Below are 55,598 nucleotides of genomic sequence, written 5' to 3'. Positions count from 1 at the left end.
ACGGCCCGGCGCTCTCGCTTCGCGAGAGCGCATGCACCGCCGCCGGCGCTCAGGTCAACACGGTCCCGGGCTGAAGCGGAAACCCGCGCAGGAACGTCGCCGCATCCATCGCGCCCCTGCCCGCCCGTTGCAGGCGCAGCAGGCGCAGCGCGCCATCCCCGCACGCCACCTCCAGCACGCCGTCGCCGGCGCTCAGCACCTCGCCGGGCCGCCCCCCGCCGCCGCCGCCCGGCGCAAGGCCGCTCAGCAGGAATTTCACCCGCGCGCCGTCGATCGCGCCCCAGGCGCCGGGGAACGGGCTGAGCCCGCGTATCCGGCGATCGAGCTCCGCCGCCGGGCGGGTCCAGTCCACCCGCGCCTCGCGCTTGTCGATCTTTGCGGCGCAGGTCACGCCCGTCTCGCCTTGCGGGATCGCGGCCAGGGCCCCGGATTCGATCCCGGGCAAGGCCTCGACCATCAGCCGCGCGCCCATGGCGGCAAGCCGGTCATGCAGCGACCCGGCCGTGTCCCGCGGCCCGATCGGGGTCGCGGCGCGGGCCAGCACCGGACCGGTGTCCAGCCCCCTGTCCATCCGCATCACGCACACGCCGGTTTCGGAATCCCCGGCCATGATCGCCCGCTGGATCGGGGCCGCGCCGCGCCAGCGCGGCAGCAGCGAGGCGTGGATGTTGAAGGCCCCGCGCCGCGGCGCCTCCAGCACCGGCCCCGGCAGGATCAGCCCGTAGGCCACCACCACCGCAGCCTCGGCGTCGAGCGCGGCGAAATCCGCGCGCGTCGCCGGATCGCGGAAATCCGTCGGCTGGCGCAGCGGCAGGCCCAGCGCCGCGGCGCGGGCCTGCACCGCGCCGGGGCGCGGTTTTCGCCCGCGCCCGGCAGGGCGGGCCGGCTGGGCGTAGACGGCGGCGATGTCGTGGCCCGCGCCGATCAGCGCCTCCAGCGCCGGGACCGAAAAATCCGGCGTGCCCATGAAGATCAGCCGCATTTCAGCCTCCGCCTTTCGCCCGCCGCGCGAGCTTTTTCATCCGGTCCAGCGCCATGCGCCGCTTCACCGGTTTCAGCCGGTCGAGAAACACCATGCCGTTCAGATGGTCGATCTGGTGCTGCGCCGACACCGCCCAGAGATCAAGCAGCATGCGTTCGCGCAGCGCGCCTTCGTCATCGAGGAACCGCACCCGCACCGCCGTGGGGCGCGACACGCTTTCCCACAGGCCGGGGATGTTGGGGCTGCCTTCCCGGCGGGTCGCGGTCTCGCGCGAGGCCCAGACCAGTTCGGGATTGGCCATGCGGATCGGCTGGTCGCAGGTCTCGGAGCAATCCACCACCGCGATGCGGCGCATCACCCCGATCTGGGGCGCCGCCAGCCCGACGCCGGGCATGGCGTACATGCTGTCGAGCATGTCGGTCCAGATCGCGCGCAATTCGTCATCGACGCGCATCACCGGCGCGCAGGAGGTGCGCAGGCGCGGATCCGGATAGCGCAGGAACGGGCGCACGGTCATGATTCAGCCCTTGGCGCGCTCGCGTTTGAGCTTTTTCATCTTGCCGGTGATCAGCGAGCGTTTCACCGCCCCGAGATAATCGATGAACAACTTGCCGTTGAGGTGGTCGATCTCGTGCTGGGCGCAGATGGCGGCGAGTTCGTCGAATTCCGCCTCGCATGTCGCGCCGTCGCGATCGACGAAGCGCACCCGCACCCGGGCGGGGCGGGTCACGTCCTCGTAGATCTCGGGGATCGACAGGCAGCCTTCCTCATGGACCCGGGTTTCCTCGGATTGCCACAGGATTTCGGGATTGATCAGCGCCATGGGATCGGGCGGGGCGTCGTCCTTGGCCACGTCCATCACGAACACCCGGCGGATGACCCCGAGCTGGGGCGCGGCGAGCCCGACGCCCGGCGCGTCATACATGGTTTCCAGCATGTCGTCGATCAGCTTGCGGGTCGCGTCATCGACCTCGGCGATGGGATCGCAGACCTTTTTCAGGCGGGGATCGGGATGGATCAGGATCGGGCGCAGGGTCATGGGGGCGAGGTAAGCGAAGCCCCGGCGCGGGTCAAGCCGGATGCGACGCCGCGCGCCGGGGCGCGACAGCGGTTGCGGCCGGGCGCGGCGCGTCCTAGCTTCGCGACGGGCAAATCAGGGACACAGGCCATGAATTTCGATTTCGACGAGGTCATCGACCGGCGCGGCACCCATTCGGCCAAATGGGACATGATGGAGCCGCTTTACGGCGTCAGCCCCGAGGACGGCATCCCCATGTGGGTCGCGGACATGGATTTCCGCGCGCCGCCCGTGGTGAACGAGGCGCTGGCGGCGGCGGTCAAACACGGCGTCCACGGCTATTTCGGCGATGACCGGGCGTTTCGCCTGGCGATCATGAACTGGTTGAACACCCGCCATGGATGGGAGGTGGAGGCGGACTGGATCTCCTCGACCCACGGGCTGGTGGCCGGGGTGGCGCTGTGCATCCAGGCCTACAGCGCGCCCGGCGACGGGGTGATCGTGTTCACGCCGGTCTATCACGCCTTCCACAAGATCATCCGCGCCAACAACCGCCGGATCGTGGCGTCCGAATTGCGCAATGTCGACGGGCGCTACGCGTTTGATCTGGAGGCGCTGGCCGCGTCGCTCGACGGAACCGAACGGGTGGTGATCCTGTGTTCGCCGCACAATCCCGGCGGCCGGGTGTGGGAGCGCGCGGAACTGCGCGCGCTGGCGGATTTCTGCGAAACTCACGACCTGCTGCTGGTGTCCGACGAAATCCACAACGATCTGGTCTATCCGGGCGCGACCCACATGGTGATGAACCGCGCCGCGCCGGAGATCGCGCATCGGCTGGTGACCTGCGTCGCCGCCACCAAGACCTTCAACATCGCCGGCGCCCTGACCGGGCATGTGATCATCGAAGACCCGGATCTGCGGGCGCGATTTCAGGCGGTGCAGCTGGCCTGCGGCAGCACGCTCAACCGCATGGGCGTGCTGATGGCGACCGCCGCCTACGAGGGCGGCGCCGCGTGGCTCGACGCGCTGCTGGTCTATCTCGACGGCAACCGGCGGCTGCTGGACGAGGGGCTGAACGCCATTTCCGGGGTGCGCTCCATGGAGATGCAATCCACCTATCTCGCCTGGGTCGATTTTTCGGGAACCGGCATGCAGCGCGCCGAAATCGTCGAGAGGATCGGCAAGCGGGCGCGGATCGCGGTCAATGTCGGATCCACCTTCGGCAAGGGCGGCGAGAGCTTCATGCGCTTCAACTTCGCCACCAACCGCGCGGTGGTGGCCGAGGCGGTGACCCGGATGCAGGACGCCTTCGCCGACCTGCAATAGGTCCTTGCGGTCGGGGCCGCGGCGAATCGGGCGCGGCGCCGGGATTGCCTGGCGGGGCGCGGGGGTCGGCCCCGCCAATGGCGGATCGGGATCCGCCCTGCGCAGGATTCCGCAACAGACGCCTGAGCTTTGGGGTGGGCGGCGCGTCGTCGGAGTCCGGGCGGTTCGCCGCAGTCGCAAAACAGCGATGCCGCGGCGCAGCATCGCGGCATTGACAGATCCGGGCGCAACACCGTATCGCTGGGCGCGAAACTGACGCAACATTCTTGCCGGAGTCCGAATCCCCATGAGCTTCAAGGTCCAGCCCGCCGCGCCCTCCCGCCCCAATCGCTGCCAGTTGTTCGGCCCCGGTTCGCGCCCGGCGATCTTTGGGAAAATGGCCGCCAGCGCCGCCGATGTGATCAATCTCGACCTCGAGGATTCCGTGTCCCCCGCCGACAAGGCGCAGGCGCGCGCCAATGTCATCGCCGCGATCAACGACATCGACTGGGGGGCCAAGACGCTGTCGGTGCGCATCAACGGGCTGGACACCGAATTCTGGTATCGCGACGTGGTGGAGCTGCTGGAGCAGGCGGGCGGGCGGCTCGACCAGATCATGATCCCGAAAGTCGGCAATGGCGGCGACGTCTACGCCGTGGACGCGCTGGTTTCGGCGATCGAGACCGCCAAGGGCCGCGCCAGGCGCATCGATTTCGAGGTGATCATCGAGACCGCCGCCGGGGTGCAGCATGTGGAGGAGATCGCCGCCAGTTCGCCGCGCCTGACCGCCATGAGCCTCGGCGCGGCGGATTACGCCGCCTCCATGGGCATGCAGACCACCGGCATCGGCGGCACCCAGGCCAATTACTACATGCTGGAGAACGGCGCCGACGACGCGCCGCGCGCCACGCATTGGGGCGATCCGTGGCATTATCCGATCGTCGCCATCGTCGCCGCCTGCCGCACCCACGGGCTGTTGCCGGTCGATGGGCCCTTCGGCGATTTTTCCGACGAGGACGGGTTTCTGGCCCAGGCGCGGCGCTCGGCGGTGCTGGGCATGGTGGGCAAATGGGCGATCCACCCCAGGCAGGTGGCGCTGGCGAATGCGGTGTTCACCCCGTCGGAGGCGCAGGTGAGCGAGGCGCGCGAGATCCTCGCCGCCATGGCCGAAGCCGAGAAATCCGGTCAGGGCGCGGCGGTTTACAAGGGGCGGCTGGTGGATCTGGCCTCGATCCGGCAGGCGCAGGTGATCGTGCGCCAGGCCGAACTGATCGGAAGCTGATCCGACGGCCGGCGCGCCCATCCCGATGCGGCGAAGCCGCGAGGGCTGGAAAAACAATTGCGAAAAGGGCCGCCTCAGCCCCGGGCGCGCGCCTCGGCCATCAGCGCGTCCGAGCGCGCCTCGATCTCGTCTCGCAATCGCGCCGTCAGCGCCTTGCGCCCCAGCCCCGGCGGGATCGGCGGGTGAAACTCCACCACCGCCAGCCCCGGCTTGCGCAGGATCCCCAGCCGCGGCCAGAACATCCCGGCATTGGTCGAGGCCGGCACGCAGGGCAGCCCCTGGGCCTCGTACAGCGCCCCGGCGCCGGCCTTGTAGGGCAGCGTCGCGCCCGGCGCGACGCGGGTGCCCTGCGGATAGATCACCAGCTGCCCGGCATCGGCCTCGTCGCGGGCCATGTCCGCGACCAGCCGCTTCACGGTCCGTCCCCGACCGGCGCGGTCGATGGGCGCGCAGCCGATGCGCATGGCGTAAAAACCCAGCACCGGCATCCAGCGCAGCGATTTCTTCATCACGAATTTCGGCCGCGGCAGAGCGTTGACGATCATCAGGATGTCGAGAAAGCTCTGATGCTTGGAGGCGACGATCACGTCGCCCGTGGGGACCTCGCCGCGTATTTCCGTGCCGAGCCCGCAGATCCGGCGCAGCGCCCAGAGCACGATGTCGGTGTAGCGGCGCAGCACCCACCAGGCGCCTTCGCGCGACCACAGCGCCAGCGGCATGCAGATCAGCCCCATGACCAGCATCAGCCCGTACATGAACACGAAGAAAACCAGCGATCGCAAATACTGCATCATTGTCATTCCGCCTCCCGCAAGGCCCGCAGCACCGCGTAGCGCGTGGCGGCGTAGGCGACGAGGCCGAGGATCAGCGGCGTCAGCGGCAGCGCCAGCCAGCCGGCGCCGGTCAGCCCCGGCGCCATGCCCGGCGCCGCGTCGCCCAGATCCGGCAGCGCCCGCAGCGCCAGCGCCGCGGCCCCCGCCCCCAACGCCCCGCCGATGGCGGCGCGCAGGGTGTAGCGGCGCACGAAAGCCGTGGCGATGAAATCGTTGGTGGCCCCGAGCAGCCGCAGGGTCTCCACCACCAGCCGGTTCGCGGCCAGCGTCGCCCGCGCCGCCAGCGTCACCATCGCCGCGGCGCTCAGCGCCGACAGCAGCACCGCCCCCCAGGCCAGGCGCCTGAGCCCCCGCGCCGCGCGCAGCAGCGGCGTGCGCCAGCGCGAATGATCGTCGAAAATCGCCGAGACCTCCGGCTCCGGCAGCTCCATTGTCAGCCTCCGGTTGATCCCCGCCGCGTCCAGCGGCGCGTCGCCGCCTGCCAGCGTCACCGCGATCAGGCGCGGCGGGTTCAGCCCCTCCAGCGCCGCGTCGGGGCCCAGCCAGGGCGCCAGCAGCGCCTGCTGCTCCGCATCCGTGAGCGCCCGCGCCCCGGCGATCCCCGGCGCGGAACCCAGCGCGCGCAGCGTCACGGCCAACGCCGCGTCCATTCGGGCGGCGGGCGCGCTCACCCGCACCGTGGCGGCGCGGGCGAGATCCCCGGCCCATTGATCGGCGAGCCGGTCGGCGGCCAACCCGAACCCCGCCGCGACCACCGCCAGAAAGCCCATGGCGGCGGCAACGAAGATCACCAGCCGGGCGATCAGCCCCGAGGGCGGCGCCAACGGCGCCTCCTTGGCCCCGGCGATCCGTCGCCAGAGGCCGCGCAGGCTGCCGGCGGCGGCGCCCGGCGCGCCCGAGGCCCCCTCCTCCGTCGATTCGCTCACAGCGCCGCCCCGGCAAGCTCGACGCGGCGCTCGGACAGCCGCAGCACCCGCGCGCTGGTCTCGCGCTTGGCGGCGCGGATCAGATCGTGGTCATGGGTGGCGATCAGCACCGCCTTGCCGTGGCGGTGCAGCGCCAGCAGCAGGTCGAGCAGCCGCAGCCCCATCTCGCGGTCGACATTGCCCGTGGGCTCGTCGGCGATGATCAGGTCGGGGCCGCCGATGATGGCGCGCGCCAGCGCGGCGCGCTGGCGTTCGCCGCTGGACAGCGCCGCCGGCAGGGCCTCGGCGCGCCCGGTCAGGCCGACCCAGTCGATCAGTTCGGCCACATGTTCGCGATAGACGGCGCGCGGGCGGCCCTGGATGCGCAGCGGCAGGGCGATGTTCTGGGCGAGGGTCAGATGATCGAGAAACTGGCCCTCCTGAAACACGATGCCAATGCGGCGGCGCAGGGCCGCGACCTCGTCCGGCCCCGCCTCGCCCGCCGATCGGTCGAACAGGTTGAGCGCGCCGCTCACCGGGCGCAGGGCCATGTAGCAAAGGCGCAGGAAAGTGGTCTTGCCGGCGCCCGAGGGGCCGGTGAGGAAATAGAAACCGCCCTGCGCCAGAGTCACCGACACATCTTCGAGAATCGGCGGCGCATCGACGCCGCCATACCGAAAGCCAACCCGCTTGAACTCGATCACCGCCGCCTCTCTCGCCCCGGCCCCGCCAACGCGCCTGACGCGCCGCGGCTGCCGATTCCGCCGCCGCCGCCGCACGGATGCGCGCGGCCCGGCGCGGCGGAGAATTGCAGATGCCGCGGCGCAGCGCAATCGCGCGCCGCCCCCGCCGGCGCGCGGCGTCGGGCGGGGACGGGACATCGCCCCGGTCGCCGCGCCCTTGGCGCTTGGCGGCGGCGGGCGGCAGGAGTATGACTGCTGGAGTTCGCGTTGCGTCGTTGCGGCGTCGCCCCAGACTCCGGACCGAGGATCCATATTGCCATGCTGTTGAAATGCCCCAACTGCCCCGCTCGCTACGAAGCTCCGGACGAGGCCTTCGGCCCGGAAGGCCGGGTGGTCGAATGCAGCGCCTGCGGCGAACGCTGGCTCCAGCCGGGTCCGCAAACCGCCGCCGCACCGCCCGCCGACGCCGAACCGCGCCCCGAAATGCCCGGCCTCGCCGAGGCTGCGGCGGCGATGGCGGCGCTGCGCGATCCCGAAGGCGGCGAGGCCGACGCGCCCGCCGAGCCGGACCTGTCCGCCGGGCTTCGCGCCCGGCCCGACTCCGAGGCGCCCGCCGGGCAGGCCGCCGGTTCCGACGCGCTGACCGGCGAAATTCTTGACGATCGCGCCCCGTTGACCGCGGCCGCGGATCCCGGCGACCTGTCCGGCGCGCCGGCCGACCAACCCGATGACGGTGACGATGACGATGACGATGACGGTGATCGGGCGCAGGAAGACGGCGCATCGGCGACGGTCACCCATCTGAGCGCGGCCGGCGGCGAAAAGGACGCCGGCGTTCGCATCCCCGGCGCGGTCAACTGGAACGAGACCGACGACAGCGGCGCCGTGCGGCTGCCTGACGCCGAGCGGCTCAACGCCGATCTGCGCGGCGACGCCTTCGTCGAGCCCGCGGCGCCGAGCCGCGGCGGTTTCTGGACCGGGGTGATTCTGGCGCTGGTCATCAGCGGCGCGGCGGCCGGGGTCTACCTGCAGCGCGGCCGCATCGCCGAGGCCGTGCCCGCGGCGGCGCCGGCGCTCGAGTCCTACGGGCGATACGTGGACACGGCGCGTGTCGAGATCGGAATTCTGGCCGAGGACGCGCAGGCGGTCGGCGGCGAATTCTACGACAAGGCGCGCCTGCTGGTCTCCGACCTGCTGGATCCCGCCATCAACGATCCGGACGCCGCCCAGGGAAATTGATTGTTTTCGGACAGGGCGTTCGGGCGACTGACGCGCGCCGCGCCTCGCCCCCACGGGCGCGCATGCCGGAACGCGCGCTGATCGCGAAAGATCAAAATCGGTCGAGCAGCCTGCGCAGGTAGTCCAGCTCAAGCCCCGGGCGGTTGCGGTCGCCCGAGCGGCGGCGGATTTCCTCGAGGATCTCGCGCGCGCGCTTCAGCGCCGCGGCCCCCGGCACATGGGTGTCGGCGCCGTCGAGCATGCCGCTGTTGGCCGTGGCGCGGCCCAGCGGATCGCGCCCGGCGGCGCGCCCGTCCGCGCCGCTGCTGGCGGCGCGGCTGCCCTGCCCCTGCCGCGCCGCCTGGCGCATGGCTTCGCCAAGCTGGCGGGCGCCTTCGCGCAGGTTCTCCATGGCCTCGACCTGATCGTCGAGCGCCGCGCCGGGCGCATCGCGTTCGAGCGCGCCGCGCGCGCCGTCCATGGCCCGATCGGCGTCGCGCAGCGCCTGTTCGCCCTCGGGCGACAGCCCGCCCGGCAAGCCGCCGCGCAGATCCTCCAGCAGCCGGCGCAACGCGTCCTGCTCCCGGGCCATGCGGCGGGTGCCGCCGATTCCGTCGCCGCTGCCGCCCTCGCCCTGCCCAAGGCCGCGCTGGCCCGGCCGCCGCCCCTGGCCGAAAGGCTGCTGACCCTGCTGGCCGCCGGCGCCGGGCTGGCCGCCCTGACCCTGCTGCGGCATGCCCTGCCCGGGCGAGCCCTGGCGGTCGCCCCGCCCCTGCTGCCCCTGCCGCCCCTGCTGCCCCTGCTGACCCTGCTGGCCCCGTTGACCCTGCTGGCCCTGGCGGCGCTGCATTTCGCCAAAGGACCGATCCGCCAGATCCTGCTGCTGGCGCAGCATGTCCTGAAGCTGCTGCAGGGTCTGCTGGCCCTGGCCTTCCTCGCCCTGCTGCCCCTGCCGGCCTTGCGATTGCGCGCTCATGCGCAGGTTCTGCAGCATCCGCTGCAACTGGCGCAGCATCTCCTGCGCGGTCTCGCGCTCGCCGCTCTCGGCCATCTTCTGCATCTCGTCGAGCATGTCCTGCAGATCCTGCGCGTCGAGCTGGCGCCCGCCCTGGGCCTGATCCTGCAGCTGGTCGAGATTCTGCATCGCCTGGCGCGACATTTCCTGCAGGAAATCGTTCATGGCCTGGCGCAATTCATCGGTGAGGCGGGCGATCTCCTCGTTGGAGGCGTCATTCTCCAGCGCCTCGGAGAGGCGTTCCTGCGCCCGGCGCAGGCGTTCGGCGGCGTTGGACAGATCCCCGTCCTCGAGCAGCAGCGCCGCGCGCCACAGCAGTTCGATCACCGATTCGATCTCGGCGGGCACGCGGCCGTCCTGCAGCGCGTAGTCAAGGCGGCGCATGGCGGTGCGCAGGACCAGATAGGGGCGGATGTTGTCGCCGAAGTAATCCTCGGGCCAGGCGGTGACCGCCTTCAGGCGCTGCAGGGCCGGGGCGGCGTTGTCGCGCGACCAGGCCATGGCGCGGCGTTCTTCCACGATGGCCCGGGCCATGGGGTCGTAGAAGGGGCGCATGGGCAGGATCGCCGCCATGGGCGGGCTCGCGCCCTGCTGGCCCAGCGCGTCCTCGGCGAACAGGGTGATGGTGACCGGCAGCCCGGCCCAGGGATGCGCGGTCAGGTCCTGCAACAGGGTCTGCGCGGTCTCGGTGACCGCGCCGGTGAAGGGCAGCGGCAGTTCGATCTCGATCGGCGGATAGGCGTCGGGCGGCGGCGCGGCCTCCGGGTCCAGGCGCGCGAGATCCGGGGTGATGACGGCCCAGGCGGCGGCGACGCCGAAATCGTCGCGCGCGGTGAAGTCGAATTGCAGCGCCGCGTTGCGCGAGGCCCCCGGCGGGCCGTCAAAGCCGATCTCCGGCGGCGCGTCCGGACTGACCGTCAGCCGCCACGAGGCCAGCGGCGCATCGCCGATCGCGATGTCCACGCGCCCCGAGCGCCGCGCCAGCAGACGCAGGTCATAGGCCCCGTCGCCCATGGGCGAAAACGCCGGGCGCGGCGCGTCGGGCCCCGATTCAGGCCCCGATTCAGACCCCGATTCAGGCCCCGATTCAGGCGCGGCGCCGGTCACCGCCTGCGTCAGCGTCGGCGCGACGGGGGCGTTGTAGACCCGCAGGGAGATCACCGACCCCGCAGGCACGGCCACCTCCTGCCCGATGCGTTCGGTGAGATAGATCATCGCCGCGCCGGTATAGGCGGGAGGCGAGGCCCAGGCCTCGACGCTGGGCGCGACGGTCTCGCCCCGCGATCCGGCCAGCCGGGGGGCGAAGGCCTCCTCGAGCCGGGCGCCCCCTGACATGGCGGCGGCAAGGGCGCCGAACACCAGCAGGATCAGCGCCGAGAGCCGCAGCGCCCAGGGATCGCGCGAGGACAGCCGCAGATTGGCGCGCGGCGGCTTCAGACGCAGCGCCTTTTGCGCCATGCGCCGCTGGTGCAGCGCCCAGACCGCGCGCGAGGCCGGATCGGCGGCGCCCACCGCCAGGTCGTCGTCGAGCGCCGCCACCGGCCGGTCGGGCGCCTGCGCGTCGAGCGCGGCGCGCCCCTCGGCCAGCGACGGCGCCCGGAAGCGGCGCAGCGAAACGATGACGGCGGCGATCAGCCCGAAGGCGAAACCGGCGAGCAGCGCCAGATGCAGCCAGATCGGCAGGGTTTCCAGCAGCCCGGTGAGCGCCAGCCCGAGAAACCCCGCGGCGATGCTCCAGACCGGCCAGAAGGCGCGGGTGAGGCGTTCCAGCAGCAGGGCGCGGCGGGCGCGGCGACTGGCGCCGTCGACGGCGGCGCGCGCGGCGGCCAGCGCCGGATCGACCGCGGCGCCATCCTCGACGGGATCCGCGACGTGGGTCCCGGCCGGCGCCCCCAGCGGCGCCCCGCCCGACTCCCCGCCCGAAGCCCGGCTCGAATCCTCGCCCCGGGGCCCGTCAGAGGCCGCGGGATCCAGCGGATCATGGTCGCTCGCATTGGGCATCGGCCTGCCTTTCCGGCCGAATCGCGGGGCGCGCTTCAGGCCATCCATGCGGGGATGGTATCCCGCGCGAGCATTTCGTCAAATGACGGTCTTGCCCGGACCACGGCGAATTGATCGCCCTCGACCAGCACTTCCGGGACCAGGGGCCGGGAATTGTATTCCGACGACATCGCCGCGCCATAGGCCCCGGCGGAGCGGAACGCCGCCAGATCGCCGGGGCGCATCACCGGCAGATCGCGCGCCCTGGCGAAGGCGTCGCCGGATTCGCAGATCGGGCCGACCACGTCCACCGGCCGGCGATCGGTCCCCGGCGCGGGCTCGATCACCGGCAGGATGTCGTGCCAGGCGTCATACATCGCCGGACGGATCAGATCGTTCATGGCGGCGTCGAGAATCAGGAATTCCCGCCCCTCGCCCTGCTTGCGATAGATCACCTCGCTCACCAGCAATCCGGCGTTGCCGGCGATCAGGCGGCCAGGCTCGATCTCGATCTCGCAGCCCAGATCGCCGAGCATCCGCCTGACCAGCGCGCCGTAGTCGAAGGGCAGCGGCGGGGCCTCGTCCGATTTTTCGTATGGGATGCCGAGCCCGCCGCCCAGATCGAGCCGCCGTATGGCGTGGCCGTCGTCGCGCAGCGCCCGGGTCAAATCCGCCATCTTCGCGAACGCCGCCTCGAAGGGCGCAAGATCGGTGAGCTGGGAGCCGATATGCATGTCGACCCCCACCACCTCGATCCCGGCCATCGCGGCGGCCCGGGCATAGACCGCGCGGGCGGCGGCGATGGGCACGCCGAACTTGTTCTCGGATTTTCCGGTGGCGATCTTGGCGTGGGTCCTGGCGTCCACATCCGGGTTGATGCGCAGCGCGATGGGCGCCCGCCGCCCCATGGAGCGGGCGACGGCGTCGAGGGTTTCCAGCTCCTCGGCGCTTTCCACATTGATCTGGCGCACGTCGTTGGCGAGCGCGAAGCGCATCTCGCCCGTCGTCTTGCCGACGCCCGAGAAGACGATCTTCCGCCCCGGGACCCCGACCGCCAGCGCACGGCGGAATTCGCCCTCGGACACCACGTCCATCCCGGCGCCGGCGCGGGCCAGCACCTTCAGCACCGCGAGGTTGGAATTGGCCTTCATGGCGTAGCACACAAGGTGATCCAGACCATCAAGAACTTCGTTGAACAACTTGAAATGTCGTTCCAAAGTTGCGGTTGAGTAGACATAGAACGGAGTGCCGACCGCGCCCGCGATCGCAGGGATCGACACGTCTTCGGCATGCAGCACGCCATTGCGATACAGAAAATAATCCATGCTCAGCCCATCGGTCGGGATCGGAGGAAAAGATACAGCGGCAAGGCGAAGCCGACCCCGACGGCGTAGGTCAGGGGCACGCAGATCAGCGCCAGACGATCCCGGCGCACCAGGCATTCGGACACGATAAACGCGCTGAGCGCAATGGCCGCGACGCCCAGATCCAGCGCCAGCCCGGCCACCGCGTCATTGGCGTTCCAGGCGGCGATCAGGCGGGCGGGCGACCAGGCGTTGTCGGCCAGCCAGCCGATCAGCCGCGCATTCGGCGCAAGCGCCCCGATGACGGCCAGCAGCAGATAGGTCAGTCGCAGTTTCGACATGGCGCGGAGCCCTGGATCTGTGCGCACGAGAAGCGGCGCTGCGACAATCAGCTTGATTCGCTGAACACATCGTCAAGACGGCGCGGGGCCACCTGCCCTTGCGGCGAACGATCCGGCTTCAGGCGCCGCGGCGGGTAGAGGTCGCTGGGCGCGACGCGGCCCGCCGAGGGGATCGCCGGGCGGCGCTCGGGCCGGGCCTCGCCGGACCCGGCGAGGGTGTCGCTGAGCACGGAATCGCGCTGGCGCTCGATCGCCGAAGGCGCGGCGGCCTGCGACGGGCGGATCGGGTCGCCCTTGCGCCCGCAGGCGCCCGCGCCCAGCGCCAAGGCCAGGATCAGCGCAGCGCGCGCCGCGGCCCGCGGGCTCACGACCCCGGCTCCGCGCCCGCCTCAGCGGCGAGCGCCGCGCGCCAGCGCGCGATCTGCGCGCGCACCTGCGCCGGCGCAGTGCCGCCGTAGCTGGCGCGGCTGGCGAGCGAATTCTCCACCCCCAGCACCGCGAACACCCCCGCGGCGATCCCCGCATGCGCGGCCTGCATGTCGGCGAGATCAAGGTCGGGCAGGTCGCAGCCCCTGTCCTCGGCCAGCTTGACGAGCGCGCCGGTGACGTGATGCGCCTCGCGAAACGGCAGGCCCAGTTCACGCACCAGCCAGTCGGCAAGATCGGTGGCGGTGGAAAATCCGGTGGCGGCGGCGGCGCGCAGATTGTCGGCGTTCGGGGTCATGTCCGCGACCATGCCGGTCATCGCCGCCAGCGCCAGCATCAGCGAATCGGCGGCGTCAAACACCTGTTCCTTGTCTTCCTGCATGTCCTTGGAATAGGTCAGCGGCAGCCCCTTCATCACTGTCAGCAGCCCCACCAGCGCGCCGTTGATGCGCCCGCCCTTGGCGCGCACCAGTTCGGCGGCGTCGGGGTTCTTCTTCTGCGGCATGATCGAGGAGCCGGTGGAAAACCGGTCCGACAGGGTGACGAAGCGGAACTGCGCCGAGGACCAGATCACCAGTTCTTCGGCGAAGCGGCTCAGATGCATGGCGCAGATGGCGCTGGCGCTCAGGAATTCCAGCGCGAAATCGCGATCCGCCACCGCATCCAGCGAATTGGCGCAGGGGCGGGCGAAGCCCAGCGCCCGCGCGGTGGCGTCCCGGTCGATGGGGAACGAGGTCCCCGCCAGCGCCGCCGCGCCCAGCGGGCATTCGTTCATCCGCGCCCGGGCGTCGCGAAACCGGCCGCGATCGCGCTCCAGCATTTCCACATAGGCCATCATGTGATGGCCCCAGGTCACCGGCTGGGCCACCTGCAGATGGGTGAATCCCGGCATCGCCAGATCGGCTCCGGCCTCGGCCTGCCCGAGCAGCGCGCCGATCAGCGCCGTCAGCCCCTCGATCGCCGCGTCGGCCTGATCGCGCACCCACATGCGGAAATCCAGCGCCACCTGATCATTGCGCGAGCGCGCGGTGTGCAGCCGCCCGGCGGGTTCGCCGATCAGATCCCGAAGCCGCGCTTCCACATTCATGTGGATGTCCTCGAGCGCGGTCGAGAACGCGAAATCGCCGCTCTCGATCTCTGACAAGATCGTGAGCAGCCCCGCATCGATGGCCGCGCGATCCGCATCCGTGATAATGCCCGTGGCGGACAGCATGCGCGCATGGGCGCGCGACCCGGCGATGTCTTGCGCGGCGAGGCGGCGATCGAAGCCGATCGAGGCGTTGATCGCCTCCATCACCGCGTCGGGCCCGGCGGCGAACCGCCCGCCCCACATGGCGTTGGCGCCGCTTTGGGGGGCGTTGGCGCCGCTTTGGGGGGCGTTGGCATTGCCCCCGGGGCCGCTTGCGCCTTGCGAAACCGCGCCGGGCGTGGTGCTGTCGTCGTTCATCGGGGACCTCGTCCTCCACACCGGCGCCGCCCTGGTCGGCGCCCCATCAGTCAGGAGCCGAAAACATGCGTTTCGCCGCCCTATTCACCGCACTGCTATACGGCGCAGCGGCGCTTTCCGCCACCCCCGCGATGGCCGGCGGCGGCCTCGCAGATCCCACCGATGACGGGCGGGCGGAATTGATGGAGATGCGCGGCGGCGACATGCGCAAGCTGGTCATCCATGAATTCGCCCGCGACCCGGTCACCGCGAATTTCACCAACGCCTCGGGCAACTTCCATGCCTTCGAGGATTTCGCCGGCAAGGTGGTGCTGGTGAATTTCTGGGCCACCTGGTGCCCGCCCTGCCGCAAGGAGATGCCCTCCATCGACCGGCTGCAGGGCGCCATTGGCGGCGACGACATCGAGGTGGTCGCCATCAATGTGGAACGCACCGGGCGCGCCAAGGCCGGCAAGTTCTACAAGAAGCTCGGCATCGAGAACCTGAAGGTCTATGTGGACGAGCGCGGCGACGTGACCCGGGCGATGGGCGTTCTGGGCCTGCCGGTGACCATGATCCTCGATCGCGAGGGCCGCGAGGTCGCCCGCCTGCAGGGCGACGCCGAATGGGACGGGCCGGAGGCGCAGGCGATCCTGCGTCGCATCGCCGAAATGACCGCATCCCCCAGCGGCTGAGTCCCCGTGTGCGCGCGGCCGCAAGCCGCCGCGCCGCGCCGCGCCCGAACAGGGGCTCAACGGCCGGACATCATGCGCGTCAGCACGTTGTCGCGCCAGACGAAATGATGCGCCAGCGCCGCCCCGGCGTGGATCGCCAGCAACGCCGTCAGGCTCAGCGCCAGCCCCAGATGCGCCCGGAGCAGCGCGTCGGTCAGCGCCTGCCCCCCCGGCTGGAACGGATCGGGCAGCGCGATAATTCCGAACGCCGTGTTGGGGATGCCGTAGGCGTCCTGCAGCGGCGAGGCGCTGGCCATCAGCCACCCGGTCACCGGCATCGCCAGCATCAGCGCATACAGCGCCCGGTGGCTCCAGGCCGCGATCCGGTTCTGCAGCGCCGTCGCCGCGGCGGGGGGCGCCGGGCGGCGCGGGTTGGCCGCCCGCCAGGCCAGCCGCAGCAGCGCCAGCGCGAAGGCCGCGACGCCCCAGCTCTTGTGGGTCTGGGTCAGGATGAAACGCGCGGCGAGGTCGCTCTCGGCGTTGACCATGTAGAACCCGAGCCCGAGCAGAAACAGGATCCCCGCCGCCATCGCCCAGTGGATCAGGCGCGAAATCAGGCCCCAGCCGCGCGCATTGTCGCGAAACCGCATGGGCGCCTCAGGGTTTCGCCGGCCGGGCCAGAATGTCGAACGACACCCGCACCCGGTCGCCCACCCTGGCGAACAGCGCCGAGGGCCCGTCGCCGACGCCATAGTCGAGCGGTTCGAAATCCCAGGCGCCGACGGCATGCGCGGCATCGCCGTCAATGACCAGCCGCAGCGGCACCGAGATCGGCAGGGTTTCGCCTTTCAGCGTCAGCTGCCCGGTGGCCATGAAGGCGATGTTCGACGCGGCCTCGCCCAGCTTTTCGGCCAGCCCCGCCCTGCGCACCAGGCGCAGATCGTCGAGCCGGAAGCGCGCCAGCGGATGATTCGCCAGGTCGAACCAGTCCGGCCCCAGCACGAAAGCGTCGCCGATGGGGTTGCCGATGGTCAGCCCGCCGATCTGGATCTCCATCGCGAGGCTGGAGTTCTCGGGGCGCGCCGGATCGAAGATCCCCGCGCCCGAGAACCGCGAGAACCGCCCCTGCCCGGCCACGCCGTTGACCTCGAAATCGAACTGGATGCGGGATTCGGCCCCGACCACGCGCCATTCCCGGGCCCCGGCGGCGGCCCCGGCAACGGCAACGGCGTCGGCGGGCGCGGCCCCGGCAATGGCGGGCGCGGCGATCAGCAGCGCCGCCAGCGCCGGCAGGGCGCGAAGCCTCCGGATGCGGCGCGCAAGGGCGTGCGCGGCGTCGGCGCAGTCGGTCAGGCGCATCTCGTCACCCCTTGGCACGCGCGGTCATGGCGCAGCATACGCCGGAAACGCCCGCAGCGGGACAGTGTCGCCGGTCAAAACTTGTTGAGCGTCCCGCGGCGCGTCGGGCGCCCCCGCGGGCGGCGTTCAGCGCGTCGGCACGGGGGTTTCGCCGCGATAATCGTAAAACCCGCGCCCGGACTTGCGCCCGGTCCAGCCGGCCTCGACGTATTTCACCAGCAGCGGGCAGGCCCGGTACTTGGTGTCGCCGAGCCCGTCATGCAGCACGTTCATGATCGCGAGGCAGGTGTCGAGCCCGATGAAATCCGCCAGCTGCAGCGGCCCCATGGGATGCCCGGCGCCCAGCCGCATGGCCATGTCGATGCTCTCCACCCCGCCGACGCCCTCATAGAGCGTGTAGACCGCCTCGTTGATCATCGGCAGCAGGATGCGGTTGACGATGAAGGCGGGGAAATCCTCGGACGAGGACGCGGTCTTGCCGAGCCGCGCCACCACCTGCTTCAGGGCCTGGTAGGTGGCCTCGTCGGTGGCGATGCCGCGGATCAGCTCCACCAGCTGCATCAGCGGCACCGGGTTCATGAAATGCAGGCCCATGAAGCGTTCGGGCCGGTCGGTGGCCGCCGCCAGCCGGGTGATCGAAATCGACGAGGTGTTGGTGGCGAGGATGGTGTCTTCGCCCAGATGCGGCGCAAGGCTGGCGAAGATCTTCGCCTTCACCGCCTCGTTCTCGACCGCCGATTCGATCACCAGATCGCAGGGGCCGATCGCCGCGACATCCGTGGTCTTGCCCAGCCGCGCCAGCGCCGCCGCCTTGTCGGCCTCGCTGAGCGTGCCGCGCCCGATCTGGCGATCCATGTTCCTGGCGATGCGCGCGAATGCGGCGTCGATCCGGTCCTCGTCGAGATCGTTGAGCAGCACGTCATAGCCCGCCAGCGCGAACACATGCGCGATGCCGTTGCCCATCTGGCCCGCGCCGATCACCCCGACCGTCTGGATCGCCATGCTCCGCTCCCGTTTCCCGTCCCGCCTTCGCGCAGGAACCTACGCCCCGCGCCGGGACGCGGCAAGGCGCATCTGCGCGCAATCCCACGCTCTTAACTCCACATCAAGAGCTTGTCGCCATTGTGCCTGACAACGACTTTCAAACACCAATGCGCGGAGGCTGTCATGAGCCAGCTGAGCCTCGACCAGGCCGTCATCGACTACCAGACCTATCGCTTCGGGCGCCGTCAGCGGCTCTATCGCGGCCCGGCGCCGGATCTGTCGGGGCGCTACGTCGCCTTCGTCGGCTCCGAACAGACTTTCGGCAAATTCGTCGAGACCCCGTATCCCGCGCATGTGGGCAAGGCTCTCGGGGTGAGCGCCTTCAATCTCGGCGTCGACGGCGCGGGGCCGGGGTTCTTCCTCGCCGATCCGGTGGTGCTGGAGGCCTGCTGCCGCGCCGAGGTCTGCGTCATCGAGGTCGGCAGCGCCTGGAACCTGTCGAACCGGCTCTACACCGTGGGGCGGCGCTACAACCGGCGCCTGCGGGCGGTGTCGGACACGCTGCGGGCGCTGTATTCGGACGTGGATTTCGAAAGCTACGACATGATCGGGCGGCTGCTGGAAAACCTCTACCAGCGCGATCCCGACCGCTTCAAGGTGGTGGAGGCGGAGTGCCGCGCCGCCTGGGTGGCGCGCATGCGCCTGCTGCTGGAATCAGTCGAGACCCGCACGCTGCTGCTGTGGTTCTCCGAACGCAGCCCCGACCAGCCCGCCAAGCGCGACAAGCGCAAGGCGCGGGTGAAATTCCCCGACGCGGTGGATCGCGAGGTGCTGGAAAAGATCCGCCCGCTGGCCGACGCCTATGTGGAATGCGTGGCCCGCCCCGGCGGCCCGGCCCCCGGCCCGGCGCGTCAGGTGGCCGAGGCGGCGGGACTCGGGGCCAAGGCCTCGCGCCAGTTCCCCTCGCAATCCATGCACGACGCCGCCGCCGAGGCGCTGGAGCCGGTGCTGAAAGACATGCTGTCCTGAGCGAATCGCAGACCGGCGACGCCCTGGCGGCGCCGATCCATTGCCGGTTCGGCAGGGGCGCCGGGTTTGGGCCTCGGCGTTCGAGATGCGCTCCGCTGCGCCTCAGGGCGAAGCGAGCGCGCATCCGCAACGCCGCCACGACCTTGCGCCCCGCGGGGCCCGGGATCCCGCGACGACACGGGCGCCCTGCGCCGCCTCGATCCGGACAGAGCCCGCCCCCCAATTGAACGCGCCTCGCCGAATCAGGCGTTTGCATTCAAGCCGCCGCGATGCCCTTTTCCGCACCGGCGTCTCTTCGCGCTCGGCGCCCGGAGATGTTCCGAACCGTCGCAGGGCGATGTCAGTGAGGGCGTGACGGCGCCGCCTTTTGCCCGGCCTTGAGCGGTTCGCGCCGCCGGGTCCGGGCCTCTCGACGGGATCGCCATGCCCCTCGTCTCTCCCGGGACCGATCCGGTTCGCCCCCGGGGCTGTCGGATTCCGCCTTTTGTCCTCTCGGCGTTTCAGGCCGCCGCATGGGCCGCGGTCGCAACGGGGGCCCTGCCTGGGCCTTCCATGAACCGGCTCAGCGCTTGAACGGGCGGTCGACCCCCGCCAGAGCGCAACAGGCGGATGCCTTCTTCAGGATCGCGCTGGCCCGGCGAAGGTCACGGCTTTCGCCCTCCAAAGCCTTGAGGCGCGCTTTCTCTGCGTCATGGGGCTCATCCCTTGAGAGTTTCGCGCTCCGGCAAACCCGGGGCGGTTCACATGCGCGCGGCCAGGGGGGGCGCCGGCGCGGGGGCGGCGCATCCGGCATGGCCGGGCTTGCCGAAAGGCCCTGTCAGGGCGACCCGCCGCGCCAATCCCCCCCATGACAAGCCCCGCCCCCATGCGCTAAGACCGGTCTCATGATCCATGACTCGCCACGACTCGCGGTGCTGATCGACGCGGACAACGCCTCGCCCAAGGTGGCCGAGGGGCTGTTTCTGGAAATCGCCAAGCTGGGCGAGGCCTCGGTGCGGCGCATCTACGGCGATTTCTCCAGTCCGCAATTGAAAAGCTGGGCCGATCTGCTGGCGCAATACGCCATCATCCCGCATCAGCAATTCGCCTACACGGTGGGCAAGAATTCCTCCGACATCGCGCTGGTGATCGACGCCATGGACCTGCTGCACAGCGGCCGTTTCGACGGGTTCTGCCTGGTGTCCTCGGACAGCGATTTCACCCGGCTGGCCAGCCGCATCCGCGAACAGGGGGTCGATGTCTACGGATTCGGGCGGCGCACCACGCCGAAGGCGTTTCGCCAGGCCTGCCGACGGTTCTTCTACACCGAGAACCTGATGCCGGCCTCGACCAGCCAGAGCGGCCCCGCGCCGGACTCCAGGACCGATTCGCCCTCGGCCGCCGTGCCGATCATCCGCAAGGCGATCGCCGATCTCGCCGACGAGGACGGCTGGATCGCGCTTGGCGTCGTCGGCAGCCAGCTCAACAACCTGGCCCCGGATTTCGATTCCCGCAGCTATGGCTGCTCGAAACTCAGCGACGTGATCGAAAGATCCGGCGCCTTCGAGATCAAGCGCCTGCCCGGCAGCCACATCCGCATCCGGCTCAAGCAAGAGCCCAGGATCTGAATCCGAATCCGATTTTGACCGCGATCCCGACCCGGGCGCCCGGCGCCGCGCAAACGGAGTTTTCCGCATGATCATCCGCACCGTCCCGACAACCCCGATCGCCGGGCAGAAGCCGGGCACCTCGGGCCTGCGCGCGCGCACCCGCGTCTTCATGCAGCCCGGCTATCTGGAAAATTTCATCCAGTCGGTGTTTGACGCGGTGGGCGGGATCGCGGGCAAGACCCTGACCCTTGGCGGCGACGGGCGCGAATTCAACGCCGCGGCGATCCGGATCATCCTGCGCATGGCCGCCGCCAACGGCGCCGCGCGGGTGATCGTCGGCCAGGGGGGGCTGCTGTCGACCCCGGCGGTGTCGGCGATCATCCGCAGCCGCAAGACCGATGGCGGGCTGATCCTGTCGGCGAGCCACAATCCCGGCGGGCTCGACGGCGATTTCGGCGTCAAGTACAACATCCCCAACGGCGGCCCGGCGCCCCAGGCGATCACCGACGCCATCCATGCCCGCACCGAGACCATCGACGCCTACCGCATCGCCGAGGCGCCGGATCCGGACCTGTCGACGATCGGCGAGGCGCGCATCGGCGAGATGATCGTGGACATCGTCGACCCGGTGGCGATCTATGCCGGGCTGATGCGCGACCTGTTCGATTTCGACGCCATCCGGGCGCTGTTCGCCAGCGGGTTCACGATGAAGTTCGACGCCATGCACGCGGTCACCGGCCCCTATGCGACGGCGATTCTCGAAGGGGATCTGGGCGCGGCGCCGGGCAGCGTGATGAATGCGACGCCGCTGCCGGATTTCGGCGGCGGCCATCCCGACCCCAATCCGGCGCACGCCGCCGGGCTGATGGCGCTGATGATGGGCGCCGAGGCGCCGGATTTCGGCGCCGCCTCGGACGGCGACGGCGATCGCAACATGATCGTCGGGCGCGGCGTCTACGTGACCCCGTCGGACAGCCTGGCCATGCTCGCCGCCAATGCGCATCTGGCCCCGGGCTACGCCGGCGGGCTGAAGGGGGTGGCGCGATCGATGCCCACCAGCCGGGCGGCGGACCGGGTGGCGGCGAGGCTCGGGATCGAGGCGCATGAGACCCCCACCGGCTGGAAGTATTTCGGCAATCTGCTGGACGCGGGGCGGGTGACGATCTGCGGCGAGGAAAGCGCCGGCGCCGGGTCGGATCATCTGCGCGAAAAGGACGGGCTTTGGGCGGTTTTGCTGTGGCTCAACATCCTTGCCGCGCGGCGCGCGTCGGTGGCCGAGATCGCCGCCGCGCATTGGCGCGCCTACGGGCGGGACTACTATTCGCGCCATGATTACGAGGCGCTGGACGCCGCCGCCGCCGCCGCGCTGATGGAGGATCTGCGCGCCCGGCTGGGCGACCTGGCGGGGCGGAGCTTTGCCGGGATGACCGTCACCGCCGCCGATGATTTCGCCTATACGGACCCGGTGGACGGCTCGCGGGCCGAAAAACAGGGCATCCGCCTGCTGTTCGGCGACGACGCGCGCGCCGTGCTGCGCCTGTCGGGCACCGGCACGGCGGGGGCCACGCTGCGGGTGTATCTGGAGCGGTTCGAACCCGATCCGGCGCGCCAGGACGACGACCCCCAGGCCCGGCTCGCCGATCTGGCCGCCGCCGTCGACGCGATCGCCGGAATCGCCGCGCGCACCGGGCGCGAGGCGCCGGACATGCGCACCTGAAGCGGCGTTTCGTTCATCTCCGGAGCGGCATTGAGGCGCTCGCGAGGCGGCGTCCTGAACGCCCCGGGATGAACGGCGCGGGCATGCTGAAAACCCCGGCGTTGCCTTGCTGCATCAGGCGCCGGAGCGTCTTGGCGCGCCCACCCCGCATTAATATCTTCTTCACCATGCATTCAACTTGAATGCGGTTAACGTGCGTGCTCCCGTAGCCTTGCTCTCGGTCGAAATGCCGCAGGACGGGGCACGCGCGACCGTTCGCCACGCCGTCGGCGCCTTGGCGAGAGACCGGGCGCGCGCAGTTTGGACCGGAGTAGCCGGTTCGGGAATGGTGCGTATCGGTGTTGAAGTCTGCTTTCTTCAGGGTGTGCAGGGCCTTTCTTGACGATGCCGGTTCGGCCACGATCGAATTCGTCGTGGCGGTGCCGCTGCTGGTCGGAATGGCCACAGTCGGGTCGGAACTCGGCGGCGCCTTGCGGGTCAACGCCGTGATGGAGAGCGCCGTGCGCGACGCGGCGCGAATCCTCTCGATCACGCCTCGCGACCCCCAGGGCGACCTGCTCGCCGCCGGCGTCGACCGCGCTTTCGCGCTGGTCGCCGAACGGCTGCGCGAGTCCGGCGGCGACGTCACGCTCGCGCCGGTGTCGGGCCCTGATCTGATCTGCGCCGATGGAGGGTCGCCCTGTCTGCGCCTGACGGCGGTGCCCGGCAGCCGCGCGGTGTTCGGGCGCGACCGCTACCAGGTCACGGTGCTGGCCGCGGTCAAGGTCGGCGTGCCGCTGCTGATGATCTTCAGCGACAACGTGGTGCGCCGCGAGATGGATTCGGTGGTGATGTACGCCGAAAGCTCGCAGTTGCTGTTCGACTGATGGGCGCGCGCATCGCATATCCGCCGCAACCCGCAGCCCGGCGCCGCGCCGCGTTCCTGCGCGACGACAGCGGCGCCGCCACGGTGGAATTCGTGCTCGTCTTCGTGCCGCTGGTCGCCATGATGCTGTTCGTGGTGCAGGTGGCGATGTCGTATTTCTTTCTGATCTCGGCCTCCAACGCCGCCAGTCGCGGGGTGCGCGCGGCGGCGATCCTCGCCCCCGCCCATTGCGCGGCGCTGCGCAATTCCGAAGGCCAGCCGATCTACGAACTGGACGAGACCCGGTTCCTCGCCCTGCCCGAAACGCCGGCGGAACGCTACTGCCTGAATTCGCCGAGCCCCTGCCTGCCGCTGGCGCAGACCAGCTGGACATGTTCCAGCGACGGGGCCGGCGGCGATTGCGACGCCGCGGTGCTGGCCTCGGTGCGCGCCGCCATGCAGGGCGCCGGGGTCGATTCGGACAGCATCGAGATCACCTACGAGGACAGCCGCCTGGGCGAGGTCGGCGGGCGCGTCGTGCCGCTGATCACCGTGCGGGTGGCGCGGCATGACTTTTCGCTGCGCTCGCTGTTCTGGCGTCCCTCGGCGCAGCCGCCGCGGGTCTCCGCCTCGATGATCGGCGAGAGCATGGGGCTGGGCCGGGCGCGCCAGAAGACATGTTCGTGAGCGCCCCCTGCGCCGCCGCCCCCCTCGCCGCGCATCCGCGCGCCGGGCGCCTGTGGCGGCGCGCCCGCGCCCGGCTGCGGGATTTCGGGCAGGACGCCGAGGGCGCGGTGCTGGTGTCGATCATCATCTATTCGGCTGCGCTGCTGGCCATGCTGGGGCTGGTGGTCGATGTGGGGCGCACCTATGCCGAACAGGCGCGCATGCAATCCTATCTCGACAGCGTCGCCATCGCCGCCGCCGCCGAACTGGACGGCCAGCCCGATGCGCTGGATCGCGCCGCCTGGATCATCTCCAACGGCGTCATCGCCAAATCAACGGTGTTTTCCAGCGACGCCGACGCCTTCGCGATCAAGGATGTCTTCTTCCTGTCCGGGCCGCCGCGGGGCCCCCGGCGCGGCAAGACCGCGAACAGCCTGCGCGGGCTGATCACCGACGACCCGACCAAGGCGACGCATGTGCTGGTCACCGCGGTCGAAAGTTCGGTGCGCTGGTCGTTCCTGCGCCTGCTTTCCAGCGCCGAGGACTACAACGCCGGCTTCAAGATCGGGGCCTGGGCGGCGGCGCGGCCCATGCGCGGGCCCGAATGCATGACCCCGCTGCTGGCCGTCATCGCCCCCGACGGCGCCAGCAAGGCGGATCTCGGCGCGCCGGGGCGGCAGCTGCGGCTCAGCAAGGGCCTGGACGGGCAGTGGCAATCGGGCGAATACGCGCTGATCAGCGATCTGCAGGACGACGCCGCGGGCGCCTGCAGCGGCTATTTCGGGGCCAACCGCGCCGCCTGCCTGCTGGCCATCGACAGCCATGAAAGCGCCTGCAAGCCCAGCGTGGACATCATGGCGGGCGAGGACGTGGACGTGGCCGCGGGGCTGAACACGCGCTTTGACATCTGGGCGGAATCGGTGGCCGGGCTGCAGGCCAATCCCGGGGCCTCGTCGGACATGAACGTCATTTCCGGGGATATCTACAGCTGCGTTGCGCCCGATTACGGCAAGGTCAGCTCCTCCATGGGCCTGCCGGTGGACGATTGTTTCGACAGCGACGCCTGCGGGGCGCTGTCGGGCCCCATGGCCCCGGGGCGGATCGACCTCTACTGGCGCAAGACCCATGGCGGCCCCCCGCCCCCGGGGCTGGCCACGCGCGCCGACGTCTACCGGCTGGAAACCGCGATGGGGCGGCTGGACCCGCTCGGGGCCGAGGATTCGACGCGCAATCTCTGCAACCCGACGACCAGCGCCAAGGAGGATCGCCGGGTGTTCCAGGTGGCGATCGTCGATCGCGCCGGCCTGCAGGGGCGCGAAAAGCGCGACGTGCCGGTGAAATACTACGCCGACGTGCTGCTGACCAACCCGGTGCGGCGCGAGGATGATTTCGTCATCGGCTTCGACGACCGGCGCGACGGGCGCTGGATGGCGGCGGGCGACGTGCTGTCCGACGCCAGCCCCTACGCCGATGTCGGGGTGGCGCGGATCGCGGTCAAGCCGTCGACCCGCGCCGGCGGCGGCCACGCCGCGGCGAACTATGACGACGCAAGCGGCGACGCGGGCGACGACGGGGCCGTCGGCGAGGACAACGCCGGGTCGCGCAACCTGCCCATGCTGTTTGACGCCGCCAACCCCACCGGGGGCGCCGACGACCCGCTGGCGCACACCACCTTCGGCAACGTGCTGATCGTGTCCGCAAGCGCCGACCCCGCCGCGCCGGTCCCCGAGGCGCGCGGCGGCTGGCTGATCTTCGGGTTCAGCGAACCCACCGAGGTGAAATCGCTGCGGGTGCTGGGCAGCGAGCTTGGCGGGGTGATCCGCCTTTACGCGAGCGATATCGACGATCCCGTCGGCGAATGGCTGACCGTCGAGGACGGGCTCGCCCGCCAGCATGGCGGCGACGGGCTGGACCACGACCCGCGCGAAACGCGCCACGTGGCGATCCCGCTGCTGGAGCGCAGCCAGAGCGTCACCCTGGCCATCGACGAGCCCGACGTGCTGAGCATGGCGATCTTTCTGCCCGGACGCGGCGCCGTGGACGACGTGACCATCGCCAACAGCCGCGCCGCGCCGGCGCGCGACGACGAGATCCTGCTGGAGATGATCGGAATCATCGAACCGGGCCCGGTGGCGCTGACCTCCTACCCGGTGCTGTCGGACTGAGGCCGCGGGCCTCGGACCCGATGCCCGCCTCCCCTGACATGCGGATTCAGATTTCCTTTTGCAAAATTTTGTCCCAGAGTATTTTCGGGCTCCAAGAAAAAGCCGGTTCAACGGATTCGAGCACGCGCCGCGCAATCCCGCACGGCGCCCCAGAGTTTTCAGGGAGGAAACACATGCGCACCGCCAAAACCGACCGCAGGTCCGCGCGGCTTCTGAAATCCGCCGCCATGGCGACCGCCGTCGCCGCCATCGGCGCCGCCGGGCTCGGCGTCTCCGCCGCCTCGGCCGCCGAATACAACCTGCGCATCCAGACCCATTACGCGCCGGAAACCGTGTCGGGCAAGCTTGCCGCGCAGTTCGTGGACGACGTGCAGGTGATGTCCAACGGCCGCCTGGGGATCGAAATGTTCTATTCGTCCTCGGTGGTGAAATCGGTGGAGACCTTCGACGCCGCCGCCTCGGGCATTCTCGACTGCGACATGACCGGCGGCGGCTACCAGACCGGCAAGAACCCGGCCTTCCAGTTCGTCGGCGACATCATGGGCGGCTACGACACCCCATGGCAGCAATACGCCTGGCTTTACAACGGCGGCTTCGAGGCGGCCGACAAGCTGTACGGCGAATACAACATGAAGCTGATCGGCTGGTGGATCTACGGGCAGGAAAGCCTGGTGTCGACCCGCCCGATCGCCGGGCCCAAGGACCTGGTGAACTGGAAGTTCCGTTCGCCCCCGGGGCTGGAGACCGAGATCTTCGCCGCCATGGGCGCCAGCCCCATCGTGATGGATTTCACCGAGATCTTCACCGCGCTGGAGACCGGCATCATCGACGGCGCCGACGCCTCGGGGCTGGCCAACAATGTCGGGCTGGGGCTGTATGATCTGGGCAAATACACCAACTATCCCGGGTTCCATTCCATGCCCTCGGACCATCTGGCCTGCCGCATCGACGCCTGGGAGGGCCTGCCCGCCGACATCCAGCGGGTGATGGACGTGGCCATGCAGAAGCTCGCCTTCCAGACCGCGCTGACCTTCGAGATCAAGAACAACGAGGCCGCCGCGAAGCTGCGCCAAGAGGGCGTCACGCTGTATGACTGGAGCCAGGAGGACCGCGACGCGTTCCGCGCCGCCGCGCAGGCGTCCTGGCAGGGCTGGGCCGACAAGACCCCTGAAGCAAGGGCGCTGGTCGACAGCCACATGGCCTTTCTCAAGAAGCTCGGCCTGGCGAAGTAATCCGCCCGTCTGAGGACAATGGCGACGGGCCCCCGCGCGGGGGCCCGTCATCGCTGCGGCCTGCGTTTCGCGCCCGAAACCGGCCCGCCGCCCGATGCGCAGCGCCGCCATGCGCCGCGCCGCCCCCCGCGCAAGCCCGGAGCCGCCGCCATGCATGAACATGAAATCACCGGATTTTTCGACTGGGTCAGCATCGTCGCCGGCCGCCTGGCCATGATCCTGATCTCGGTGATCGTCAGCGTCATGTTCTACGAGGTGGTGGTGCGCTACGTGTTCGAGGCGCCCACGCTCTGGGCCAACGAACTGTCGCTGTGGCTGGCGGGCATGGTGTTCCTGCTGTCCGGGCTCTACGCCATGCAGCAGCGCAGCCATATCCGCATCTACATTCTCTACGACATGATGCCGCGCTGGCTGCAGCGCGTCGCCGATCTGGTGTCCACCGCGCTGATCTGCCTGTTTTCCGCCGCCATCCTGTATGGCGGCTGGAACGAGGCGCGCGACAAGCTGCTGCGCTGGGAAACCTTCGGCACCGCCTTCGATCCGCCGATCCCGGCGACCATGAAGCCGCTGGTGCTGCTGGTGGTGACGCTGGTGGCGGTGCAGGCGGTGTCAAACCTGATCCAGGACTGGGGCAAGGAAAAGCAGATCCACACCCCCGCCGACGACATCGACGAACTGGACGTCTGAACCGCGCGCCACGCCCGACCCGCCAGACAAGCCCGCCAGACAAGCCCGCCAGACATGGGCGACGAGGAACGCCATGGATATCGGAACCATCTCGCTCATCCTGCTGGTCGGCATGCTGGCGCTGCTGGCGATCGGCATGCCGCTGGGTCTGGCCTCGGGGGCGCTGGCGGTGCTGACGCTGGTGCTGAAATTCGGCCCGGACCTGCTGTTCGGACGCCCCGGCACCGGGCCGCTGAACATCCTCGCCCAGCGCATCTACGGGCTGATGACCGATTACGTGCTGATCTCGGTGCCATTGTTCATATTCATGGCCGCCTTGCTGGAGCGATCGGGAATCGCGCGGGACATGTACGCCTCGCTCAACATCTGGCTGAGCCGCACGCGGGGCGGCATCGCCATCGTCACCTCGATCATGGCGGTGATCATGGCCGCCATGTCCGGGATCATCGGCGGCGAGGTGGTGCTGCTGGGGCTGATCGCGCTGCCCCAGATGCTGCGCCTCGGCTACAATCAGAATCTGGCCATCGGCACCATCTGCGCCAGCGGTTCGCTGGGCACCATGATCCCGCCCTCGATCGTGCTGATCTTCTACGGGCTGATCACCGAAAGCTCGATCAAGGCGCTGTTCACCGCCGCCTTCCTGCCCGGCTTCATGCTGGCGAGCTTCTTCATCGTCTACATCATCGTGCGCACCCAGCTGCACCCCGAGGACGCGCCCCTGCCCCCCGAGGACGCCGACGATCCCGCGGGCGGCGCCAAGGCGGTGCTGTTCGGCGCGCTGATGCTGATCTTCGGCGGCGGGATCGCGGCGCTGCTGCTGCTGCGCGCCGTCGTCATCAACCTGATGGACCAGGCGGTGCGCCCCGAGGGCGAGACCCCGCTGAAACTGGTGGCCCCCATGGACATGGCGGTGCTGGCCGGGGTGGCGGTCGCCTGCGCGGCGCTGCTGTTCTTCGCCATCGGCCATGATCGCCGCCGGCTGGCCTGGACCATGGGCAAGGGGCTGGTGGCGCCGACGGTGGTGATCGGCGTGGTGCTCGGGTCGATCTACGGCGGCATCACCGGCATCACCGAAGCCGCGGGCATGGGCGTGGTGGCGGTGATCGTGCTGTCGGCCTTCCGGCGCGAGCTGAGCTTCTCGCTGATCTACGATTCGCTGCTGCGCACGGTGAAATCCACCGGCACCATCATCTGGGTGACCATCGGCGCCACCGCGCTGGCCGGGGCCTACACCATCGCCGGCGGGCCGACCTATGTCGCCAACCTGATCATCGGCGCCGAATTGCCGAGCATGGGCGTCATCCTGGTGATGATGCTGATCTTCCTGTTCATGGGCGCCTTCATGGACTGGGTCGGCATCGTGCTGCTGGTGATGCCGGTGTTCCTGCCCATCGTCACCCGCCTGCCGGTCGCCGATATCGGCGTGTTCGGCGAGATCCCCGCCAGCTTCGTGCCGATCTGGTTCGGGGTGGTGTTCAGCATGAACATGCAGGTCAGCTTCCTGTCGCCGCCTTTCGGCCCGGCGGCCTTCTACCTGAAATCCGTGGCCCCGCCGCATATCTCGCTGACCGACATCTTCCGCGGCTTCCTGCCTTTCATCGGCATCCAGCTGCTGGCGCTGTCAGTGCTGCTGATCTGGCCTGGCCTCACCCATGTTTTCTTTGACTAGGGCGTTGCGCCCCCCCCTGCCCGTCAGCTCGCCAGGCGCATCAGCGCCCGGCGGCGCGGCGGCACGCGGCTGATTTCAACCCCGGTGAACACATGCAGCGTGTTGAGATCGCAATCGATCACCGCGTGATCCGAGACCCAGCCCCCCATCGCCAGATAGGAGCGCAGCAGCGGCGGCATCCGTCGCAGCGCCTGCTTGGGATCGAGGCGCCGCCCAGACCCAGACCCAGACCCCGATGCCGATGCCGGGTCCGATTCGGCCTCCGCCCCGAAGCGGATCACCCGCGGCGCCTTCACCTGCGGGCGCCAGCGCCTTGGCGCCATGTGGCGGGCGCGCAGATAGGCGAAGGCGTCGGCATAGGCGTCGGCCTCCACGCCCTCGAAGCTCGAACAGCCGAACAGCAGCTCGACGCCGGATTGCTCCACATAGCGGGTCATCGCCCCCCAGGCGATGCGCAGCGCATCCGGGTCGCCATGGCCGGGGCGCAGGCAGAAGCGGCCCATCTCGATCATCGGCGCCGGATAGCGGCGCAGCGCCGACAATTCGTAATGGCGGGCCGCATAGCTGCGCGCGATCTCGGCGCCGTCGGCCAGGCGCATGATGCGAAAGCAGCCCACGAGCCGCCCGCTTCCGGTTTGCTCGATCAGCGCGTGCCGGCACAGCGGGTCGAATTCGTCGGCGTCGCGCGCGTCGGCCCCGCAATCGCGCCGGATGCCGCGCGCCGCGACGAAAGCCTGATGGCGCAAGCGCTGCGCGGCCTCCGCATCCGCGGGATCGTCGCTGAAACGCACCCGATATCCGCCGCGCGTGAATGCGAACATCGCGCCCTCCCGATTGCCTGACGGGTTCTTGATAGGCCGAACCGCTTGACATTACCATGACCGCGGCGCGCATCGGCGCCGGTTCGGCCCTTCGGAGACATGATGACCCGCGATTCCAGCCCAGACGCCGGCCCCGGATCAAACCCGGAACCCGGCCCCGACGCCCCGAAGATCCGCCGCAGCGACGCCGAGTGGCGCGCCCGGCTCGACGATCTCGCCTATCGCGTGACCCGGCGCAAAGGCACCGAGCGCGCCTTTTCCAACGATGATTTCCCCAAGGTCCCGGGCCTGTTCCGCTGCGCCTGCTGCGACGCGCCGCTGTTTGACGCCGCGGCCAAATACGACAGCGGCACCGGCTGGCCCAGCTTCTGGGCCCCGGCGGCGCCCGATGCGGTGGCCGAGCGCGACGACCGGTCCCTGTTCAGCCGCCGCACCGAGGTCATATGCCCGCGCTGCGACGCGCATCTGGGCCATGTGTTCCCCGACGGGCCGCCGCCCACGGGCCTGCGCTACTGCATGAACGGCGTGGCGCTGCGCTTCGCGCCCGAGGAAAGCTGAGCGCCGGTCATCGCCGCGCATGCGTCAATGGACCCGAAACCTCTCCCGGTCTATCACTGGGCGATGAAAGACGCCCCGCCAGCCGATCCCGCGACCGCCTTCAGTCGGGTGCGCACCTGGATCTTCGACCTCGACAACACGCTCTACCCGCCCCGCGACCAGCTGTTTGGCCAGATCGAGGCCCGCATCGCCGCCTATGTGATGCGCGAATTGCAGGTGGGCCGGGCCGAGGCCGACCGCCTGCGCACCGCCTATTGGCACGATCACGGCACAACCCTGGCCGGGCTGATGATCCATCACGGCGTCGACCCCGATCCGTTCCTCGAAGATGTCCACGACATCGATTTTTCCGTGCTGACCCCCAACCCGGCGCTGGGCGGCGCGATCCGCGCCCTGCCCGGGCGCAGCATCGTCTACACCAACGGCACCGCCCCCTACGCCGAAAACGTCATCCGGGCGCTGGGGCTGCAGGGCTGTTTCGAACGCGTCTACGGGGTCGAGCACGCCTTCTACACGCCAAAACCCAACCCCGCCGCCTATCAGCGCATCTTCGGCATCGACGGGCTGAACCCGCGCCGCGCGGCGATGTTCGAGGACGACCCCCGCAACCTGCGCACGCCCCATGAACTGGGCGCGGTGACGGCGCTGATCGGCCCCGGGGCCGATGCCGGCGCGCCGCATGTGGATTTCGCCGCGCCCACGCTCTCGGGCTTTCTGTCGCGCCTCGCCTGATCGGCTTTCCTCGCCGCGCCGCGCGGCCTAGATTGCCCGCCATGGAACGCATCGACACCGACATCCTGGTGGTCGGGGGCGGCCCCGCCGGGCTTGCCGCGACCGCCCTGTTCGCCGCCGAGGGCCATCGCACGCTCTGCGTCGATCGCGAACCGCCGCATCTGGACGCCGGCGACCCGAAGACCGATCCGCGCACCACCGCCTTCCTCATGCCCTCGGTGGACACCCTTGAGCGCGCCGGCGCCTGGGCGGCGCTGGCGGACGAGGCCGCGCCGCTCTGGACCATGCGCCTGATCGACGCCGGCGGCGCCGACAACGCCCCGCGCGAGACCGCGGATTTCGTCGCCTCCGAGATGCAGGAGCGCCCCTTCGGCTGCAACCTGCCCAACGCCGCCATCCGTCGCGCGCTGCTGGATCGCATCGACGCGCTGCCGCTGGCCAGTCGCCGCGCCCCCGCCGCCCTGGCCCGCCTGGTGATCCGGGATCGCGAGGTCGTCGCCGCGCTCGCCGACGGCGCCGTGGTGCGCGCCCGCCTGGCGGTGGCCGCGGACGGGCGCAATTCCGAAACCCGCGCCATGGTCGGCCTCACCGCCAGACGCTGGGGCTATGCGCAAAAGGCGCTGGTCTTCGCGGTCGCCCATGACCGTCCGCATGACGGCGTGTCCACGGAGATCCACCGCTCCGGCGGCCCCTTCACGCTGGTGCCCCTGCCCGATCGCGACGGGCTCCCCCATTCCTCGGTGGTGTGGATGGAAACCGGCCCCCGCGCGACGGCGCTGATGGACATGGATGTCGAAGAATTCGAAACCGCGCTGAACGCGCGCGGCTGCTTCGTGCTCGGGCGGCTGCGGCTGGCGGGGCGCCGGGCGCTGTGGCCGATCATCAGCCAGCTCGCGCCCCGGCTCGACGGCCCGCGCACCGCGCTGATCGGCGAGACCGCGCATGTGGTGCCCCCCATCGGCGCCCAGGGGCTGAACATGTCGCTCACCGACATCGCCGCGCTCGCCGACCTGCTCGCCGACGCGGCGGGCCGGGGCGAGGACATCGGCGCCCCGGCGCTGCTCGCCCGCTACCACCGCGCCCGCTGGCCGGAGATGGCGGCGCGCGTCGCCGGCATCGACCTGCTGAACCGCGCGGCGCTGACCGGGGATCCGCTGCTGGCGAACCTGCGCCGCGCCGGCCTGAAAACCCTGCACGGCCTGCGCCCGCTGCGCCGCGCGGCGATGCGCCTTGGCATGGGCGCCGCCTGAACCCGCCCGCCCAGGCCGGCCCCGCGCGCCGCCCCCGCAATCGACGCGCCACGCAAGGACTCATGACGCCGACCAGGCGTCATTCCGTTTCGTTCGCCGGCAGGCGCGACCCGGGGCGAGCGGCGCCATCCGCGCGACTCCGCGACAAAAAGGGAGGGATGCTCGCGCACCCCTCCGAGGTCTTGGTTGTCAGGCTTCTTTTCTTGTCTGCCCGGAGTTTCGCCTGCGGCCTGATGGCATGAGGGCCGCCGCACAGGCGCCGGCCCGATAATTCAGAAGATCAACTGCACCCCGAGGTCCCGCCGCAGGTGTTGCATTTCAGGCAGGTGCCGTTGCGCACCAGCGTGAAGTTTCCGCACTCGCCGCAGGGGTCGCCCTCGTAGCCCTGCATCCGCGCCTTGGCCCGATTGTCCATCACCGCCAGCCCGATCGCGGCGCCCGGCGACGCGGCGATCGAGGCCGAGGCCACGAGCGTCTCGCTGACCGAACCGCCGCCGCCCACGGTCTCCAGCACCGGAACCCCCAGATCCGCCGAGGCCCCGCCGTTCAGCGCCACCAGCTCGCTGGGCAGGCGCTTGCGCAGATAGCCCGGGCTCGACACCTTGCGGATCATGGCGACGGCGGCGTCGCTGACCTCGCGCGACATCTTCACCACGTTGGACTTGCCCTCCTCCTCGCCGCGGCCGAGTCCGTCCCATTCCAGCCCGTCGGGCTTCACATGGGCCAGATCCGATCGGTCCAGATAGCTCACCGCCAGTTCGCGGAAGATGTAGTCGATGATCGAGGTGGCGTTCTTGATCGAATCGTTGCCCTGCACCATCCCGGCCGGCTCGAAGCGGGTGAAGGTGAAGGCGTCGACGAATTCCTCCAGCGGCACCCCGTATTGCAGACCCACCGAGATCGCGATGGCGAAGTTGTTCATCATCGCCCGGAAAGCGGCGCCTTCCTTGTGCATGTCGATGAAGATCTCGCCGAGCTTGCCGTCCTCGTATTCGCCGGTGCGCAGATACACCTTGTGGCCGCCGACGATGGCTTTCTGGGTGTAGCCCTTGCGCCGCCCGGGCAGTTTCCGGCGCGCCTCGCGTTCGCGCACCGCCTCCTTGACGATCACCTTCTCGACGATCTTCTCGGCGATCAGGCTGGCGCGGGCGGCGGCCGGGGCCTCGGCCAATTGTTCTTCAAGATCGTCGTCATCGTCGTCGTCGATCAGCTGGGTGGCCAGCGGCTGGCTCAGCTTCGATCCGTCGCGATACAGCGCGTTGGCCTTCACCCCCAGCGCCCAGCTGCGCTCATAGGCGCTCAGACAATCCTCGATCGTGCCGTCATTGGGCATGTTCACGGTTTTCGAGATCGCCCCGGAAATGAAGCTCTGGGCGGCGGCCATCATGGCGATGTGGCTCTCCACCGACAGGAACCGCTTGCCGATCTTGCCGCAGGCGTTGGCGCAGTCGAACACCGACAGATGTTCCGGGCGCAGCCCCGGCGCGCCTTCCAGCGTCATGGTCCCGCAGACATGATTGTTGGCCGCGGCGATCTGGGATCTGGAAAAGCCCAGATGCGCCAGCAGGTTGAAGGTCGGGTCCGCCAGCCGGTCGGCGGGCACGGCCAGCGTGCCGGTGCAGAACGCCTCGCCCAGGGTCCACTGGTTGAACACGAAGGAGATGTCGAACGCGGTGGCCAGCGCCTCCTCGACCTTTTCCAGCTCGGCCTTGCCGAAGCCCAGCGCCGCGAGGCTTTCGTGGTTGATCCCCGGCGCGTCGCCGAGCGTGCCGCGCCCGACCGCGTAGCGCACCATCTCCTCGATCAGCGCGCCGTCATAGCCGAGCTTTTCCAGCGCCGCGGGCACCGACTGGTTGATGATCTTGAAATAGCCGCCCCCGGCCAGCTTCTTGAACTTGACCAGCGCGAAATCCGGTTCGATGCCGGTGGTGTCGCAGTCCATCACCAGCCCGATGGTGCCGGTGGGCGCGATGACGGTGGCCTGGGCGTTGCGGTAGCCGTTCTTCTCGCCCAGCTCCAGCGCCAGATCCCAGGCGGCGTGGGCGCGCCCGATCAGCCGCTGATCGGGGCAGTTGCGATGATCGAGCGGAACCGGCGTCACCGCCAGATCCGCGTAGCCCTTCGCCTCGCCATAGGCGGCGCGGCGATGGTTGCGGATCACCCGCAGCATGTGCCGGGCGTTCTTCGCGTAGCCCGGAAAGGCGCCGATCTCGCCGGCCATCTCGGCCGAGGTGGCGTAGCTGACCCCGGTCATGATCGCGGTGAGCGCGCCGCAGATCGCCCGCCCCTCGTCTGAATCATAGCCGTAGCCCATGTTCATCAGCAGCCCGCCGATATTGGCGTAGCCAAGCCCCAGCGTGCGGAATTCATAGCTGCGCCGGGCGATCTGGGGGCTCGGGAACTGGGCCATCAGCACCGAGATTTCCAGCGTCACGGTCCACAGCCGCGTCGCGTGTTCGTAGGCGGCGGCGTCGAACGCCCCGTCGCGGTAGAATTTCAGCAGGTTCATCGAGGCGAGATTGCAGGCCGTATCGTCCAGGAACATGTATTCCGAGCACGGGTTGGAGGCCCGGATCGGCCCGTCCTCGGGGCAGGTGTGCCAGGCGTTGATGGTGTCGTGGAACTGCACGCCCGGGTCGGCGCAGGCCCAGGCGGCGTGGCCGATCTGGTCCCACAATTCGCGCGCCGGGACGGATTTCGCCACCTTGCCGTCGGTGCGGCGGATCAGCTCCCAGTCGGCATCGTCCTTCACCGCCTGCAGGAACGCGTCGGTGACGCGCACCGAGTTGTTGGAATTCTGCCCCGAGACGGTCAGATACGCCTCCGAATCCCAGTCGGTGTCATAGGTGGGGAATTCGATCGAGGCATAGCCCTGCGCGGCGTATTGCAGCACCCGCTTCACGTAGGTTTCCGGGATCGCGGCGCGGCGCGCCGATTTGATCGCCCGCTTCAGCGCGGGGTTTTTCTTCGGGTCGAAGGCGTCGTCCTCGGCCCCGTCCCAGACGCGGATGGCGCCGAAGATCTCGTTGAGCTTCTTCTCGTGGATCTTCGATCCGGCGACCAGCGAGGCGACTTTCTGCTCCTCCTTCACCTTCCAGCCGATGAAGGCCTCGATATCCGGGTGATCCATGTCGCAGATCACCATCTTGGCGGCGCGGCGCGTGGTGCCGCCGGACTTGATCGCCCCCGCCGCCCGGTCGCCGATTTTCAGGAAGGACATCAGCCCCGAGGACTTGCCGCCGCCGCCGAGGCGTTCGTTTTCGGCCCTGAGGGAGGAAAAATTGGTGCCGGTGCCGGAGCCGTACTTGAACAGCCGCGCCTCGCGGGTCCACAGGTCCATGATGCCGCCCTCGTTGACGAGGTCGTCGCTCACCGACTGGATGAAGCAGGCGTGGGGCTGAGGGTGTTCGTAGGCGGAGTCCGATTTGGTCAGTTCGCCGGTCTTGAAATCGACGTAGAAATGCCCCTGCGACGGGCCGTCGATGCCATAGGCCCAGTGCAGCCCGGTGTTGAACCACTGGGGCGAATTGGGGGCCGCCATCTGGGCGGCCAGCATGTAGCGCATTTCGTCGTAATAGGCCCGGGCGTCGGATTCGCTGCTGAAATAGCCGCCCTTCCAGCCCCAATAGGCCCAGGCGCCGGCGAGCCGGTCGAACACCTGGCGCGCCGAAGTCTCGCCCACATAGCGGTCTTGCTCGGGCAGGTCGGCCAGCGCCGCCTCGTCGGGGACCTTGCGCTGCAGGAAGACCGGCACGCCCTTTTCGGGCGCCGGCTTCAGGCGCGCCGCCACCCCGGCCTTGCGGAAGTATTTCTGGGCCAGCACGTCCGAGGCCACCTGGCTCCACGCCGCGGGCACGTCGATGCTGTCCAGCGCGAACACCACCGAGCCGTCGGGGTTGCGGATCTCGGACGCGGTGGTGCGGAATTCCAGGGTCTCGTAGGGGGAGGCGCCCTCGGTGGTGAAACGGCGATCAATCTGCATGTCGGTGTCCCTCGTTCGTCCGTGCCGCTCTCAGGCGGATTCATGTCGTCGCCGCACTCGTTTACGCGCACGCCGCCGAACGCTTGCGCGTTCTGATCCGTATTTTGGGGCAAGGCCCCGCATTGCATTCGATGGGGCGAGGCCCCGTGGTCTGGTGGGGCGAGGCCCCGTGGTCGCATCGGCGGGCGCGAGCCCCTCGCTCCGACCGCGCCGCCCCGGATCAACCGGGATCGGGCGCTGATTTCAGAAACGCTGCCGCCTCAGCCATATGCAGCGTTGCCCACCATATGTAGCTAGTTTCCCTCTCGCACCCCCAAGATTGGGGATTCGGGCCGCCGCCGCAACAGATTTATTCGCGAATTCGACACATTTTGTGGTTGACGGGCAGCGGCGCACTATAGGTGGTGGTGTTGAATTAATAATTTGTTAATCTATGAGTCGCGAATGCCAGCGTGAAAGCAGCATGAAAATTGCCCTGAAAACAGTGTGAAATCAGCGCCTCACCCCCGCGCGGGCCAGGTGTCCGACAGACGGTAGCCGCGCGGAAACGGGTCGCCCGGGTCCAGCATGTGCTGATGGGTTCCGGTGATCCAGGCCCGCCCGGAAATCGACGGCACGATGGCCCGGGCGCCGCCGAGATCGGTTTCCGCCTCGATGCGGCAGCGGAACTCGCCGCCGAGAATCGATCGCGCCCGGTAGCGGTCCCCGACCCGCATCCGGCCCCGCGCCCACAGCGTCGCCATGCGCGCCGCGCAGCCGGTGCCGGTGGGCGAGCGGTCGATCTTGCCGGGCTTGATCGCCACCGCGTTGACCCCGCTCAGCCCGTCGGCCTCCGCGCGCAGCGGCCCGGCGAACTGGCAGAAGGACAGGTGGTCCCAATCCAGCGTCGGATGCGAAAAGCCGATCTGGGCGTTGGCCGCGTCGGTGATGCGCGCGCCAAGCGCCGCCAGGTCGCGCGCCTCGTCCGGGGTCAGCGCGAAACCCAGCGCCGCCGCATCGACGATGACGAAACTGTCGCCGCCAAAGGCGGTGTCCACGGCCAGCGTCCCCAGCCCCTCGATGTCCAGCGGCGCGTCGAGCCGGTGCGCGAAGCTCGCCAGGTTGCGGATGGCGATGCGGGTCGCCTTGCCGTCGCGGCACTGCGCCTCGACCTCGACCAGCCCGCCGGGGGCCTCCAGCACCAGCCGCGTCACCGGTTCGCGCAGGTCCAGAATGCCGCTGTCAAGCAGCACCGTGGCGACGCAGATCGCATTCGATCCCGACATCGGCGGCGTGTCCTCGGGCTCCATGACGATGAAACCGGCGTCGGCGCGCGGATGCTTGGGCGGGACCAGCAGGTTGACGTGCCGGAACACCCCGCCGCGCGGTTCGTTGAGCAGAAAATCGCGCAAGGCGCCGTCGGCGGCGATCCAGGCGCGCTGCGCCTCGATCGTGGCGCCCGGGGGCGGCGCGACGCCGCCCACGATCACGTCGCCGACCTCGCCCTCCGCATGGCAGGACACCACATGGATGACGCGCCCGCTTCGCATCAGCCGGGCGGGCGGCGCAGATCGCGGGTCAGTTCGCGGCTGTGTTCTTCGCGCCGCACCGGGACGAAACCCATGCGCTGATACAGCGGCAGCGCGCGCGGGTGGTCCAGCGAACAGGTGTTGAGGCGCATGGCCGCGACGCCCTCGCGCGCCCAGCCGGCGCGCAGCGCCTCGCCCAGCAGCCATTTGCCCAATCCCCGCCCGTGCAGCTCCGCCCCCAGCCCGAAATAGCGCAGATCGCACAGCCCCGCTTCGCGCCAGTCGAGCATGAAGAACCCGCCGGGCCAGCCATCGACCATCATGGTGAACAGGCTGACATCGTCGTCATGCAGGAAATCGCGCAGCAGCTCCGGGTCGTCGTCATGGCGGTCGACCCATTCGTAAGTCTCGCCCACCATGTCGTAGAGATAGAGGAAATAGCGCCGCGGCGGCTTCACCGCGCGCATCAGCGACACCGGCGCGTTCATCGGCAGCGGCGGGAACGGACCCCGGGGCGGGGCGCGCATCTCCAGATGGGTGACGGTGTAGGCGACGCGCTCGCCGGCCCTGGCGATCATCCGGTCTCGACCTTCAGATCCGGGTATTTGCCCCATTCCGACCAGGACCCGTCATAGACCGCGCAGCGCCGCGCCCCGGCGCGATCGAGCGCCAGCGCCAGGATCGCCGCGGTGACGCCGGAGCCGCAGGTGGTGATGACCGGCCTCGACAGGTCGACGCCGGCGGCCGCGAACACCGCGCGCAGGGCGGCGGGATCCTTCATGGTGGCGTCGTCGTTCAGCACCTCCGGGTAATGCAGGTTCAGCGAGCCGGGGATATGACCGGCGCGCAGGCCGGGGCGGGGTTCGGGTTCGTCGCCGCGAAACCGCGCCGGGGCGCGGGCGTCGAGCACCTGTTCGCCGCCCAGCTTGATCGCCGCGGCCACCTGGGTGACGTCGCGCACCAGCGCGGCGTTGCGCCTGGCGGTGAAATGCCGGTCGCGCGGGGCGGAGACCATGTCCTCGACGGGCCGGCCCTCGGCGGTCCATTTCGGCAGTCCGCCATCGAGCACCGCCACGTCCTGATGCCCGAACAGGCGAAACATCCACCACGCGCGCGGGGCGGAAAACATGCCGCTCTGATCGTAGACCACCACCCGGTGCCCGTCGCCGATGCCGAGCTTGCGCACGCGGGAGACGAATTTTTCCGGCGGCGGCGCCATATGCGCCAGGTCCGAACGCGAATCCGCGATGTCGTCGATGTCAAAGAACCGCGCGCCGGGGATATGCGCGGCGGCGAATTCCGCCTTGGCGTCGCGGCCGCTGTCGGGCATGTGCCAGGACGCGTCGAGCACCTTGACGTCGGGCGCCGACAGATGCGCCGCCAGCCATTCGGTGGACACGATCTGCTGGGGATCGCTGGTTCGGGAATCGCCTTGCGCCACGGGATGCCTCCGGCAGGGAACGGAACGGGAAGCCTGAGCCTTAGCCAAGCGGGGGTCGGGAATCAAGCGCCCCCCGTCTTGCGCTTGCGATCGGCGCGGGTCAGTCGTCGAGGAACAGGTTGACGCGGCGGTTGCGCCTGCCCTTTTTCTCGATCTTGCCAAGGCGCACCGGGCCGATCTCGCCGGTGCGCCGCACATGGGTGCCGCCGCAGGGCTGCAGGTCCACCGTGTCGTCGCCCTGTCCGATGCGCACCAGGCGCACCCGGCCGAGGCCGCGGGGCGGCTGCACGGCCATGGTCTTGACCAGCCCCGGATTGGCGTCGAGTTCGGCGTCGGTGATCCATTCCTGGGTGACCGGGTGGTCGCCGGCGATCAGCGCGTTCAGCGCCGCCTCGACGCCGGCCTTGTCCTCCAGCGCCTCGGGCATGTCGAAATCGAGCCGCCCCTTGAGCGCCGAGATCTGCCCGCCGGTCACCGGCAGCGGGATCGCCACCGACAGCAGGTGCAGCGCGGTGTGGATGCGCATGTGGCGCAGGCGTTTTTCGGAATCGAGGATCTGCGTGACCCTGGCGCCCACCGGCGGCAGGGGCGCGCCCTCGGCCGGGACCAGCACGTTGCCCTCGGGGTCGCCGCCCTTCACCGTGGTGACGATCTCGATTTCGACATCGCCGCCGTCGGGCCCGGCGAAGCGCAGCGCCCCGCCATCCCCCGGCTGCCCGCCGCCGGTGGGGTAGAAGATCGAGCGGTCGAGCGCCACGCCGCCCTGATCGGTCAGCGCGACCACCGTCGCCCCGGCCTCGAACAGATAGGCGTCGTCGCGATGCAGCGGCGCGCAGGCCGGCGGTTGGGCGGCGTGGGTCATGGTCTGTCTCCCGGTCTTGCAGGTTGGCGCGATGTTCGGGCAGGCAGGCGCGGGCCCGCGGTCGCGGGGACGCGGCCCGAATGGCGCGTCGCGGTCATCGCGGGGCGTCCCCCTCGCCCGACTCGCCCGCGGACGCGGCCGGCGGATCGCCCCGGGCGGCCTGCGCCTCGGGCGATGCGGCGGGCGCAGGCGCGGGCGGCTTCGCCGATGGAGTCGCGGGTTGGGGCGCGGGTTGGGGCGGGGCGCCGGCGGCCTGCGCCAGCACGTCGCGCAGCGCGTCCAGATTGCGCAGGTTGAGATCGCGCTGCGGGAAAGGGATCTCGATTTCCGCCTCGCGCAGGCGGCGTTCAATTTCAAAATTCATCTGGCTGCGCACGATCAGCACGTAGTTCACGTCGCGCAGATAGGCGCGGATCTCGAAATTCAGCGCGCTGTCGCCAAACCCCTGGAACACCACATAGGGCGCCGGGTAGCGCAGCACCCTTGGGTGGCTGTCGGCGATGTCCTGCAGGATGCGCTCCACCTCGCGCACGTCGCTGCCATAGGCGACGCCGATGGGCACGATCACCCGGCCGATGGTGCCGCCATGGGTCATGTTCAGCACCGATCCCGAGATAAGTTCGGAATTGGGCACGATCAGCGTCGAGCGGTCGAAGGTCTGGATCTCGGTGGCGCGCACGGCGATGCGGCGCACGGTGCCGTGCTGGCCGTTGACCTCGATCCAGTCGCCCACCTTCACCGGGCGTTCGATCAGCAGGATCACCCCGGAGACGAAATTGTTGACGATGGCCTGCAGTCCGAAACCGATGCCCAGCGACAGCGCGCCGGCGACGATGGTGATGTTGGACAGGTCAAGCCCGGTGGCGCTGACCGCCGCCAGCGCCGCCAGCGTGAAGCCCACATAGCCGATCCCCGCCACCACGGCGCTGCGCCCGCCCTGATCCAGCCGGGTGCTGGGCAGCACCGAACTGCGCAGCAGCGCCTGCGCCAGCCGCGTCAGGGTGTAGCCGATGCCGAACACCAGGATGAAGCTCAGCAGGTCCAGCGGCGACAGGCGCACGTCGCCGACCTGCACGCCCTCGACGATCACCGCCCAGGCTTCTTCCAGATCGGCGAGGCGCGCGCCCCAGGCCAGCGCGATCATCGGCAGCAGGGCGGCGCCGATGACAAAGCCGGCGAAGATCGGCAGCAGCCGCAGCTTCTGCGCGCTTTCGGGGGCGCCCAGCGCCGCGTCGACGCCGTCGCTGACCAGCCGATAGATGACGACGGCGCCGCCGACCAGCCCCACGGTCATGATCGGCGGGGCCAGCGCATAGCGCGAGGCCGCGAAATACCCCGCCGCCGACAGCAGCACGCTGATCACGCCGCTGGCGCGCATGGCGAAGGCGGCGACACGCTGCAGGCGCTGGGCGACGCCGGTTTCGCTGTCATCGTCTTCGGACTCGATCCCCGCCGCCTGATCCGGGTCGCCCTGATCGGCGGGCGCGGGGTCCACATAGCGCGCCAGCGCATACATGGCGCCGCCGCCGAGCAGCGTCAGCGGCAGATTCAGCACCGCCAGCGCCTCGGGCCCCAGCAGCAGGCTCTGCCCGCCCTTCAGCAGCAGGATCCCGGCGAACAGCTTGAAGCCGAGCAGCAGCGACAGCCACGTCGCCCGCCGCGCCTGCCCGTCGTCGAGCCCCGACAGCCGCAGGCGCGGCTCCAGCGGCGAAAAATAGGACCGGGCGATGACATGCGCGGCGATCAGCGGCGCCAGCGCCAGTTCCAGCGCATCGACGATCACGTTGCCCGAGACGCCGAGAAAACCGCTCTGGCGCAGCGCCACGACGACCAGCCCGCCCGCCGCGATCAGGATCGCCGCCCGGAACGCCAGCGCCAGCGACGCGATCCACACCCGCCGCCCGCGGCCGCCGCCCTCCAGCGCCGCCACCAGAATGGCGAACACCCGGGCGCGGATCCAGAACACCATGAAGGCGCCCAGCGCAACCGCGCCCAGCACCAGCGGCAGGCGGTTGCGCCGCGCGGCGCTTTGCGCCGGATCAACCAGCACCTGGCTGATCTCGGCATACAGCCCGATCCCGAGATTCAGCAGATCTTCCGCCGCCGCGCGCCAGGCGCGGGGGTCCAGCGGGCTCGGCCCGCGCGAGGTCAGCTGTTCGGCGAAGCGCTGGCGGATCAGCGCGTCGATGTTCTTGATGTGATTGTCGGCCCGGGCGTAAAGCAGCTCCGCGTTCTGCATCTGCGCGTTGAGCGTCGAGATTTCGCGCTCCAGCTCCATGCGCTTGGCGGCGATGTCCTCGGAATCGTAGAAGCCTTCCTCGGGCGCCGGGCCCAGCGCCTGCTTCTGGCTGTCGAGCGGGGTCAGCGCCGCGCGGGTCTGGTCGGCGAGCGCGCGCGTCGCGGCGCGTTGCGCCACCAGCGTCTGGCGCAGGATTTCCAGCGCCGGGGTGGAGGCGCGCCCGGCCTCGATCACCGACTTGGCGCGCGCGTCGTCCTTGTCCCATTTTTCGAATTGCGCCGCCATCGCCGCATCCGCCCGGTCGGGCGGCGCCGCGATCGCCGCGCCCGCGCCCGCGCCGCCAAGCAGGGCCGGCAACAGGCCCAGGATCAGGCCCATGATCAGGATCAGGCCCATCCTTGCCCGCGGCGTCGCGAGGCGTCGATATTGCGTCATATGGCGTCCCGGTCCTCGGAGCGATTGTCACGCGCGGCGCCCGCCCCGCGCGATCCGGCGCAACCGGTCCCGTGAGGCTGCGAGTCGCCAGGACCCCGCGCCGCCCCTTCTACGCGAAAACGCCGCTCGGGGTCGATAGGGTCGCCGCCCGCCCGGGGGGGGGCGGCGCGGTCAGGCGAACACGTCGGGGATGTCGCGGCGCGGCGCCTCCAGCCAATCGGGCGTCGGCAGGGCCTTCTCGCGCAGGAACGCCGGGTTGAACAGTTTCGACTGGTAGCGGCTGCCGTAATCGGCCAGCACCGTGACGATGGTCTTGCCCGGGCCCATGTCCCGCGCCATGCGCACCGCCCCGGCGATGTTGATCCCGGAGGATCCGCCCAGGCACAGGCCTTCGTCGCGCAGCAGATCGAAGATCGCCGGCAGGGCCTCGGAATCCGGGATCGAATACGGCATGTCCACTTCCAGCCCTTCGAGATTGGCGGTGATGCGCCCCTGCCCGATGCCCTCGGTGATCGACCCGCCCTCGGATTTCAGCGCGCCATGGGCGTAGTAGTGATACAGCGCCGAGCCGCCCGGATCCGCCAGCCCGATCTTGATGTCGCCGTTGCGGGCGCGCAGGCCCTCGGCGACCCCGGCCAGGGTGCCGCCCGACCCCACGGCGCAGATGAAGCCGTCGATGCGGCCGTCGGTCTGGTCCCAGATCTCCGGCGCGGTGCCATCGACATGGGCCTGCCGGTTGGCGGTGTTGTCGAACTGGTTGGCCCAGATCGCGCCGTTGGGTTCGGATGCCGCCAGCGCCGCGGCCAGCCGCCCGGAATAGCGCACGTAGTTGTTGGGGTCGCGATAGGGCCTTGCCGGCACCTCGATCAGCTCCGCCCCGGCGAGGCGGATCATGTCCTTCTTTTCCTGGCTCTGGGTGTCGGGGATGACGATGACGGTGCGAAAGCCCAGCGAGGCCCCGACCAGCGCCAGCCCGATGCCGGTGTTGCCCGCGGTGCCCTCGACGATCACCCCGCCGGGGCGCAAGTCGCCCCGCGCCACGGCGTCGCGGATGATCCACAGCGCCGCGCGGTCCTTCACCGACTGGCCGGGGTTGAGGAATTCCGCCTTGCCGAGAATCTCGCAGCCGGTGGTTTCGGACGCCTTGCGCAGCCGGATCAGCGGCGTGTGGCCGACCGCGTCGGGCAGATCTTTATACACGTTCATGCTGTGGTTCTCCGCATTTGACATCCGAGAGTCTCAGATAGAGCCCCCGGCGGCGGATCGCAAGCCGCGCGGCGCTCAGCCGCCCCAGGACGCGCGCAGCCTGTCGCGATGGCGCGCCAGCCACAGCAGGCTGATCAGGGTCGGCGAGGTGTTGGCCTCGTGATTCTCGACCGTCTCCATCGCCGCGTCAAACGTCATCGCCAGCGATCGGATGTCTTCGGATTCCTGTTCCAGCCCGTGCACGCCGCCTGCGCCGGACAGGTCCGCCTCGGCCACATAGGCGGTGATGAATTCGGCCACCGTGCCGGGCGAGGCGTAGAACCCCGCCGCCTTTTCCATGCGGCCGAGTGTCAGCCCGGCCTCCTCCAGCGCCTCGCGCCGCGCGGTGTCGGCGGTGGTTGCGTCCATGTCGAGCCGCCCGGCGATCACCTCCAGCGGCCAGGGGTCGCTGTCGCCGCGCGCCTGCGGCCCGGCGCGCCACTGGGTGATCAGCAGCACCTCGTCGCGGCGCGGATCGTAGGGCAGCACCGTCACCGCGTCGCCCGAGACCCAGACCGCGCGTCTGATCTCCGGCGACCAGCCGCCGCCGAAACGGCGATGGCGCAGCGTCAGCTCCTCGACCGCGAAGAACGACGCGTAGGGGCGGGCGACGCCGACGACCCGCACGTCGTCGCGGCCAAAGCCGCTGACGCCCTTGCGCGGCGGTTCGGCGGCGGCCTGGACCCGGGCGCGGGCGCGGGCCTTGATCCCGGGCCAGAGGCTGAGGTCGCTCCAGTCGCCGCCCGCCGCGTGATGGGCCATGATCTCGCGCGCGCATTCCAGCGCGAAAGGTTGTTCATCGCGCCGCCAGGCGTCGAAATCCCAGACCGCGCCGAGCCTGTGCGGCGGTTTGGGAAAGAAGCATTTCGCATCGAGCGCCGCCGCCCGCCCCGCAACCCGCACCTGCACGTCGCGCAGGTCGAATTCCGCGTCATCCTCGAAGAAGGCGACGCGGGCGAATTCGGCCTCGCAGAGATCTTCGAGCACGACGCCGTCGAGGGTCGCGCCCGGCGCCGCGACCACGCCGGGAAAGGATTCGCCGAGGATGACGCGCGCTTCGTGATCCGCCAGCCGCGCCGGGACCGGGCGCAGATCGGCGCCGGCGCGCCCGGTGACCGCTTGCAGCAGCGCCGCGTCGCGCAGGCTGCCGTAGAAGAACAGCGTTTGGCAGGTCATGGGCGGTGATCCTCGCGAAGGCGCCGGGCAGGAAAAAGGCCCCCGGCTGGCGTTGCCGGGGGCCCGATCGGAATTGGCGTTCGCCGATGGGGCGGCGCGTCAGGCCAGCGCGGCCTTGGCCTTGTCCACCACCGCGGCGAAGGCGCCGGGTTCGTGGATGGCGAGGTCGGAGAGCACCTTGCGGTCCACCTCGACGCCGGATCTGGTCAGGCCGTTGATGAAGCTGGAATAGGTCATCTCGGCGTCATGGGCGCGGACCCCGGCGTTGATGCGCTGGATCCACAGCGCGCGGAAGTTGCGCTTGCGGGTCTTGCGATCGCGGGTCTGGTACTGGAGCGCCTTGTCCACCGCCTGCTTGGCGACGCGGATGACGTTCTTGCGCCGCCCGGCGTATCCCTTGGCGGCCTTGCGGATCTTCAGATGGCGGGCGTGCTGGGTGACGCCGCGTTTCACTCGTGACATGTCGGGCTCCCGATCAGCGCGCGTAGGGCAGGAAGGATTTCACGGTCTTCGTGTCCGCGTCGCTCAGCACCGTGGTGCCGCGGGCGTTGCGGATGAATTTCCGGGTCCGTTTGATCATGCCATGGCGTTTGCCGGCCTGACCGCATTTGATCTTGCCGTTGGCGGTGACCTTGAAGCGCTTCTTGGCGCCTGACTTGGTCTTCATCTTGGGCATTTCGCTCTCCGTATTCGTCAGCGTGGTTCTGGAGGCGGCTCGGCAGCCCGTCCGAGCCGGCCGCCCCGTGCGCAAGCGCGGTCTATAGCGGGGTTGGGGGGGCGAGGCAAGCGGCGATCCGGCGGGGCGGGGTCATTCGGTCTCGCCCTCGTAAATCAGCTTTTCACGCACCGGGGCGACGCGCAGGATATTCGTGGAGCCGGGGGTGTTGAAGGGGATGCCGGCGATGACGATGATGCGGTCGTCATCCGAGGCGAAACCCGAGGCCCGCGCGGCGCGCGCCGCGCTCACCACCGCCAGCTTGAAGCGCTCGACCTCGTGGGTGTGCACGCAATGCAGCCCCCAGACCAGTTCCAGCCGCCGCGCCGTGGCGTAGAAGGGGGTCAGCGCGATGATCGGCACGCGCGGGCGTTCGCGCGCCGCCAGCAACGCCGTGGTGCCCGAATGGGTGAAGCAGCAGATCGCCTTCACGTCGGTGGTTTCGGCCACCTCGCGCGCCGCGACGGTGATGGCGTCCGAGACCCGGGTGCGGGCCTTGGAGCGCCCCTCCTCCATGGCCTGGCGGTGATAGGGGTCGCGTTCGATTTCCTCGGCGATGGCGTTCATGGTGGCGACGGCTTCGAGCGGGAATTCCCCGGCGGCGGATTCGGCGGACAGCATCACCGCGTCGGCGCCTTCGTAGATGGCGGTGGCGACGTCGCTGACCTCGGCGCGGGTGGGCACCGGCGCGTGGATCATGCTTTCCAGCATCTGGGTGGCGACGATCACCGGCTTGCCGGCGGCGCGGCAGGTGAGGATCAGGCGTTTCTGGATCGGCGGCACCTGGGTGATCGGCATCTCCACGCCGAGATCGCCGCGCGCCACCATGATGCCGTCGGCCTCGGCCAGGATGGCGTCGATGGCCTCGACGGCGGCGGGCTTTTCGATCTTGGCGATGACGGCGGCGCGGCGCTTGGCCAGCGCCTTGCCCTCGATCACGTCCTCGGGGCGCTGCACGAAGCTCATGGCCAGCCAGTCGACGCCCAGCTTGCAGACGAATTCCAGGTCGCGCCGGTCCTTTTCGGTGAGCGCGGCGAGCGGCAGCAGCACGTCGGGCACGTTCACGCCCTTGCGGTCGGATATGGTCCCGCCCTGCGTCACCACCATGTCCGCGCCGGTCTCGTCGCAGGATTTCACCCGCAGCTTGATCGCCCCGTCATTGACCAGCAGATGCGCGCCGGTTTTCAGGGCGGCGAAGATCTCGGGATGCGGCAGGCGCACGCGGGTCGCGTCGCCGGGCGCCGGGTCGAGGTCGAAGCGGAAATCCTGCCCGTCGACCAGGTCCACCGGCCCGTCGGCGAATTCGCCGCAGCGCAATTTCGGCCCCTGAAGGTCGGCGAGGATGCAGATCGGGCGGTCCATCTCGTGTTCGATCTCGCGGATCAACCGGTGCTTTTCGGCGATCTCGTCATGGGTCCCGTGGCTCATGTTGAGCCGGAACACGTCGGCGCCGGCCAGAAACAGCCCCCGGATGGTTTCGCGATTGGCGGAGACCGGGCCGAGCGTGGCCACGATCTTGACGTTTCTGCGGCGGCGCATGGGTGTCCTGTCGTTTTTCGTCGCCGGGCCGATCGACCCGGATCGGGATGCGGGTGAGTGGCGAGGTATATCGGCTGCGAAAGCCGAAGTCTTGGATTTTACGGGTCACAAAGCTGCGAACTGCGCCGGCGCCCCGTTGAAAAGTTGCGGCGCGCGGGCGGATGCGGCCCGGCCGGCGCATGGGCGCCGCGACGCGAGCCCGCCCCCCCGCGGCAAAGGGGCGGCGGCGGCGGGGGCTGAGTCGGCGGGCGGGGGGGCGGGCGGGCGGCGGGGGTTGCGTCGGCGGCGCGCTTGCCTATGGTCTGTCGCGATCCCCCGCAACCGGAGCCCCCATGCCCGCCACGCCCGCTTTCGAACTGGTCAACCCCACCGGCGACGCCGCGATCCTGCTGCTCTGCGACCACGCCTCCAACCGGGTGCCCGGCGAGGTGAACGGCGGCGATCTGGGCTTGCCGCCCGCGGACATGGCCCGTCACATCGCGTTTGACGTGGGCGCGCGCGGGCTGACGCTGGGCCTGTCGGCGCTGCTGGACGCGCCGGCGGTGCTGTCCACGTTCTCGCGGCTGGTGATCGACCCGAACCGGGGCGAGGACGACCCGACGCTGGTGATGAAGCTCAATGACGGCTCCATCGTGCCGGGCAACCGCCATGTGGACGCCGTCGAGGTGGCGCGCCGGCTTGGGGCCTGGCACCGCCCCTATCACGGGGCCGTGCGCGCGGCGATCAACCGCGCCGAGGCGGCGGGCGCGGTCCCGGCGCTGATCTCGATCCATTCCTTCACCCGCCAGTTCCGGAACCGCCCGCCCCGGCCCTGGCACGCCGGGGTGCTGTGGGATCGCGACGGGCGTCTCGCCCGCCCGCTGATCGACCGCCTGCGCGCCGAGCCCGACCTGTGCGTGGGCGACAACGAACCCTATTCCGGCCAGCTCGCCGGGGACACCATGTGGACCCACGGCACCGCGCGCGGCCTGCCCCACGCGCTGATCGAGATCCGCAACGACCTGATCGCCGACCCGGCCGGCGAGGCGATCTGGGCCGAACGCCTGGCCCCGATCCTGCGCGACGCGCTCGCCGCCCTGCCGGCGCCGGGCGCGATGGACGCGCTGGGCGGCGCCGCCTAGACTTGTCGGCCGCCGGACCGACCGCTTCTTGCAGGAGACCGCAACATGGACAACCAGACCCGCACCGAACTCGAAGCCGCCGCCTTTCGTCGCCTCGTCGCCCATCTGCGCGACCGCGCCGACGTGCAGAACATCGACCTGATGAACCTCTCGGGGTTCTGCCGCAACTGCCTGAGCCGCTGGTATCAGGAGGCCGCCAACGACAGGGGCGTCGAGATGGGCAAGGACGAGGCCCGCGAGATCGTCTACGGCATGCCCTATGCCGAGTGGCGCGACAAATACCAGACCGAGGCCAGCGACGAACAGAAAGCCGCCTTCGCCGTCAGCCATCCCGGGCGCTGATCGGCTGCGCCGGGGGGGATTTCGGCTGCGCCGGGGGGATTTCGGGGGTTTTGTCGGGCGCGTTCCGCCCCTAATGTCCGCCGACCCCGAATCCACGCCCCAATTCCCTGCCCTGATTCAAGCGGACAAGAAAATGACCGACGACGACAACTTCTCGCAAAACACCGTGGCCGCGGATCAGCTGCGCTCGATCATCGAGCGCATCGAACGGCTGGAGGAGGAAAAGCGCGAGGTCGCCGAGCAGATCAAGGAAGTCTACGCCGAGGCCAAGGGCAACGGCTTTGACTCCAAGACCCTGCGCAAGGTGGTGACCCTGCGCAAGAAATCCGCCGACGAGCGCTCCGAGGAAGAAGCCATGCTCGACCTCTATCTGTCGGCATTGGGCATGCTCCCCGGCTGAGTCTTGCTTTGCGCGCGCGGCCGCCCGGCCCGCCTGCGCGCAGCGCATGGCGGCCCCCGGCGCAAAACTTGCGCAAGGGGCCAAAACAGGCTAACCGGCGCGCTTGCGCCCACGGACTGACAGGAGCGACGCGATGCAGCGCGGCATGATCCTTGGCGTGGCGGCGATGGCGCTGGTCGTCGTCGCCTCCAACATCCTGGTGCAGCGCCTGCTGGGCGACTGGCTCACCTGGGGCGCCTTCACCTATCCCTTCGCCTTTCTGGTCACCGACCTGACCAACCGCGCGCTCGGCGCGGCGCAGGCGCGCAAGGTGGTGTTCGCGGGTTTTGTCATCGGCATCGGCTGTTCCTTCGTCGCCGCCGGGTTCGAAGCCACGACGCTGCGCATCGCGCTGGCCTCGGGGGTCGCCTTCCTGTCGGCGCAGATGCTCGATGTCAGCCTGTTCGACCGGCTGCGCGCCGGCAGCTGGTGGCGCGCGCCGCTGGTGTCGTCGTTCTTCGGCTCGGCGCTCGACACCGGGCTGTTCTTTTCGATCGCCTTTGCCGCGGGCCTGTCCTGGATCGACGCCGGCGACGACGTGTCCTGGGCCAACGAGGCGGTCCCGATGCTTGGCTTGGGTCCCGCGGCGCCGCTTTGGGCGTCGCTCGCAACCGCGGATTTCGCGGTCAAGATGGCGCTGGCGCTGATCGCGCTGGTCCCGTTCCGCCTGGCGCTGGGCCTGATCCGGGGCGCCCGCGCCGCCTGACCCGCCCGCCGCCGATCGCGAAAAACACTGGACGCGCCGCCGATGGCGCCGCATCTTTTCAGCTGGCGTTCAACAACGGAGAGGAGGTGGTCCAATGTCGAGTGAGACCTTGGAGGTGTCGGTCGGGTCTGCGCGCGAGGATCCGCGGTAGGGGCAGCCCCCTTTTCCACGGAGGCTCAGGCGCGGCCCCAGCGGCCGCCCGCCCGACGCTCCGACGCTCACGAATTTCTGCAGGGGGCCGCGCATCGACGCGGCCCCCTTTGTCCGACCGGCCGCATCGAACCGGCCCCCGCAGCCCGACAGACCGAAAAACCGCAGGGCGCATGCCATGATCCGCGTCACCGATCAGATCGCCATCGCCGAATGGGAGCTCAGCGAAAGCTTCGCGCGCTCCTCCGGCCCCGGCGGGCAGAACGTCAACAAGGTGGAGACCGCCGTCGAGCTGCGCTTCGAGGCCGAACGCTCGCCCAACCTGCCCCCCGACGTGAAGGCGCGGCTGAAACGCCTGGCCGGGCGGCGCTGGACCAAGGACGGCGCGGTGGTGCTGCGCGCCGAATCCCACCGCTCCCAGCTGCGCAATCGCGAGGACGCGCTGAACCGGCTGATCGCGCTGATCGCCGCGGCGGCGGTGCGCCCCAAGCGGCGCGTGCCCACCAAGCCGTCAAAGGGCGCCAGGCGCCGGCGCATGGACGCCAAGACAAGGCGCGGCGCGATCAAATCGCTGCGCGGCAAGCCGCCCGGCGAGGATTGATGCCCTGTCATTGGCGTTCAGGCCAGATCCCCCGGCGTGACAAAGCGGGAGAAACGCCCGCCGCCCGGGGCGACGGCAGACCAGTCGGGGGCGTCGAATTCCAGCACGGCGATGGCGGCGGTGGGGAATTTCCGGAACGCCCGGCGGCAATCCGCCGGCGCGCGTTCTCGGGCCAGCATCGCCAGAACATCCCCCATCCCCGGCTGATGGCCAAGCAGCAGCAGCGCCCGCGCGGCGTCCGGCGCGCCGCGCAGAACCGCCAGCAGCGCCTCGGCGCGCGCGTGATACAGCGCGCCGCTGGCCCGCATCGGCGCGCCGTCCAGCCCCATGCGCGCCCAGGTGTCCCGGGTGCGCACGGCGTCCGAGACGATCGCCAGATCCGGGACCAGCCTCCGATCGCGCAGCCAGCGGCCCATCAGCGGCGCCGCGGCGCGCCCGCGCGCGTTCAGCGGGCGGGCGTGATCGGCCAGGCTCGGGTCGCCCCAGGCCGATTTCGCGTGACGCATCAGGATCAGGGTTTTCATGCCTCAGGGCCTCGCGCGCAGAAAAGCCGCCATGTGGAACGCCGCCTGCGCCGGTTGCGGGGCGACATCGCGCCCCACCGGGCAGGCGCGCCGGGCCCGGCAGCCGCGCGCCAGGCAATCCGCGCCCTCGGGGCGGCGCAGATGCGCGGCGCATGCGGCGGTGTCGTAACCATGATCCGAGAACGCCGCCACCGGGCAGGCGGCGCGGCAAGGCGCGGCGCAGGCGTCGCAGGGGCGCGAAACATCGGGGCGCGCGGGCGCGGCGATCGGCGCCGCCAGCGCCAGCGCCCCGCGCCACGAACTCCACAACCCGCGTTGGCCATGCACCATCATGCCCAGCGGCGAGGGCCAGACCGGCTCGGCCCGCCTCGCCCATTGCAGGAAGGGCGGATGGGGCGGCCCGTCCGAAGGCAGAACCGCCGCCGCCCCGAAGCGCGCCGCCAGATCGCCCACAACCCGCGCCGACCAGCGGTCCAGCGGGTCCGGCGCGCCGTCGCCATGTTCGGGCGCCCCCGTGAACGCCGCCCACATGCGCCCCCCGTCGGCGGCGAGCAGGACCAGCGCGCGAATCCCCGGGGCCAGCCCCGGCGCCGCCGCGCCCCCGGCAAGATCGAACCCCGAGGCCGCCAGACCGAAATCCCGCGCCGCCGCGGCGATCGCCGCGAAATCCCTTTCGGCCGGGGGCGCGCCCGCGCTCACTTGCGCCGAAACGGAAAGGCCAGGCTCCAGACCAGCCGCGCCGGGGCCTCGGTCTGGTGCTCGGCCAGCCCCAGGGTCATGCCGGTCTGCCCGTCGCGCGGGTCGGCGGTGTAGGTGCGGAACAACCGGTCCCACCAGGGCAGGTTGAAGCCGTAATTGCTGTCGGTCTCGGCCACGATCACGGAATGGTGGATGCGGTGCATGTCCGGGGTCACCACCAGCCAGCGCAGCGGGCCTTCGATCGCCGCGGGCAGGCGGATGTTGGCGTGGTTGAACAGGGCGACCCCGTTCAGCACGATCTCGAACAGGATCACCGCCAGCGCCGGCGCCCCCAGCGCGTAGACCAGCCCGATCTTCAGCAGCATGGACAGCGCGATCTCGATGGGGTGAAATCGGATCGCGGTGGTGACGTCCACGTCGCGATCGGCGTGATGCACCCGGTGCAGGCGCCACAGGATCGGGATCTTGTGGCTCAGCAGATGCTGGAGCCAGATGGCGAAATCCAGCGCCAGCATCACCAGCGGGACCTCCAGCCAGGCGGGCCAGTCCAGCGCGTTGAACAGCCCCCAGCCATTGGCCTGCGCATCCAGCGCGGCGCCTACGGCGGCGGCCGGGAACAGCAGCCGCACCACGGCGCTGTCGAGGATCACCAGCCCCCAGTTGGTGCCCCAGCGCGGCCAGCGGCCCAACGCGCGGGCGCGGCCCGGGCGGGTGGCCTCCCAGATCGCCATAAGCGCGAACACGCCCAGAAAAACGGCTATGCGGATGATCGGTTCGTTTTGCATGGGTCAGAATTGCGGGAAGCCGCCCCCGGGTCAATGCGGCTCGCGGCATCGTGCATGCGGCGCCTTGCCCCGCTTGACGCCGCGCCCCGCCCATCAGCCGCGCGCGCCAGGCGGCGCCTGGACCCGGGCGAAGGATCAGACATGGTCCAGCCCGGCCAGATAGCCTTCAAGGCTGCGATCCGGCGTCGGGGCGAAGCCGTCCCCGGTCAGGCGCAGCGCGGCGATGCGGTCGAAGCGGAAATTGCGGTAGTCGGCGCGCAGTTCGCACCAGGCCAGCAGCGTCCATTTGCCGGTCCAGCCGATCAGCCCCAGCGGCCAGACCACCCGCGCCGACGCGCGGCCCTCGGCGTCCAGATAGTCGAGGCGCAGCTTCAGACGCGCCTCGCAGGCCTCGCGGATGCGCTGGTGGCGGTCGCGCAGCGGGTCGTCGCCCCGCATCACCGGGATGCGATAGGGCTGGGCGTCGGCCATGGCCTTGGCGGGTTCGTCCAGAATGGCGCGGATCTTGGCCTCGGCGCGGCGCGCGGCGCCGCCGAGGCCGGGATCGGTGAAGGCGCGCACCATGGCGCCGCCCACCAGCAGCGCCAGCACCTCGTCGCGCTCGAACATCACCGGGGGCAATTCGAAGCCGGGGGCGAGCCGATAGCCCACCCCCGCCTCGCCGTCCACCGGCACGCCCGCCTGTTCCAGCGCGCGAATGTCGCGATAGACGGTGCGCGTCGACACCTCCAGCGCCTCGGCCAGCGCCGCGGCGGTGATCGCCAGCCGCCGCCCGCGCAGCAGCGACACCAGCTGGAACAGGCGGGCGGCCTTGCGCATGGGCTACGCCGCCATGGCGGCGGGGGCGGCGTTGGAGCGCACCGGCAGATGCGCCATGGCCACGCTGGCCGGGTCGATCATCCGCATCGCCGCGCATGCGCCCATGGCCGCCATGAATTTCGCGCTGGCGGTCCTGGCCGCGTCCGGATCGGCCCAGAACACCATGTCCATCCACACGCCGTCCTCGCGGCGGACAAGGGCGCGATACTGGAAGCCGGGCTGGGTTTTCGCCCAGTCGCCGATCTCGGCGGCGGCGGCGGCGAAGGCGTCCTCGGAGGCGCCTTCGATCAGCGAGAAGGTGACGAATTCGAGAGTCTGGGAAAGAGCGGTCATGGTTTTCGGTCCTGTCAGCAAGCGCCCGATCGGCGCAGGGACAGTCATGGCGCCCCCCTGCTGACACCATCATGTCAGCAGGGTTCCTGTCATGGATGTTTTTTTGGGACCGGGGCCGGCGGCGCGCCCGGCCTGGCCCGGTTCGCACCCGATCAAACCCGGTTCAAGCCGGTTCAAGCCGGTGTCAGCCCGCCTTGATCAGCGTGCCGGCGCCGTGTTCGGTGAACAGCTCCAGCAGGCAGGCATGGGGCGCGCGGCCGTCGAGAATCACCACCGCCTCCACCCCGGCGGCGATGGCTTCGAGCGCGGTGGCGGTCTTGGGGATCATGCCCCCGGCGATGACCCCCGATTCCGTGAGCCGGCGCACGTCTTCGGGGGTCACTTGCGTGAGCACGTCGCCGGCGCTGTCCTTGACGCCCGAAACGTCGGTGAGCAGCAGCAGGCGTTCGGCCTTCATCGCCCCGGCGATGGCCCCGGCGGCGGTGTCGCCGTTGACGTTGTAGGTCTCGCCGCCCCGGCCCACGCCCACCGGCGCGATCACCGGGATGAAATCGCTGTCGATGAAGGTGCGCAGCACCGCCGCGTCCACCTGCACCGGCTTGCCCACGAAACCCAGATCCAGGATCCGTTCGATGTTGCTGTCGGGATCGCGGCGGGTGTTCAGCGCCTTTTCGCAGATCATCAGGTTGGCGTCCTTGCCGCTGAGCCCCACCGCCCTGCCCCCCTGGGCGTTGATCGCGGTGACGATCGCCTTGTTGATGCGCCCCGACAGCACCATCTCCACCACCTCGACCGTGGCGGCGTCGGTCACCCGCAACCCGTTGATGAATTCGCTTTCGATGGACAGGCGTTTCAGCATCTGGGCGATCTGCGGACCGCCGCCATGCACCACCAGCGGATGCACGTTGCATTGCTTCATCAACACGATGTCCCGCGCGAAATGCTCCAGCGCCTTGGCGTCGCCCATGGCGTGGCCGCCGAATTTCACCACCACCCGGGCGCCGTCATAGCGTTGCAGAAGCGGCAGGGCCTCGCTGAGCGTGCGGGCGGTGGCGATCCAGTCGCGTTTCATGGCGGCGGATTTCTCCATCTGGGACTCCCTCGGGCAATGCGCGGGGGTTTCTTAGCGCGGCGACCGCCCGGAGACCAGCGCAGCGACGCGCGAGGGCGGCGAACCGGCGGGCGGGCGCCGGCGCCGCGTGGCGCAAAGCCCCGCCGCGCGGCTTGCGCCCGGCCAGCCGCG

53 protein-coding genes are annotated in these 55,598 nt (G+C 70.1%); 21 read left to right on the top strand and 32 right to left on the bottom strand.

What is annotated here, in order from left to right:
- Positions 1-49: 49 nt before the first annotated feature.
- The 3 genes from fmt to def (AC1HC7_RS18285) are packed head-to-tail and all read right to left on the bottom strand — an operon-like array spanning position 50 to position 2,021.
- Entirely contained in the window at positions 50-982 is a 933-nt protein-coding gene (gene fmt, locus AC1HC7_RS18295; protein ID WP_479499293.1) for a methionyl-tRNA formyltransferase, read from the bottom strand.
- Position 983: 1 nt separating this feature from the next.
- The gene (def, locus tag AC1HC7_RS18290) at positions 984-1,499 is read right to left on the bottom strand and encodes a peptide deformylase (protein WP_479498426.1); all 516 of its coding nucleotides are present in this window, start codon (positions 1,497-1,499) and stop codon (positions 984-986) included.
- Between the two features lie 3 nt (positions 1,500-1,502).
- Entirely contained in the window at positions 1,503-2,021 is a 519-nt protein-coding gene (gene def / locus AC1HC7_RS18285) for a peptide deformylase (protein WP_479498425.1), read from the bottom strand.
- Between the two features lie 129 nt (positions 2,022-2,150).
- On the opposite strand from def (AC1HC7_RS18285), the gene AC1HC7_RS18280 reads away from it, so the two are divergent.
- Together AC1HC7_RS18280 and AC1HC7_RS18275 are read left to right on the top strand one after the other, a co-directional pair.
- The gene (locus AC1HC7_RS18280) at positions 2,151-3,326 is read left to right on the top strand and encodes a MalY/PatB family protein (protein ID WP_479498424.1); all 1,176 of its coding nucleotides are present in this window, start codon (positions 2,151-2,153) and stop codon (positions 3,324-3,326) included.
- Positions 3,327-3,612: 286 nt separating this feature from the next.
- Positions 3,613-4,587 (top strand): HpcH/HpaI aldolase/citrate lyase family protein, encoded by a 975-nt coding sequence (locus AC1HC7_RS18275; protein ID WP_479499292.1) that lies wholly within the window; start codon positions 3,613-3,615, stop codon positions 4,585-4,587.
- A 74-nt stretch (positions 4,588-4,661) separates the two neighbouring features.
- Here the strand turns inward: AC1HC7_RS18275 and AC1HC7_RS18270 are convergent, their stop codons facing one another.
- The 3 genes from AC1HC7_RS18270 to AC1HC7_RS18260 are packed head-to-tail and all read right to left on the bottom strand — an operon-like array spanning position 4,662 to position 7,029.
- A complete protein-coding gene (locus AC1HC7_RS18270) occupies positions 4,662-5,387 on the bottom strand; it encodes a lysophospholipid acyltransferase family protein (protein ID WP_479499291.1) in 726 nt (241 codons plus the stop codon).
- Positions 5,384-6,346, bottom strand: a complete 963-nt coding sequence (locus AC1HC7_RS18265) for a cell division protein FtsX (protein WP_479499290.1) — start codon at positions 6,344-6,346, stop codon at positions 5,384-5,386. The genes AC1HC7_RS18270 and AC1HC7_RS18265 overlap by 4 nt, the downstream gene beginning before the upstream one ends.
- Positions 6,343-7,029, bottom strand: coding sequence for a cell division ATP-binding protein FtsE (locus AC1HC7_RS18260; protein WP_479498420.1), 687 nt, complete (start codon positions 7,027-7,029; stop codon positions 6,343-6,345). The genes AC1HC7_RS18265 and AC1HC7_RS18260 overlap by 4 nt, the downstream gene beginning before the upstream one ends.
- A 297-nt stretch (positions 7,030-7,326) precedes the next feature.
- Here AC1HC7_RS18260 and AC1HC7_RS18255 point away from each other — a divergent pair, with 297 nt between their 5' ends.
- Positions 7,327-8,247, top strand: a complete 921-nt coding sequence (locus tag AC1HC7_RS18255; RefSeq protein ID WP_479499289.1) for a zinc-ribbon domain-containing protein — start codon at positions 7,327-7,329, stop codon at positions 8,245-8,247.
- Between the two features lie 91 nt (positions 8,248-8,338).
- On the opposite strand, the gene AC1HC7_RS18250 is transcribed toward AC1HC7_RS18255, so the two are convergent.
- From AC1HC7_RS18250 to argH, 5 genes are read right to left on the bottom strand one after another with little or no spacing between them, the layout of a single operon-like run.
- A complete protein-coding gene (locus tag AC1HC7_RS18250; RefSeq protein WP_479499288.1) occupies positions 8,339-11,242 on the bottom strand; it encodes a TIGR02302 family protein in 2,904 nt (967 codons plus the stop codon).
- A 35-nt stretch (positions 11,243-11,277) separates the two neighbouring features.
- Positions 11,278-12,546 (bottom strand): diaminopimelate decarboxylase, encoded by a 1,269-nt coding sequence (gene lysA, locus AC1HC7_RS18245; RefSeq protein WP_479498417.1) that lies wholly within the window; start codon positions 12,544-12,546, stop codon positions 11,278-11,280.
- Between the two features lie 2 nt (positions 12,547-12,548).
- Complete coding sequence (locus AC1HC7_RS18240) at positions 12,549-12,866, bottom strand: DUF2834 domain-containing protein (protein WP_479498416.1); 318 nt, start codon at positions 12,864-12,866, stop codon at positions 12,549-12,551.
- Between the two features lie 47 nt (positions 12,867-12,913).
- Positions 12,914-13,234 (bottom strand): hypothetical protein, encoded by a 321-nt coding sequence (locus tag AC1HC7_RS18235; RefSeq protein WP_479498415.1) that lies wholly within the window; start codon positions 13,232-13,234, stop codon positions 12,914-12,916.
- Complete coding sequence (gene argH, locus AC1HC7_RS18230; protein ID WP_479498435.1) at positions 13,231-14,625, bottom strand: argininosuccinate lyase; 1,395 nt, start codon at positions 14,623-14,625, stop codon at positions 13,231-13,233. Before argH ends, AC1HC7_RS18235 begins: the two co-directional genes overlap by 4 nt.
- Before the next feature lie 179 nt (positions 14,626-14,804).
- Here argH and AC1HC7_RS18225 point away from each other — a divergent pair, with 179 nt between their 5' ends.
- On the top strand, positions 14,805-15,413 hold the full coding sequence (locus AC1HC7_RS18225; RefSeq protein WP_479498414.1) for a TlpA disulfide reductase family protein: 609 nt from the start codon (positions 14,805-14,807) through the stop codon (positions 15,411-15,413).
- A 56-nt stretch (positions 15,414-15,469) separates the two neighbouring features.
- On the opposite strand, the gene AC1HC7_RS18220 is transcribed toward AC1HC7_RS18225, so the two are convergent.
- From AC1HC7_RS18220 to AC1HC7_RS18210, 3 genes are all read right to left on the bottom strand, one after another.
- Positions 15,470-16,042: a cytochrome b gene (locus AC1HC7_RS18220; protein WP_479498413.1), complete on the bottom strand. Its 573-nt coding sequence runs from the start codon at positions 16,040-16,042 to the stop codon at positions 15,470-15,472.
- A 7-nt stretch (positions 16,043-16,049) separates the two neighbouring features.
- Complete coding sequence (locus AC1HC7_RS18215; RefSeq protein ID WP_479499287.1) at positions 16,050-16,751, bottom strand: YceI family protein; 702 nt, start codon at positions 16,749-16,751, stop codon at positions 16,050-16,052.
- 126 nt (positions 16,752-16,877) lie between these two features.
- Positions 16,878-17,753: a 3-hydroxybutyryl-CoA dehydrogenase gene (locus AC1HC7_RS18210; RefSeq protein ID WP_479498411.1), complete on the bottom strand. Its 876-nt coding sequence runs from the start codon at positions 17,751-17,753 to the stop codon at positions 16,878-16,880.
- A 165-nt stretch (positions 17,754-17,918) separates the two neighbouring features.
- On the opposite strand from AC1HC7_RS18210, the gene AC1HC7_RS18205 reads away from it, so the two are divergent.
- The 9 genes from AC1HC7_RS18205 to AC1HC7_RS18165 all read left to right on the top strand — a co-directional run bounded on the left by AC1HC7_RS18205 (position 17,919) and on the right by AC1HC7_RS18165 (position 29,333).
- Positions 17,919-18,764 carry a DUF6473 family protein gene (locus AC1HC7_RS18205; protein ID WP_479498410.1) on the top strand — a complete coding sequence of 282 codons (846 nt, stop codon included), beginning with the start codon at positions 17,919-17,921 and terminating at the stop codon, positions 18,762-18,764.
- Between the two features lie 884 nt (positions 18,765-19,648).
- Complete coding sequence (locus AC1HC7_RS18200; protein ID WP_479498409.1) at positions 19,649-20,371, top strand: NYN domain-containing protein; 723 nt, start codon at positions 19,649-19,651, stop codon at positions 20,369-20,371.
- A gap of 67 nt (positions 20,372-20,438) precedes the next feature.
- Positions 20,439-22,070, top strand: a complete 1,632-nt coding sequence (locus AC1HC7_RS18195) for an alpha-D-glucose phosphate-specific phosphoglucomutase (protein WP_479498408.1) — start codon at positions 20,439-20,441, stop codon at positions 22,068-22,070.
- 338 nt (positions 22,071-22,408) lie between these two features.
- A complete protein-coding gene (locus AC1HC7_RS18190; protein WP_479498407.1) occupies positions 22,409-22,936 on the top strand; it encodes a TadE/TadG family type IV pilus assembly protein in 528 nt (175 codons plus the stop codon).
- On the top strand, positions 22,936-23,601 hold the full coding sequence (locus AC1HC7_RS18185) for a TadE/TadG family type IV pilus assembly protein (protein WP_479498406.1): 666 nt from the start codon (positions 22,936-22,938) through the stop codon (positions 23,599-23,601). Before AC1HC7_RS18190 ends, AC1HC7_RS18185 begins: the two co-directional genes overlap by 1 nt.
- On the top strand, positions 23,598-25,745 hold the full coding sequence (locus AC1HC7_RS18180) for a TadE/TadG family type IV pilus assembly protein (RefSeq protein WP_479498405.1): 2,148 nt from the start codon (positions 23,598-23,600) through the stop codon (positions 25,743-25,745). Before AC1HC7_RS18185 ends, AC1HC7_RS18180 begins: the two co-directional genes overlap by 4 nt.
- 173 nt (positions 25,746-25,918) lie before the next feature.
- Entirely contained in the window at positions 25,919-26,977 is a 1,059-nt protein-coding gene (locus AC1HC7_RS18175; protein WP_479498404.1) for a TRAP transporter substrate-binding protein, read from the top strand.
- Positions 26,978-27,127: 150 nt separating this feature from the next.
- A complete protein-coding gene (locus AC1HC7_RS18170) occupies positions 27,128-27,664 on the top strand; it encodes a TRAP transporter small permease subunit (RefSeq protein ID WP_479498403.1) in 537 nt (178 codons plus the stop codon).
- A 73-nt stretch (positions 27,665-27,737) separates the two neighbouring features.
- Positions 27,738-29,333, top strand: a complete 1,596-nt coding sequence (locus AC1HC7_RS18165; protein WP_479498402.1) for a TRAP transporter large permease — start codon at positions 27,738-27,740, stop codon at positions 29,331-29,333.
- A 23-nt stretch (positions 29,334-29,356) separates the two neighbouring features.
- Here the strand turns inward: AC1HC7_RS18165 and AC1HC7_RS18160 are convergent, their stop codons facing one another.
- A complete protein-coding gene (locus tag AC1HC7_RS18160) occupies positions 29,357-30,154 on the bottom strand; it encodes a GNAT family N-acetyltransferase (RefSeq protein ID WP_479498401.1) in 798 nt (265 codons plus the stop codon).
- A gap of 102 nt (positions 30,155-30,256) precedes the next feature.
- Between AC1HC7_RS18160 and msrB the strand changes: the two genes are divergently transcribed.
- The 3 genes from msrB (at position 30,257) to AC1HC7_RS18145 (ending at position 32,694) form a co-directional block, all read left to right on the top strand.
- A complete protein-coding gene (msrB, locus tag AC1HC7_RS18155; RefSeq protein ID WP_479498400.1) occupies positions 30,257-30,712 on the top strand; it encodes a peptide-methionine (R)-S-oxide reductase MsrB in 456 nt (151 codons plus the stop codon).
- 63 nt (positions 30,713-30,775) lie between these two features.
- On the top strand, positions 30,776-31,444 hold the full coding sequence (locus AC1HC7_RS18150) for a pyrimidine 5'-nucleotidase (protein WP_479498434.1): 669 nt from the start codon (positions 30,776-30,778) through the stop codon (positions 31,442-31,444).
- Positions 31,445-31,485: 41 nt separating this feature from the next.
- Positions 31,486-32,694: an FAD-dependent monooxygenase gene (locus AC1HC7_RS18145; RefSeq protein WP_479498399.1), complete on the top strand. Its 1,209-nt coding sequence runs from the start codon at positions 31,486-31,488 to the stop codon at positions 32,692-32,694.
- A 280-nt stretch (positions 32,695-32,974) separates the two neighbouring features.
- Here AC1HC7_RS18145 and AC1HC7_RS18140 read toward each other — a convergent pair whose 3' ends face one another.
- The 11 genes from AC1HC7_RS18140 to pyk form a co-directional block, all read right to left on the bottom strand.
- A complete protein-coding gene (locus AC1HC7_RS18140; RefSeq protein WP_479498398.1) occupies positions 32,975-36,676 on the bottom strand; it encodes a vitamin B12-dependent ribonucleotide reductase in 3,702 nt (1,233 codons plus the stop codon).
- Positions 36,677-37,176: 500 nt separating this feature from the next.
- A complete protein-coding gene (locus tag AC1HC7_RS18135; RefSeq protein ID WP_479498397.1) occupies positions 37,177-38,205 on the bottom strand; it encodes a trans-3-hydroxy-L-proline dehydratase in 1,029 nt (342 codons plus the stop codon).
- Positions 38,205-38,762: a GNAT family N-acetyltransferase gene (locus AC1HC7_RS18130; RefSeq protein ID WP_479498396.1), complete on the bottom strand. Its 558-nt coding sequence runs from the start codon at positions 38,760-38,762 to the stop codon at positions 38,205-38,207. Before AC1HC7_RS18130 ends, AC1HC7_RS18135 begins: the two co-directional genes overlap by 1 nt.
- Positions 38,759-39,625 carry a 3-mercaptopyruvate sulfurtransferase gene (sseA, locus tag AC1HC7_RS18125; RefSeq protein WP_479498395.1) on the bottom strand — a complete coding sequence of 289 codons (867 nt, stop codon included), beginning with the start codon at positions 39,623-39,625 and terminating at the stop codon, positions 38,759-38,761. Before sseA ends, AC1HC7_RS18130 begins: the two co-directional genes overlap by 4 nt.
- 100 nt (positions 39,626-39,725) lie before the next feature.
- The gene (locus AC1HC7_RS18120) at positions 39,726-40,487 is read right to left on the bottom strand and encodes an alanyl-tRNA editing protein (protein WP_479498394.1); all 762 of its coding nucleotides are present in this window, start codon (positions 40,485-40,487) and stop codon (positions 39,726-39,728) included.
- 94 nt (positions 40,488-40,581) lie between these two features.
- Positions 40,582-43,161 carry a DUF3772 domain-containing protein gene (locus tag AC1HC7_RS18115; RefSeq protein WP_479499286.1) on the bottom strand — a complete coding sequence of 860 codons (2,580 nt, stop codon included), beginning with the start codon at positions 43,159-43,161 and terminating at the stop codon, positions 40,582-40,584.
- Positions 43,162-43,332: 171 nt separating this feature from the next.
- Positions 43,333-44,367, bottom strand: a complete 1,035-nt coding sequence (locus AC1HC7_RS18110) for a cysteine synthase A (RefSeq protein WP_479498392.1) — start codon at positions 44,365-44,367, stop codon at positions 43,333-43,335.
- Between the two features lie 75 nt (positions 44,368-44,442).
- Entirely contained in the window at positions 44,443-45,582 is a 1,140-nt protein-coding gene (locus AC1HC7_RS18105; RefSeq protein WP_479498391.1) for an NUDIX domain-containing protein, read from the bottom strand.
- Between the two features lie 99 nt (positions 45,583-45,681).
- Positions 45,682-46,044: a 50S ribosomal protein L20 gene (gene rplT, locus AC1HC7_RS18100; RefSeq protein WP_479498390.1), complete on the bottom strand. Its 363-nt coding sequence runs from the start codon at positions 46,042-46,044 to the stop codon at positions 45,682-45,684.
- 13 nt (positions 46,045-46,057) lie between these two features.
- On the bottom strand, positions 46,058-46,258 hold the full coding sequence (rpmI, locus tag AC1HC7_RS18095) for a 50S ribosomal protein L35 (protein WP_479498389.1): 201 nt from the start codon (positions 46,256-46,258) through the stop codon (positions 46,058-46,060).
- A gap of 132 nt (positions 46,259-46,390) precedes the next feature.
- On the bottom strand, positions 46,391-47,836 hold the full coding sequence (gene pyk / locus AC1HC7_RS18090) for a pyruvate kinase (RefSeq protein WP_479498388.1): 1,446 nt from the start codon (positions 47,834-47,836) through the stop codon (positions 46,391-46,393).
- 332 nt (positions 47,837-48,168) lie between these two features.
- Between pyk and AC1HC7_RS18085 the strand changes: the two genes are divergently transcribed.
- The 5 genes from AC1HC7_RS18085 to arfB all read left to right on the top strand — a co-directional run bounded on the left by AC1HC7_RS18085 (position 48,169) and on the right by arfB (position 51,195).
- Entirely contained in the window at positions 48,169-48,957 is a 789-nt protein-coding gene (locus tag AC1HC7_RS18085; RefSeq protein WP_479498387.1) for an N-formylglutamate amidohydrolase, read from the top strand.
- A 45-nt stretch (positions 48,958-49,002) separates the two neighbouring features.
- The gene (locus tag AC1HC7_RS18080; protein WP_479498386.1) at positions 49,003-49,299 is read left to right on the top strand and encodes a DUF1244 domain-containing protein; all 297 of its coding nucleotides are present in this window, start codon (positions 49,003-49,005) and stop codon (positions 49,297-49,299) included.
- Positions 49,300-49,432: 133 nt separating this feature from the next.
- Positions 49,433-49,699, top strand: a complete 267-nt coding sequence (locus tag AC1HC7_RS18075; protein ID WP_479498385.1) for a DUF2312 domain-containing protein — start codon at positions 49,433-49,435, stop codon at positions 49,697-49,699.
- Between the two features lie 133 nt (positions 49,700-49,832).
- Positions 49,833-50,444, top strand: coding sequence for a VUT family protein (locus tag AC1HC7_RS18070; RefSeq protein ID WP_479498384.1), 612 nt, complete (start codon positions 49,833-49,835; stop codon positions 50,442-50,444).
- A gap of 328 nt (positions 50,445-50,772) precedes the next feature.
- Positions 50,773-51,195 (top strand): alternative ribosome rescue aminoacyl-tRNA hydrolase ArfB, encoded by a 423-nt coding sequence (gene arfB, locus AC1HC7_RS18065; protein ID WP_479498383.1) that lies wholly within the window; start codon positions 50,773-50,775, stop codon positions 51,193-51,195.
- Between the two features lie 17 nt (positions 51,196-51,212).
- On the opposite strand, the gene AC1HC7_RS18060 is transcribed toward arfB, so the two are convergent.
- From AC1HC7_RS18060 to argB, 6 genes are all read right to left on the bottom strand, one after another.
- A complete protein-coding gene (locus AC1HC7_RS18060) occupies positions 51,213-51,719 on the bottom strand; it encodes a SixA phosphatase family protein (RefSeq protein ID WP_479499285.1) in 507 nt (168 codons plus the stop codon).
- A gap of 3 nt (positions 51,720-51,722) precedes the next feature.
- Positions 51,723-52,418 (bottom strand): ferredoxin, encoded by a 696-nt coding sequence (locus AC1HC7_RS18055; protein WP_479499284.1) that lies wholly within the window; start codon positions 52,416-52,418, stop codon positions 51,723-51,725.
- A complete protein-coding gene (locus tag AC1HC7_RS18050; RefSeq protein WP_479498380.1) occupies positions 52,415-53,203 on the bottom strand; it encodes a sterol desaturase family protein in 789 nt (262 codons plus the stop codon). The genes AC1HC7_RS18055 and AC1HC7_RS18050 overlap by 4 nt, the downstream gene beginning before the upstream one ends.
- 135 nt (positions 53,204-53,338) lie before the next feature.
- Positions 53,339-54,022: a helix-turn-helix transcriptional regulator gene (locus tag AC1HC7_RS18045; protein WP_479498379.1), complete on the bottom strand. Its 684-nt coding sequence runs from the start codon at positions 54,020-54,022 to the stop codon at positions 53,339-53,341.
- 3 nt (positions 54,023-54,025) lie between these two features.
- Positions 54,026-54,355 carry a hypothetical protein gene (locus AC1HC7_RS18040; RefSeq protein ID WP_479498378.1) on the bottom strand — a complete coding sequence of 110 codons (330 nt, stop codon included), beginning with the start codon at positions 54,353-54,355 and terminating at the stop codon, positions 54,026-54,028.
- Between the two features lie 184 nt (positions 54,356-54,539).
- The gene (gene argB, locus AC1HC7_RS18035; RefSeq protein WP_479498377.1) at positions 54,540-55,445 is read right to left on the bottom strand and encodes an acetylglutamate kinase; all 906 of its coding nucleotides are present in this window, start codon (positions 55,443-55,445) and stop codon (positions 54,540-54,542) included.
- Positions 55,446-55,598 lie beyond the last annotated feature (153 nt).

Source organism: Oceanicella sp. (genome assembly GCF_056449545.1).
Note: the sequence above shows the minus strand (reverse complement) of the source record. Positions and strands in the feature narration are given on the sequence as shown.

Bases quoted from the DNA above. Each gene is read 5' to 3' on its own strand.
- AC1HC7_RS18075 (WP_479498385.1), top strand. From the start codon at position 49,433: ATGACCGACGACGACAACTTCTCGCAAAACACCGTGGCCGCGGATCAG.
- AC1HC7_RS18255 (WP_479499289.1), top strand. From the start codon at position 7,327: ATGCTGTTGAAATGCCCCAACTGCCCCGCTCGCTACGAAGCTCCGGAC.
- AC1HC7_RS18120 (WP_479498394.1), bottom strand. From the start codon at position 40,487: ATGACCCACGCCGCCCAACCGCCGGCCTGCGCGCCGCTGCATCGCGAC.
- AC1HC7_RS18160 (WP_479498401.1), bottom strand. From the start codon at position 30,154: ATGTTCGCATTCACGCGCGGCGGATATCGGGTGCGTTTCAGCGACGAT.
- AC1HC7_RS18110 (WP_479498392.1), bottom strand. From the start codon at position 44,367: ATGAACGTGTATAAAGATCTGCCCGACGCGGTCGGCCACACGCCGCTG.
- AC1HC7_RS18140 (WP_479498398.1), bottom strand. From the start codon at position 36,676: ATGCAGATTGATCGCCGTTTCACCACCGAGGGCGCCTCCCCCTACGAG.
- pyk (WP_479498388.1), bottom strand. From the start codon at position 47,836: ATGCGCCGCCGCAGAAACGTCAAGATCGTGGCCACGCTCGGCCCGGTC.
- AC1HC7_RS18045 (WP_479498379.1), bottom strand. From the start codon at position 54,022: ATGCGCAAGGCCGCCCGCCTGTTCCAGCTGGTGTCGCTGCTGCGCGGG.
- lysA (WP_479498417.1), bottom strand. From the start codon at position 12,546: ATGGATTATTTTCTGTATCGCAATGGCGTGCTGCATGCCGAAGACGTG.
- AC1HC7_RS18150 (WP_479498434.1), top strand. From the start codon at position 30,776: ATGAAAGACGCCCCGCCAGCCGATCCCGCGACCGCCTTCAGTCGGGTG.
- rpmI (WP_479498389.1), bottom strand. From the start codon at position 46,258: ATGCCCAAGATGAAGACCAAGTCAGGCGCCAAGAAGCGCTTCAAGGTC.
- AC1HC7_RS18220 (WP_479498413.1), bottom strand. From the start codon at position 16,042: ATGCGGTTTCGCGACAATGCGCGCGGCTGGGGCCTGATTTCGCGCCTG.
- AC1HC7_RS18165 (WP_479498402.1), top strand. From the start codon at position 27,738: ATGGATATCGGAACCATCTCGCTCATCCTGCTGGTCGGCATGCTGGCG.
- AC1HC7_RS18170 (WP_479498403.1), top strand. From the start codon at position 27,128: ATGCATGAACATGAAATCACCGGATTTTTCGACTGGGTCAGCATCGTC.
- AC1HC7_RS18185 (WP_479498406.1), top strand. From the start codon at position 22,936: ATGGGCGCGCGCATCGCATATCCGCCGCAACCCGCAGCCCGGCGCCGC.
- AC1HC7_RS18175 (WP_479498404.1), top strand. From the start codon at position 25,919: ATGCGCACCGCCAAAACCGACCGCAGGTCCGCGCGGCTTCTGAAATCC.
- def (WP_479498426.1), bottom strand. From the start codon at position 1,499: ATGACCGTGCGCCCGTTCCTGCGCTATCCGGATCCGCGCCTGCGCACC.
- AC1HC7_RS18040 (WP_479498378.1), bottom strand. From the start codon at position 54,355: ATGACCGCTCTTTCCCAGACTCTCGAATTCGTCACCTTCTCGCTGATC.
- argH (WP_479498435.1), bottom strand. From the start codon at position 14,625: ATGTGGGGCGGGCGGTTCGCCGCCGGGCCCGACGCGGTGATGGAGGCG.
- AC1HC7_RS18115 (WP_479499286.1), bottom strand. From the start codon at position 43,161: ATGACGCAATATCGACGCCTCGCGACGCCGCGGGCAAGGATGGGCCTG.
- fmt (WP_479499293.1), bottom strand. From the start codon at position 982: ATGCGGCTGATCTTCATGGGCACGCCGGATTTTTCGGTCCCGGCGCTG.
- AC1HC7_RS18080 (WP_479498386.1), top strand. From the start codon at position 49,003: ATGGACAACCAGACCCGCACCGAACTCGAAGCCGCCGCCTTTCGTCGC.
- AC1HC7_RS18130 (WP_479498396.1), bottom strand. From the start codon at position 38,762: ATGATCGCCAGGGCCGGCGAGCGCGTCGCCTACACCGTCACCCATCTG.
- AC1HC7_RS18275 (WP_479499292.1), top strand. From the start codon at position 3,613: ATGAGCTTCAAGGTCCAGCCCGCCGCGCCCTCCCGCCCCAATCGCTGC.
- AC1HC7_RS18205 (WP_479498410.1), top strand. From the start codon at position 17,919: ATGAGCCAGCTGAGCCTCGACCAGGCCGTCATCGACTACCAGACCTAT.
- msrB (WP_479498400.1), top strand. From the start codon at position 30,257: ATGACCCGCGATTCCAGCCCAGACGCCGGCCCCGGATCAAACCCGGAA.
- def (WP_479498425.1), bottom strand. From the start codon at position 2,021: ATGACCCTGCGCCCGATCCTGATCCATCCCGATCCCCGCCTGAAAAAG.
- AC1HC7_RS18210 (WP_479498411.1), bottom strand. From the start codon at position 17,753: ATGGCGATCCAGACGGTCGGGGTGATCGGCGCGGGCCAGATGGGCAAC.
- rplT (WP_479498390.1), bottom strand. From the start codon at position 46,044: ATGTCACGAGTGAAACGCGGCGTCACCCAGCACGCCCGCCATCTGAAG.
- AC1HC7_RS18240 (WP_479498416.1), bottom strand. From the start codon at position 12,866: ATGTCGAAACTGCGACTGACCTATCTGCTGCTGGCCGTCATCGGGGCG.
- AC1HC7_RS18145 (WP_479498399.1), top strand. From the start codon at position 31,486: ATGGAACGCATCGACACCGACATCCTGGTGGTCGGGGGCGGCCCCGCC.
- AC1HC7_RS18105 (WP_479498391.1), bottom strand. From the start codon at position 45,582: ATGACCTGCCAAACGCTGTTCTTCTACGGCAGCCTGCGCGACGCGGCG.
- AC1HC7_RS18250 (WP_479499288.1), bottom strand. From the start codon at position 11,242: ATGCCCAATGCGAGCGACCATGATCCGCTGGATCCCGCGGCCTCTGAC.
- AC1HC7_RS18225 (WP_479498414.1), top strand. From the start codon at position 14,805: ATGCGTTTCGCCGCCCTATTCACCGCACTGCTATACGGCGCAGCGGCG.
- AC1HC7_RS18135 (WP_479498397.1), bottom strand. From the start codon at position 38,205: ATGCGAAGCGGGCGCGTCATCCATGTGGTGTCCTGCCATGCGGAGGGC.
- AC1HC7_RS18195 (WP_479498408.1), top strand. From the start codon at position 20,439: ATGATCATCCGCACCGTCCCGACAACCCCGATCGCCGGGCAGAAGCCG.
- AC1HC7_RS18070 (WP_479498384.1), top strand. From the start codon at position 49,833: ATGCAGCGCGGCATGATCCTTGGCGTGGCGGCGATGGCGCTGGTCGTC.
- AC1HC7_RS18085 (WP_479498387.1), top strand. From the start codon at position 48,169: ATGCCCGCCACGCCCGCTTTCGAACTGGTCAACCCCACCGGCGACGCC.
- AC1HC7_RS18215 (WP_479499287.1), bottom strand. From the start codon at position 16,751: ATGCGCCTGACCGACTGCGCCGACGCCGCGCACGCCCTTGCGCGCCGC.
- AC1HC7_RS18200 (WP_479498409.1), top strand. From the start codon at position 19,649: ATGATCCATGACTCGCCACGACTCGCGGTGCTGATCGACGCGGACAAC.
- argB (WP_479498377.1), bottom strand. From the start codon at position 55,445: ATGGAGAAATCCGCCGCCATGAAACGCGACTGGATCGCCACCGCCCGC.
- AC1HC7_RS18280 (WP_479498424.1), top strand. From the start codon at position 2,151: ATGAATTTCGATTTCGACGAGGTCATCGACCGGCGCGGCACCCATTCG.
- AC1HC7_RS18270 (WP_479499291.1), bottom strand. From the start codon at position 5,387: ATGACAATGATGCAGTATTTGCGATCGCTGGTTTTCTTCGTGTTCATG.
- AC1HC7_RS18050 (WP_479498380.1), bottom strand. From the start codon at position 53,203: ATGCAAAACGAACCGATCATCCGCATAGCCGTTTTTCTGGGCGTGTTC.
- arfB (WP_479498383.1), top strand. From the start codon at position 50,773: ATGATCCGCGTCACCGATCAGATCGCCATCGCCGAATGGGAGCTCAGC.
- AC1HC7_RS18060 (WP_479499285.1), bottom strand. From the start codon at position 51,719: ATGAAAACCCTGATCCTGATGCGTCACGCGAAATCGGCCTGGGGCGAC.